This is a genomic window from Streptomyces sp. NRRL WC-3605 (assembly GCF_001509795.1).
Lineage (GTDB): Bacteria > Actinomycetota > Actinomycetes > Streptomycetales > Streptomycetaceae > Streptomyces > Streptomyces viridochromogenes.
Window position 1 is genome coordinate 1 of record NZ_LLZN01000081.1, and the last position, 55,092, is coordinate 55,092.

General features: G+C 72.7%; 55 protein-coding genes, 1 tRNA gene and 1 pseudogene (1 of these 57 only partly in view). 21 read left to right on the forward strand and 36 right to left on the reverse strand.

Annotated features, from left to right (window positions below; genetic code table 11):
- The 6 genes from ADL34_RS27215 to ADL34_RS27240 all read right to left on the reverse strand — a co-directional run.
- Positions 1 to 648: hypothetical protein (locus tag ADL34_RS27215; RefSeq protein WP_063892368.1), on the reverse strand; the 648-nt coding region annotated here is incomplete at its 3' end.
- Positions 649 to 784: 136 nt separating this feature from the next.
- The gene (locus ADL34_RS27220; protein ID WP_055624689.1) at positions 785 to 1,582 is read right to left on the reverse strand and encodes a type III pantothenate kinase; all 798 of its coding nucleotides are present in this window, start codon (positions 1,580 to 1,582) and stop codon (positions 785 to 787) included.
- 8 nt (positions 1,583 to 1,590) lie between these two features.
- Complete coding sequence (nadC, locus tag ADL34_RS27225) at positions 1,591 to 2,562, reverse strand: carboxylating nicotinate-nucleotide diphosphorylase (RefSeq protein WP_062673205.1); 972 nt, start codon at positions 2,560 to 2,562, stop codon at positions 1,591 to 1,593.
- Positions 2,563 to 2,567: 5 nt separating this feature from the next.
- Entirely contained in the window at positions 2,568 to 4,277 is a 1,710-nt protein-coding gene (locus ADL34_RS27230) for an L-aspartate oxidase (RefSeq protein ID WP_062673203.1), read from the reverse strand.
- Positions 4,274 to 5,266: a pantoate--beta-alanine ligase gene (gene panC, locus ADL34_RS27235; RefSeq protein ID WP_062673201.1), complete on the reverse strand. Its 993-nt coding sequence runs from the start codon at positions 5,264 to 5,266 to the stop codon at positions 4,274 to 4,276. Before panC ends, ADL34_RS27230 begins: the two co-directional genes overlap by 4 nt.
- The gene (locus ADL34_RS27240) at positions 5,263 to 6,192 is read right to left on the reverse strand and encodes a Rossmann-like and DUF2520 domain-containing protein (protein ID WP_062673199.1); all 930 of its coding nucleotides are present in this window, start codon (positions 6,190 to 6,192) and stop codon (positions 5,263 to 5,265) included. Before ADL34_RS27240 ends, panC begins: the two co-directional genes overlap by 4 nt.
- A 193-nt stretch (positions 6,193 to 6,385) precedes the next feature.
- Here ADL34_RS27240 and ADL34_RS27245 point away from each other — a divergent pair, with 193 nt between their 5' ends.
- Positions 6,386 to 7,567: a threonine aldolase family protein gene (locus tag ADL34_RS27245; RefSeq protein ID WP_062673197.1), complete on the forward strand. Its 1,182-nt coding sequence runs from the start codon at positions 6,386 to 6,388 to the stop codon at positions 7,565 to 7,567.
- 87 nt (positions 7,568 to 7,654) lie between these two features.
- On the opposite strand, the gene ADL34_RS35850 is transcribed toward ADL34_RS27245, so the two are convergent.
- Positions 7,655 to 7,852: a hypothetical protein gene (locus ADL34_RS35850; RefSeq protein WP_062673195.1), complete on the reverse strand. Its 198-nt coding sequence runs from the start codon at positions 7,850 to 7,852 to the stop codon at positions 7,655 to 7,657.
- 155 nt (positions 7,853 to 8,007) lie between these two features.
- On the opposite strand from ADL34_RS35850, the gene ADL34_RS27255 reads away from it, so the two are divergent.
- On the forward strand, positions 8,008 to 9,111 hold the full coding sequence (locus ADL34_RS27255) for a DUF5937 family protein (RefSeq protein WP_062673193.1): 1,104 nt from the start codon (positions 8,008 to 8,010) through the stop codon (positions 9,109 to 9,111).
- Positions 9,112 to 9,135: 24 nt separating this feature from the next.
- Here the strand turns inward: ADL34_RS27255 and ADL34_RS27260 are convergent, their stop codons facing one another.
- The 3 genes from ADL34_RS27260 to ADL34_RS27270 all read right to left on the reverse strand — a co-directional run bounded on the left by ADL34_RS27260 (position 9,136) and on the right by ADL34_RS27270 (position 11,747).
- Positions 9,136 to 9,768, reverse strand: a complete 633-nt coding sequence (locus tag ADL34_RS27260; protein WP_062673192.1) for an AAA family ATPase — start codon at positions 9,766 to 9,768, stop codon at positions 9,136 to 9,138.
- A 24-nt stretch (positions 9,769 to 9,792) separates the two neighbouring features.
- The gene (locus tag ADL34_RS27265; RefSeq protein ID WP_062673189.1) at positions 9,793 to 10,464 is read right to left on the reverse strand and encodes a response regulator transcription factor; all 672 of its coding nucleotides are present in this window, start codon (positions 10,462 to 10,464) and stop codon (positions 9,793 to 9,795) included.
- A gap of 65 nt (positions 10,465 to 10,529) precedes the next feature.
- The gene (locus ADL34_RS27270) at positions 10,530 to 11,747 is read right to left on the reverse strand and encodes a sensor histidine kinase (protein ID WP_062673187.1); all 1,218 of its coding nucleotides are present in this window, start codon (positions 11,745 to 11,747) and stop codon (positions 10,530 to 10,532) included.
- 144 nt (positions 11,748 to 11,891) lie between these two features.
- Between ADL34_RS27270 and ADL34_RS27275 the strand changes: the two genes are divergently transcribed.
- On the forward strand, positions 11,892 to 12,902 hold the full coding sequence (locus ADL34_RS27275; protein ID WP_062673185.1) for an SAM-dependent methyltransferase: 1,011 nt from the start codon (positions 11,892 to 11,894) through the stop codon (positions 12,900 to 12,902).
- A 15-nt stretch (positions 12,903 to 12,917) separates the two neighbouring features.
- Here the strand turns inward: ADL34_RS27275 and ADL34_RS27280 are convergent, their stop codons facing one another.
- Positions 12,918 to 14,069 (reverse strand): NADH-quinone oxidoreductase subunit D, encoded by a 1,152-nt coding sequence (locus ADL34_RS27280; RefSeq protein ID WP_062673183.1) that lies wholly within the window; start codon positions 14,067 to 14,069, stop codon positions 12,918 to 12,920.
- A gap of 31 nt (positions 14,070 to 14,100) precedes the next feature.
- Here ADL34_RS27280 and ADL34_RS27285 point away from each other — a divergent pair, with 31 nt between their 5' ends.
- Complete coding sequence (locus ADL34_RS27285) at positions 14,101 to 14,619, forward strand: PH domain-containing protein (RefSeq protein WP_062673181.1); 519 nt, start codon at positions 14,101 to 14,103, stop codon at positions 14,617 to 14,619.
- Positions 14,616 to 15,950, forward strand: a complete 1,335-nt coding sequence (locus ADL34_RS27290) for a PH domain-containing protein (protein ID WP_062673180.1) — start codon at positions 14,616 to 14,618, stop codon at positions 15,948 to 15,950. The genes ADL34_RS27285 and ADL34_RS27290 overlap by 4 nt, the downstream gene beginning before the upstream one ends.
- 52 nt (positions 15,951 to 16,002) lie before the next feature.
- Here the strand turns inward: ADL34_RS27290 and ADL34_RS27295 are convergent, their stop codons facing one another.
- Positions 16,003 to 17,514, reverse strand: a complete 1,512-nt coding sequence (locus ADL34_RS27295; RefSeq protein WP_079034420.1) for a hypothetical protein — start codon at positions 17,512 to 17,514, stop codon at positions 16,003 to 16,005.
- 116 nt (positions 17,515 to 17,630) lie between these two features.
- The gene (locus ADL34_RS27300) at positions 17,631 to 18,776 is read right to left on the reverse strand and encodes an alpha/beta hydrolase (protein ID WP_062673176.1); all 1,146 of its coding nucleotides are present in this window, start codon (positions 18,774 to 18,776) and stop codon (positions 17,631 to 17,633) included.
- Positions 18,777 to 18,956: 180 nt separating this feature from the next.
- Here ADL34_RS27300 and ADL34_RS27305 point away from each other — a divergent pair, with 180 nt between their 5' ends.
- The 6 genes from ADL34_RS27305 (at position 18,957) to ADL34_RS27330 (ending at position 24,014) form a co-directional block, all read left to right on the forward strand.
- Complete coding sequence (locus tag ADL34_RS27305; protein ID WP_062673175.1) at positions 18,957 to 20,783, forward strand: phosphatidylglycerol lysyltransferase domain-containing protein; 1,827 nt, start codon at positions 18,957 to 18,959, stop codon at positions 20,781 to 20,783.
- A 67-nt stretch (positions 20,784 to 20,850) separates the two neighbouring features.
- On the forward strand, positions 20,851 to 21,741 hold the full coding sequence (gene folP, locus ADL34_RS27310; protein ID WP_062673173.1) for a dihydropteroate synthase: 891 nt from the start codon (positions 20,851 to 20,853) through the stop codon (positions 21,739 to 21,741).
- Positions 21,738 to 22,244, forward strand: coding sequence for a nuclear transport factor 2 family protein (locus ADL34_RS27315; RefSeq protein WP_062673171.1), 507 nt, complete (start codon positions 21,738 to 21,740; stop codon positions 22,242 to 22,244). Before folP ends, ADL34_RS27315 begins: the two co-directional genes overlap by 4 nt.
- Before the next feature lie 249 nt (positions 22,245 to 22,493).
- Positions 22,494 to 22,853, forward strand: a complete 360-nt coding sequence (gene folB / locus ADL34_RS27320) for a dihydroneopterin aldolase (RefSeq protein ID WP_062673170.1) — start codon at positions 22,494 to 22,496, stop codon at positions 22,851 to 22,853.
- Positions 22,850 to 23,461: a 2-amino-4-hydroxy-6-hydroxymethyldihydropteridine diphosphokinase gene (gene folK, locus ADL34_RS27325; protein ID WP_062673168.1), complete on the forward strand. Its 612-nt coding sequence runs from the start codon at positions 22,850 to 22,852 to the stop codon at positions 23,459 to 23,461. The genes folB and folK overlap by 4 nt, the downstream gene beginning before the upstream one ends.
- 61 nt (positions 23,462 to 23,522) lie before the next feature.
- Positions 23,523 to 24,014, forward strand: coding sequence for a DUF3180 domain-containing protein (locus ADL34_RS27330; RefSeq protein ID WP_062673166.1), 492 nt, complete (start codon positions 23,523 to 23,525; stop codon positions 24,012 to 24,014).
- A gap of 37 nt (positions 24,015 to 24,051) precedes the next feature.
- On the opposite strand, the gene folE is transcribed toward ADL34_RS27330, so the two are convergent.
- From folE to dacB, 6 genes are all read right to left on the reverse strand, one after another.
- Complete coding sequence (gene folE / locus ADL34_RS27335; protein ID WP_062673163.1) at positions 24,052 to 24,657, reverse strand: GTP cyclohydrolase I FolE; 606 nt, start codon at positions 24,655 to 24,657, stop codon at positions 24,052 to 24,054.
- A gap of 149 nt (positions 24,658 to 24,806) precedes the next feature.
- Positions 24,807 to 26,846, reverse strand: coding sequence for an ATP-dependent zinc metalloprotease FtsH (ftsH, locus tag ADL34_RS27340; RefSeq protein WP_062673161.1), 2,040 nt, complete (start codon positions 26,844 to 26,846; stop codon positions 24,807 to 24,809).
- 174 nt (positions 26,847 to 27,020) lie between these two features.
- A complete protein-coding gene (gene hpt / locus ADL34_RS27345) occupies positions 27,021 to 27,581 on the reverse strand; it encodes a hypoxanthine phosphoribosyltransferase (RefSeq protein ID WP_062673159.1) in 561 nt (186 codons plus the stop codon).
- Between the two features lie 117 nt (positions 27,582 to 27,698).
- The gene (gene tilS / locus ADL34_RS27350) at positions 27,699 to 28,856 is read right to left on the reverse strand and encodes a tRNA lysidine(34) synthetase TilS (RefSeq protein ID WP_062673157.1); all 1,158 of its coding nucleotides are present in this window, start codon (positions 28,854 to 28,856) and stop codon (positions 27,699 to 27,701) included.
- 211 nt (positions 28,857 to 29,067) lie between these two features.
- Positions 29,068 to 30,201: a zinc-dependent metalloprotease gene (locus tag ADL34_RS27355; RefSeq protein WP_062673154.1), complete on the reverse strand. Its 1,134-nt coding sequence runs from the start codon at positions 30,199 to 30,201 to the stop codon at positions 29,068 to 29,070.
- Between the two features lie 79 nt (positions 30,202 to 30,280).
- Positions 30,281 to 31,843: a D-alanyl-D-alanine carboxypeptidase/D-alanyl-D-alanine-endopeptidase gene (gene dacB, locus ADL34_RS27360; protein ID WP_062673152.1), complete on the reverse strand. Its 1,563-nt coding sequence runs from the start codon at positions 31,841 to 31,843 to the stop codon at positions 30,281 to 30,283.
- 79 nt (positions 31,844 to 31,922) lie between these two features.
- Between dacB and ADL34_RS27365 the strand changes: the two genes are divergently transcribed.
- Positions 31,923 to 32,414, forward strand: coding sequence for an inorganic diphosphatase (locus ADL34_RS27365; RefSeq protein ID WP_031487466.1), 492 nt, complete (start codon positions 31,923 to 31,925; stop codon positions 32,412 to 32,414).
- Positions 32,415 to 32,551: 137 nt separating this feature from the next.
- Positions 32,552 to 34,183 (forward strand): threonine/serine ThrE exporter family protein, encoded by a 1,632-nt coding sequence (locus ADL34_RS27370; protein WP_062673150.1) that lies wholly within the window; start codon positions 32,552 to 32,554, stop codon positions 34,181 to 34,183.
- A gap of 58 nt (positions 34,184 to 34,241) precedes the next feature.
- On the opposite strand, the gene ADL34_RS27375 is transcribed toward ADL34_RS27370, so the two are convergent.
- Positions 34,242 to 35,213, reverse strand: coding sequence for a DedA family protein (locus ADL34_RS27375; protein WP_062673148.1), 972 nt, complete (start codon positions 35,211 to 35,213; stop codon positions 34,242 to 34,244).
- Between the two features lie 138 nt (positions 35,214 to 35,351).
- On the opposite strand from ADL34_RS27375, the gene ADL34_RS27380 reads away from it, so the two are divergent.
- Positions 35,352 to 35,717 carry a YbjQ family protein gene (locus tag ADL34_RS27380; RefSeq protein WP_062673146.1) on the forward strand — a complete coding sequence of 122 codons (366 nt, stop codon included), beginning with the start codon at positions 35,352 to 35,354 and terminating at the stop codon, positions 35,715 to 35,717.
- Between the two features lie 22 nt (positions 35,718 to 35,739).
- Here ADL34_RS27380 and ADL34_RS27385 read toward each other — a convergent pair whose 3' ends face one another.
- Positions 35,740 to 36,501, reverse strand: coding sequence for a MerR family transcriptional regulator (locus tag ADL34_RS27385; RefSeq protein ID WP_062673144.1), 762 nt, complete (start codon positions 36,499 to 36,501; stop codon positions 35,740 to 35,742).
- Positions 36,502 to 36,588: 87 nt separating this feature from the next.
- On the opposite strand from ADL34_RS27385, the gene ADL34_RS27390 reads away from it, so the two are divergent.
- Positions 36,589 to 38,016, forward strand: coding sequence for a glutamate decarboxylase (locus ADL34_RS27390; protein WP_062673141.1), 1,428 nt, complete (start codon positions 36,589 to 36,591; stop codon positions 38,014 to 38,016).
- 137 nt (positions 38,017 to 38,153) lie between these two features.
- Here the strand turns inward: ADL34_RS27390 and ADL34_RS27395 are convergent, their stop codons facing one another.
- The 3 genes from ADL34_RS27395 to ADL34_RS27405 form a co-directional block, all read right to left on the reverse strand.
- The gene (locus tag ADL34_RS27395; RefSeq protein WP_062673139.1) at positions 38,154 to 38,792 is read right to left on the reverse strand and encodes a PadR family transcriptional regulator; all 639 of its coding nucleotides are present in this window, start codon (positions 38,790 to 38,792) and stop codon (positions 38,154 to 38,156) included.
- 10 nt (positions 38,793 to 38,802) lie between these two features.
- Positions 38,803 to 40,263 (reverse strand): aldehyde dehydrogenase family protein, encoded by a 1,461-nt coding sequence (locus ADL34_RS27400; RefSeq protein WP_062673137.1) that lies wholly within the window; start codon positions 40,261 to 40,263, stop codon positions 38,803 to 38,805.
- Positions 40,264 to 40,354: 91 nt separating this feature from the next.
- Complete coding sequence (locus ADL34_RS27405; protein WP_062673215.1) at positions 40,355 to 41,179, reverse strand: helix-turn-helix domain-containing protein; 825 nt, start codon at positions 41,177 to 41,179, stop codon at positions 40,355 to 40,357.
- A 333-nt stretch (positions 41,180 to 41,512) separates the two neighbouring features.
- Between ADL34_RS27405 and ADL34_RS27410 the strand changes: the two genes are divergently transcribed.
- Positions 41,513 to 42,028 (forward strand): ATP-binding protein, encoded by a 516-nt coding sequence (locus ADL34_RS27410; protein WP_079034419.1) that lies wholly within the window; start codon positions 41,513 to 41,515, stop codon positions 42,026 to 42,028.
- Between the two features lie 91 nt (positions 42,029 to 42,119).
- Here ADL34_RS27410 and ADL34_RS27415 read toward each other — a convergent pair whose 3' ends face one another.
- The 4 genes from ADL34_RS27415 to ADL34_RS27430 form a co-directional block, all read right to left on the reverse strand.
- Entirely contained in the window at positions 42,120 to 42,398 is a 279-nt protein-coding gene (locus ADL34_RS27415; RefSeq protein ID WP_062673133.1) for a DUF397 domain-containing protein, read from the reverse strand.
- A gap of 120 nt (positions 42,399 to 42,518) precedes the next feature.
- Entirely contained in the window at positions 42,519 to 43,037 is a 519-nt protein-coding gene (locus ADL34_RS27420) for an SRPBCC family protein (RefSeq protein WP_062673129.1), read from the reverse strand.
- Positions 43,034 to 43,387 (reverse strand): ArsR/SmtB family transcription factor, encoded by a 354-nt coding sequence (locus ADL34_RS27425; RefSeq protein WP_062673127.1) that lies wholly within the window; start codon positions 43,385 to 43,387, stop codon positions 43,034 to 43,036. The genes ADL34_RS27420 and ADL34_RS27425 overlap by 4 nt, the downstream gene beginning before the upstream one ends.
- A gap of 16 nt (positions 43,388 to 43,403) precedes the next feature.
- Positions 43,404 to 43,775, reverse strand: a complete 372-nt coding sequence (locus tag ADL34_RS27430) for a VOC family protein (RefSeq protein ID WP_062673125.1) — start codon at positions 43,773 to 43,775, stop codon at positions 43,404 to 43,406.
- Between the two features lie 262 nt (positions 43,776 to 44,037).
- Here ADL34_RS27430 and ADL34_RS27435 point away from each other — a divergent pair, with 262 nt between their 5' ends.
- Together ADL34_RS27435 and ADL34_RS27440 are read left to right on the forward strand one after the other, a co-directional pair.
- Positions 44,038 to 44,517 carry a hypothetical protein gene (locus ADL34_RS27435; protein WP_234375118.1) on the forward strand — a complete coding sequence of 160 codons (480 nt, stop codon included), beginning with the start codon at positions 44,038 to 44,040 and terminating at the stop codon, positions 44,515 to 44,517.
- Positions 44,518 to 44,562: 45 nt separating this feature from the next.
- Positions 44,563 to 45,093 carry a DUF4232 domain-containing protein gene (locus tag ADL34_RS27440; RefSeq protein WP_062673121.1) on the forward strand — a complete coding sequence of 177 codons (531 nt, stop codon included), beginning with the start codon at positions 44,563 to 44,565 and terminating at the stop codon, positions 45,091 to 45,093.
- A 6-nt stretch (positions 45,094 to 45,099) separates the two neighbouring features.
- On the opposite strand, the gene ADL34_RS27445 is transcribed toward ADL34_RS27440, so the two are convergent.
- Positions 45,100 to 46,221, reverse strand: coding sequence for a DUF2786 domain-containing protein (locus tag ADL34_RS27445; protein WP_062673119.1), 1,122 nt, complete (start codon positions 46,219 to 46,221; stop codon positions 45,100 to 45,102).
- An 81-nt stretch (positions 46,222 to 46,302) separates the two neighbouring features.
- Here ADL34_RS27445 and ADL34_RS27450 point away from each other — a divergent pair, with 81 nt between their 5' ends.
- Positions 46,303 to 47,073 carry a Clp protease N-terminal domain-containing protein gene (locus ADL34_RS27450; RefSeq protein WP_062673117.1) on the forward strand — a complete coding sequence of 257 codons (771 nt, stop codon included), beginning with the start codon at positions 46,303 to 46,305 and terminating at the stop codon, positions 47,071 to 47,073.
- A gap of 34 nt (positions 47,074 to 47,107) precedes the next feature.
- A complete protein-coding gene (locus ADL34_RS27455; protein WP_062673115.1) occupies positions 47,108 to 48,820 on the forward strand; it encodes a bifunctional 3'-5' exonuclease/DNA polymerase in 1,713 nt (570 codons plus the stop codon).
- A gap of 27 nt (positions 48,821 to 48,847) precedes the next feature.
- On the opposite strand, the gene ADL34_RS27460 is transcribed toward ADL34_RS27455, so the two are convergent.
- From ADL34_RS27460 to ADL34_RS27475, 5 genes are all read right to left on the reverse strand, one after another.
- Positions 48,848 to 49,741, reverse strand: a complete 894-nt coding sequence (locus tag ADL34_RS27460) for a glycosyltransferase family 2 protein (protein ID WP_062673113.1) — start codon at positions 49,739 to 49,741, stop codon at positions 48,848 to 48,850.
- A gap of 115 nt (positions 49,742 to 49,856) precedes the next feature.
- Positions 49,857 to 51,257: a hypothetical protein gene (locus ADL34_RS27465; RefSeq protein WP_062673111.1), complete on the reverse strand. Its 1,401-nt coding sequence runs from the start codon at positions 51,255 to 51,257 to the stop codon at positions 49,857 to 49,859.
- A 169-nt stretch (positions 51,258 to 51,426) separates the two neighbouring features.
- Complete coding sequence (locus tag ADL34_RS36450) at positions 51,427 to 51,570, reverse strand: hypothetical protein (RefSeq protein WP_199835643.1); 144 nt, start codon at positions 51,568 to 51,570, stop codon at positions 51,427 to 51,429.
- A gap of 212 nt (positions 51,571 to 51,782) precedes the next feature.
- Positions 51,783 to 52,085 carry a hypothetical protein gene (locus ADL34_RS27470; protein WP_062673109.1) on the reverse strand — a complete coding sequence of 101 codons (303 nt, stop codon included), beginning with the start codon at positions 52,083 to 52,085 and terminating at the stop codon, positions 51,783 to 51,785.
- A gap of 14 nt (positions 52,086 to 52,099) precedes the next feature.
- The gene (locus ADL34_RS27475) at positions 52,100 to 52,951 is read right to left on the reverse strand and encodes a serine hydrolase domain-containing protein (RefSeq protein WP_062673107.1); all 852 of its coding nucleotides are present in this window, start codon (positions 52,949 to 52,951) and stop codon (positions 52,100 to 52,102) included.
- Between the two features lie 262 nt (positions 52,952 to 53,213).
- On the opposite strand from ADL34_RS27475, the pseudogene ADL34_RS36875 reads away from it, so the two are divergent.
- Positions 53,214 to 53,315 (forward strand): annotated as a pseudogene (locus ADL34_RS36875) (RNA polymerase subunit sigma-24); the annotation flags it as partial.
- Positions 53,316 to 53,451: 136 nt separating this feature from the next.
- Here the strand turns inward: ADL34_RS36875 and ADL34_RS27480 are convergent.
- Positions 53,452 to 53,528, reverse strand: a tRNA-Thr gene (locus tag ADL34_RS27480).
- Positions 53,529 to 53,692: 164 nt separating this feature from the next.
- On the reverse strand, positions 53,693 to 55,092 hold the 3' portion of the coding sequence (locus ADL34_RS27485; protein ID WP_079034417.1) for an alpha/beta hydrolase. 229 nt of this gene lie beyond the right edge of the window; 1,400 of the gene's 1,629 nt are visible here — the last part of the coding sequence; its start codon lies off the right edge, out of view; it ends in the stop codon at positions 53,693 to 53,695.

Consider the following 55,092-nt stretch of genomic DNA (forward strand, 5'->3'; position numbering starts at 1 on the left):
GGGGAAGACCTCGCCGGGGGTGGGGATGGGGCGGCCCGGCTTCGGGGCCGCGGGCTCCCGGCCGGGCGAGGGAGCCGGGGCGGCCGGCTTGTCCGCGGGCCGCTTGCGGGCCGGCTTCGCGGGCTCGTCCCCGGCGGCCTGGGCGGGCAGGGTGACGGTCGCGTCCTGGAGGCCCCCGGGAAGGGCCTGGAGGCGTGCACGGGACGCCGGGATGAGCGGCCTGACCGAGGCGACCGGAGCGGCGGCGGGAGGCGCCGGGAGGGCCACCACGTCCATCGCGGTCCGGGGGCGGCAGCGGTCCAGCAGGGCGGCCGCGACGCTGTTGCCGCGCAGGGCCCCGAGAGCGGCGAGGTCGTCGGCGGTGGGCCGGTGCCCGGCGTCCAGGGCCTCCGCCAGGAGGGCGAGGTAGCCCGTCGCGCTGCCGGGCAGGGCGGCGCGGTAGCGGGCGAGGTCGTCCAGCAGGAAGGCGCGCTGCCGTGCGCCCTCGCGGATCGCCTCGTCGAGCGACCCGGCGAGGTGGAGACAGTCCTGGACGTCTTCGGCCGAGGCGGGGCCGGCGTGGAGGGCGAGGGCGAGGGCGCGGCGGAGCACACGCAGCTCCTCCGCACCGAAGGCCATGCCGCCGAGGGATCCGTAGGGCGTGGGCATGCCCGCGACGATACGCGCTAATCGGACAATCCCGGCATAGGGGAATGGGTGTCGCCGGGGAGACACCCGGCTGGAGGTGCACCGGGACGACCGGGCTCACCAGGGCCGATACGGCGGACCGGCCCTGGTGGCGGCGTCAGCTCCGGGCGACGTTGCGCTCGTAGACCAGGCGGAGCCCGATCAGGGTCAGCCACGGCTCGTGCTCGTCGATGACGGTGCTCTCCCCGAGCACCGTCGGCGCCAGCCCGCCCGTGGCGATCACCGTCACGTCGTCGGGGTCGTCCGCGAGCTCGCGCGCCATCCGGGTGACGACCCCGTCGACCTGGCCCGCGAAGCCGTAGACGATGCCCGACTGCATCGCCGCGACCGTGTTCTTGCCGATCACGGTCCGGGGGCGGGCCACCTCGATCTTCCGCAGCTGCGCGGCCTTGACCCCGAGCGCCTCCACCGAGATCTCGATACCGGGCGCGATCACGCCGCCGACGTACTCCCCGCGCGCGGAGACCGCGTCGAACGTGGTCGCCGTGCCGAAGTCGACGACGATCGCCGGGCCGCCGTACAGCTCGTTCGCCGCGACCGCGTTGATGATGCGGTCGGCGCCGACCTCCTTGGGGTTGTCGAACTGGATCGGCACGCCGGTCTTCACACCCGGCTCGACGAGGACGGCGGGGACGTCGCCGTAGTAGCGGCGGGTCACCTCGCGCAGCTCGTGCAGGACCGACGGGACGGTCGCGCAGATGGCGATGCCGTCGATCCCGTCGCCCAGTTCGTCACCGAGGAGCGGGTGCATGCCCATCAGGCCCTGCAGGAGGACCGCGAGCTCGTCGGCGGTGCGGCGCGCGTCCGTGGAGATGCGCCAGTGCTCGACGATGTCCTCGCCGTCGAAGAGGCCGAGGACGGTGTGGGTGTTGCCTACGTCGATCGTGAGCAGCATGCCGGTACCTACTCCGCCGCGCGCAGGTCCAGGCCGATGTCCAGGATCGGCGAGGAGTGGGTGAGGGCGCCGACCGCGAGGTAGTCAACGCCGGTGTTCGCGTACGCCGCGGCGTTGTCCAGGGTCAGCCGGCCGGACGCCTCCAGGGCGGCGCGGCCGTCGACCAGCGCGACGGCCTCCTCGCACTCGCCCGGCGTGAAGTTGTCCAGCAGGATCAGGTCGGCTCCGGCGTCCACGACCTCGCGGAGCTGGTGCAGGGTGTCGACCTCGACCTCGATCGGCACCTCGGGGAAGGCCTCGCGGACCGCCTTGAAGGCCTGCGCCACCCCGCCCGCCGCGACGACGTGGTTGTCCTTGACCAGGGCCGCGTCCGACAGGGACATGCGGTGGTTGACGCCGCCGCCGCAGCGCACCGCGTACTTCTCCAGCGCGCGCAGGCCCGGCGTCGTCTTGCGGGTGTCGCGGACCTGGGCCCTGGTGCCGTCCAGGGCGTCCGCCCACGCGCGCGTGGCCGTCGCGATGCCCGACAGGCGGCACAGGATGTTCAGCGCGCTGCGCTCGGCGGTCAGCAGGTCGCGGGTGCGGGTGGTCACGGACAGGAGCTTCTGCCCTGCCGTGATCCGGTCGCCGTCCTCGACGTGCCGCTCGACCTCGAACTCGTCCTCGCAGACGATCGAGAGGACCGCCTCGGCGACCCTGAGGCCGGCCACGACGCCGTCCTCGCGGGCGGCGAAGTCGGCGGTGGCGACGGCGTCCTCGGGGATGGTCGCGACCGTCGTCACGTCCACGCCGCCGGCGAGGTCCTCCTGGAGGGCCACGTTGGCGATGTCCTCGACCTCGACGGGGTCGAGACCCGCGTCGGCGAGGAGCTGGGCGAGCGCGGGGTCGAGCCCGCACTCCAGGTACTCCTCGCCGGCGCCGCAGGCGCAGTCGTCGCCGCAGCCGCCGTTCGAGGCGAGGGGAAGGTCGGGGGTGGTCACTGCTGTCACTGCTCCTGGGGCCGGGTCGGGGGGAGGTCTGCGGTGTCGGTGGTGTGCACGGCCAGTGTGCGGTCGGGGTTCAGGCGTACGACGATGTGGCGCCGCCAGGCCGTGTCGTCGCGGTCGGGCCGGTCCTCGCGCCAGTGGCAGCCCCGGGTCTCCTGGCGCATCCGGGCGGCGGCCACCAGGGCGCGCGCCACGCACAGCAGATTCGTGGCCTCCCAGGTGTCGACGCCGGGCTCGGCGGTCTTGCCGTTCTCCAGGAGGGCGTCGCGGGCCTCGGCGCGCAGCCGCTCGATCCGCTCGGCGGCCTCGGTGAGGGACGCCTCGGAGCGCAGCACGCCGGCGCCGTCGGTCATGATCCGCTGGATCGCGAAGCGGGCCTCGGGCGCGAGCAGGGGATGCTCGGGCGTCCCCGGGTACGGCACGGGCTGCGGCACGCGCGCGGGGAGGCCGTCGGCGGCGCGGGCCCCGGCGATGTCGGCGGCGATCCGCTCGGCGTAGACGAGCCCTTCGAGGAGCGAGTTCGAGGCGAGGCGGTTGGCGCCGTGCACGCCGGTGCAGGCCACCTCGCCGCACGCGTACAGGCCGGGGACCGTCGTACGGCCCCGGGGGTCGGTGCGCACGCCGCCCGAGGCGTAGTGGGCGGCCGGGGCGACCGGGATGGGCGCGGTGACGGGGTCGATGCCGTGCGCGCGGCAGGCGGCCAGGATCGTCGGGAAGCGGTGCTCCCACATCTCGGCGCCGAAGTGCCGGGCGTCCAGGAACATGTGCTCCGCGCCCTGCTCCTGCATCCGCCGCGTGATGCCCTTGGCGACGATGTCCCGGGGCGCGAGCTCCGCCAGTTCGTGCTGCCCGACCATGAACCGCACGCCGTCGGCGTCGACCAGGTGGGCGCCCTCACCGCGGACCGCCTCGGAGACCAGCGGCTGCTGGCCCTCCGCCTCCGGTCCGAGGAAGAGGACGGTCGGGTGGAACTGCACGAACTCCAGGTCGCTGACCTCGGCGCCCGCGCGCAGCGCCAGGGCCACGCCGTCGCCGGTGGACACGGACGGGTTCGTCGTCGCCGAGAAGACCTGGCCCATGCCGCCGGTCGCCAGGACCACGGCGGGCGCGTGCACCGCGCCCACGCCGTCGTGCTGGCCCTCGCCCATGACGTGCAGGGTGACGCCGGCGGTACGGCCCTCGGCGTCGGTGAGGAGGTCGAGCACCAGCGCGTTCTCGACGGTGCGCAGGCCACGCGCGCGGACGGCCTCGACCAGGGCGCGGGAGATCTCCGCGCCGGTCGCGTCACCGCCCGCGTGGGCGATGCGGCGGCGGTGGTGGCCGCCCTCGCGGGTGAGCTCCAGCTCGCCCTCGGAGGACTCGTCGAAGTGGGCGCCGGTCTCGATCAGCCGGCGGACGGCGTCGGGTCCCTCGGTGACGAGGATGCGCACGGCCTCCTCGTCGCACAGCCCGGCGCCGGCCACCAGGGTGTCGTCCAGGTGCTGCTCGGGGGTGTCGCCCTCGCCGAGCGCGGCGGCGATGCCGCCCTGGGCCCAGCGCGTCGAGCCGTCGTCCAGGCGTGCCTTGGTGACGACGACGGTGGCGAGGCCGGCCGCCTCGCAGCGCAGGGCGGCCGTCAGGCCCGCCACGCCGGAGCCGACGACCACGACGTCCGCGGAGATGGCCCATCCTGGCGCGGGCGCGTGCAGTCGTATGCCTGTGCTGGTCACGAGGCGGCTCCGAAGGTGAGGGTGATGTTGTCGATCAACCGGGTCGCGCCGACCCGGGCGGCGACGGCGAGGACGGCCTCGCCGGTGAAGTCGTCCCCGATCTCGGTGAAGTCGGACGGGTCGACGAGGGCGAGATAGTCCAGTTCGAGCGGCGGCGTGAGCCGGGCGGCCTCGTCCAGGACCAAACGGGCGGCGGCGCGGACGGCCGCTGCGGAGCCGGGGGTGGCCTTGGCGACGGCGTGCGCGTCGGCCGCGGCGCGGGACTCGCCGATGGCGCTGAGCGCTTCGGCACGCGCCCGCGTGGCGGGCACCTCGCGGGCCCGCGCGCGCAGCGCCTCCTGGGCCGCGTGCCGGTCGGCGCCGGCGAACAGCGCCTGCGACAGGGCGAGCGCGGTGCGCCGCTCCTTGGGCGAGAGGTAGCGGTTGCGGCTGGACAGCGCGAGGCCGTCCTCCTCGCGCACGGTCGGGACGCCGACGATCTCCACGGCGAAGTTCAGGTCGCGGACCATCCGGCGGATCAGCGCGAGCTGCTGGGCGTCCTTCTGCCCGTACAGGGCGACGTCCGGCCGGGTCAGGTGCAGCAGCTTGGCGACGACGGTGAGCATGCCGTCGAAGTGGCCGGGGCGGGAGGCGCCCTCCAGCCGCTCCCCCATGGGTCCCGCGGTGACCCGGACCTGGGGCTCGCCGCCCGGGTAGACCTCGTCGACGGCCGGGGCGAACACGACGTCCGCGTCCGCCCGCCCGGCGACCTCGACGTCGGCGTCCAGGGTGCGCGGGTAGCGGTCGAGGTCCTCGCCCGCGCCGAACTGGAGGGGGTTCACGAAGACGGTGACGACGACCTCGCCGTCCGGGCCGGCGATCCGGCGGGCGGAGCGGATCAGGGTCGCGTGGCCCTCGTGCAGGGCGCCCATCGTCATCACGACGGCACGGCGGCCCGTACGCACGCGCGCGTGCAGCTCGGCGGCGGTGCGCAGCAGGGTGGTGGTCATCGGGCCTCTCCCTCGGCGCCGTCGGTCCCGGTCGCGAGCACGTCGAGCAGGTCCTCGGCGAGCTCCGGTTTGAGCAGCCCGTGGGCCAGGGCGCGGTCGGCGGTGGCGCGGGCCATCGCCAGATAGCCGGCGACGGTCTGCGGGGCGTGCCGGCGCAGCTCGGTGACGTGCGCGGCGACGGTGCCCGCGTCGCCCCGCGCGACGGGGCCGGTCAGGGCGGCGTCGCCGGACCGCAGGGCGTTGTCCAGGGCGGCGCCGAGCAGCGGGCCCAGCATCCGGTCGGGGGCGGCCACGCCCGCCTCGCGGAGCAGCTCCATGGACTGGGCGACCAGGGTGACCAGGTGGTTCGCGCCGAGGGCGAGGGCCGCGTGGTAGAGCGGGCGCCGCTCCTCGGCGATCCACTCGGGCTCGCCGCCCATCTCGATGACGAGGGCCTCGGCGGCCAGCCGCAGCTCCTCCGGGGCGGTGACGCCGAAGGAGCAGCCGGCCAGGCGCTGGACGTCGACGGGGGTGCCGGTGAAGGTCATCGCCGGGTGCAGGGCCAGCGGCAGCGCGCCCGCGCGCAGAGCGGGGTCGAGGACCTTCGCGCCGTACCGCCCGGAGGTGTGCACGAGCAGCTGGCCGGGGCGGACCGCGCCGGTCTCGGCGAGCCCCTCGACCAGGCCGGGCAGCGCGTCGTCGGGCACGGTCAGCAGCACGAGCTCGGAGCGGGCCAGGACCTCGGCGGGCGGCACCAGCGGCACCCCGGGCAGCAGGTGCTCGGCGCGGCGCCGGGAGGCGTCGGAGACCCCCGAGGCGGCGACCGGGCGGTGGCCGGCCAGTTGCAGGGACGCGGCGAGCGCCGGGCCCACGCGGCCGGCGCCGACGACACCGACGGTGAGCCGCGCGGGGCGGTCCCTGGGATCCGGCTGTTGGCTTGTACTCACTCGACGGTGGCCTTCCGTTCCAGTCCGCTCGGGGTACCGGACGATTTCTCGTCATGTTAACGCGATTGGTTCCGGAGGGGCCCCGTCGTCCACAGGCTGTGGGCCATCGCACGCCCCTGGATCCGGGTGGGGGAGGCGACCGGTGCCGCTAATCCGGGTGCTCGCGCGCACCGCCGTACGGGATCATCCCCGGATGAGCGAAACGGAGCCGCGGCGCGGCCGCCCACAGGACGACATGTCGGACGAGGAACGCCGGGAACGGTTGCGCGAGCGGCGCATCACGGCCCAGCGCACCGCATCGCGCGTGCTCGCGCGCCACGGTTTCCAGCAGACCCTCCGGGAACGCCTGGCCCTGCTGGACGCGGCCCAGGACGTGTACGACCTGGACGAGCCGTCCGACGTCTACGGCAACCGCGTCGTCGAGGCGCTGGAGGCCAAGGTCGCCGGACTGCTCGGCATGGAGGCCGCCGCGTTCTTCCCGACCGGCACCATGGCCCAGCAGATCGCCCTGCGCTGCTGGGCGGGCCGCACCGGGAACCCGGCGGTCGCCCTGCACGCGCTGAGCCACCCCGAGGTGCACGAACGCGACGCGCTCAGCCAGGTCAGCGGCCTGCGTCCGGTGCGGGTGACGTCCGAGCCCCGGATGCCGACGGCCGCCGAGGTGCGCGACCTTCCGGAGCCCTTCGGGACGCTCATGCTCGAACTGCCCCTGCGGGAGCCCGGGTTCCTGCTGCCCACCTGGGACGAGCTGACCGAGGTCGTGGAGGCGGCGCGCGAACGGGACGCAGTGGTGCATTTCGACGGCGCCCGGCTGTGGGAGTCCACGGTCCGGCTCGGCCGCCCGCTCCACGAGATCGCGGGCCTGGCGGACAGCGTGTACGTGTCGTTCTACAAGTCGCTCGAAGCCTTCGGCGGCGCCGCCCTGGCCGGCCCCGGCACCTTGATCGAGGAGGCGAAGACCTGGCGGCACCGCTATGGCGGCCAGGTCTTCCAGCAGTTCCCCACCGCGCTGTCGGCACTGGTCGGCCTGGAGACGCGGCTGCCCAGGCTGCCCGAGTACGTCGCCCACGCGCGCGTGGTCGCCGCGGCTCTGCGCGAGGGGCTCGCGGCGGCCGGCGTGCCCTGGGCGCGGGTCCACCCCGAGCCGCCGCACACCCACCAGTTCCAGGTGTGGCTGCCGTACGGCGCCGACGTGCTCACGGAGGCCGCGGTCCGGCAGGCGGAGGAGACCGGGACGCTCCTGTTCGCCCGCGCGTGGGAGGCTGCCGGCCCCGGACTGGCCTTCACCGAGGTCGCCGTCGAGGCCGCCGGGCTCGACTGGTCGGCCGACGACGTACGGGAGGCCGTCGCCGGGTTCGCGGCACGGTTGCGGTAGGTCAGCAGCTGAGGGCTGTCCCGTAATCCCCGGCGGACGCGGATCACGGACAGCGCTCAGGTGCCCGGTGCGATCGACAGGACCCCCTCAGGCGTGCCGCCACCGGTCCAGAGCCCGCCGGACCGGGCCGCGGGCCGGGCGGCCCGCCAGGACGGCCCGGAACTCCCGCAGCTCGCGCATCTCGCGCAGCACCCGCCGGTCGTGGCTGCCCGGCGCCGGGGGCTCCGCCTCGCCGAGCCACCGCGCCCGGTGCGTGTCGAGGAGGTGGTCCTGGATGCTGCTCATGGCCGATCGCCCTCTCCCGGTCAGCGGGGCGGCGGGCGGCTCCGCGGCCCCTCCGGACATCCCAGCCTGCTCCGGGTCCGGGCCGCTGTCGCGTCGATTGACGGCCGCCGTCAATCGGCGGCCGCGTTGTCGGTGGCGGGGTGCACCATGAGGGCATGAGCGTGAGCATCGACATCGCGGGGCTGCGGCCGGAGAGGGTCGCCGTCGTGCCCTCCCCCCTCGCCGAGCTCGGCATGGCGCTGCACGCGCTGTCCGAGCCGGGGCACCACCCGGGCCTCCAGGGCTGGGTGACGGGCGTGACGGCCCGGCTCGACCCGCATCTGGCCGACCGGATGTGCGAGGCCGACTTCCTGTGGCGGACGACGTTCTCGGACCTGTTCCTGCCCTACGCGGGCGTCCCGGGCGGCGCCCTGCCCGGCGCGACGCTCGCCGAGGAGCTGGACCTGCTGGACAAGCTCTCCGACGAGCAGTTCGTGGACGCGGCCCTGGAGTTCACCTGCGCCCTGCCCTACGGCACACCGAGCCCGAGCGTCCTGGCCGACGCCGAGCTGTGCCGCCGCTCCCTGGAGCTGGCCGCCGCGCGGGGGCCGCAGCAGCTGCGGTTCACCAGGCGGCTGCTCGACGAGCCGGTGCTGATCCGGGCCTGGCTGCGGCAGTTCCTGGAGGACTGCGACGAGGCGTTCTTCGCCGACACCTGGTCCCGCCTGCGCCACCAGCTGACCGCCGACGCCCGCCGCAGGACCGACCTCCTGCGGCACAAGGGGCTGACCGAGGCGCTGACCTCGATCTCCGCCGCGGTGACGCTCGACGAGCGCGCGGGACGCGTCACCATCGACAAGCTCCGCCAGGGCCACAGCCTGATCAAGGACGGCAGTCTGCTGCTCGTGCCGACGAGTCTGGGCTGGCCGCATCTCACGGTGCTGCACCGGTACGGCTGGCAGCCCGTCCTGCACTACCCGGTCGGCTCCCCGGAGATCGCCTCCCCGCCGTCGGTCGGGCAGCTGACCCTGCGTATGACCGCGCTGTCCCACCCGGTGCGCATGCAGCTGTGCCGCAACCTCGCCCGCAGCACGTACACCACGAGCGAGCTGGTCCAGATCCACGGCATGTCCGCCCCGGAGATATCCCGGCACCTGGGCGTCCTCAAGAAGGCGGGCCTGATCACCACGCGCCGCCGGGGGCGGTACGTCCTCCACCAGCTGGACGTGACCGCGGTGGCCCGGCTCGGCAGCGACTTCCTCGAGGCGCTGCTGCGCTGACGGCGTCCGGGACCCGCGCCGCCCTCAGTCGAAGCGGATGTGCCGGATCCCGACCGCGGCCTGCCGCAGCCGTGTGCGGACCGCGCCCTCGTCGTTGGGCCGGAGCCTCAGCCCGGCCAGGACGGCGATCCGGTCCGCCGTCCTCGGCACACTCGTGTGGTCGGTCCACAGGTGCTCGGCGAACTCCGGCTCGCGCAGCCGCTCCAGGCAGTGGTCGAGCCGGGACACCGCCCAGCTCTCCCGGCGCGGCGCGGCGCCCTTCCCGGCGACGTACTGCGCCAGATGCCGGAAGCCGCGCTCGCGCAGGCGCCTGAGGACGGTCTCGCGCTCGGCGAGGAGCGTGAAGTGCCGGACGTCGTGGCCCAGTTCCCCGAGCCGGCCCACGGTTTCGGCGAAGTAGCCCGGGTGCGTGACGGTCATCGGCGCGATGACCACGCCGTCGTGCCGGGTGAGAGCCAGGTCGAGGACCTCGACGACACCCTGCCGCCAGGCGGCCAGATCCTGGAAGTCCCCTCGCAGCTCCGGCGGGAGCATGCGCCGCAGGCCGAACCCGGCGTGCTCGGGGTCGCAGACGACGCTGCCGGGGAGCCGGCGCCGGATCTCGTGTGCGGTCTGTGTCTTGCCGCCCCCGAAGGGGCCGTTGATCCACAGGAGCATGCGCGGTCCCTGGTGGGGCCGGGCTCAGCCGTGCCCGCCCGCGCGTACGAGACCCGTCTCGTACGCCAGGACGACCACCTGCACGCGGTCGCGCAGGCCGAGCTTGGTCAGGATGCGGCCGACGTGGGTCTTCACGGTGGCCTCGGACAGCACCAGCCGGGCCGCGATCTCGCCGTTGGACAGGCCCTGCGCGACCAGCACCATGACCTCGCGCTCCCGGTCGGTGAGCCGCTCCAGCTCCTTGTGCTTCGGCTCCCCGCCGGTGGAGGGCAGCATGGGCGCGAACCGGTCCAGCAGCCGCCGGGTCGTCGACGGGGCCACCACGGCGTCGCCGCTGTGCACCGCGCGGATCGCGCCGAGGAGTTCCGCGGGCGGCACGTCCTTCAGCATGAACCCGGAGGCTCCGGCCTTCAGCCCCGAGAACGCGTACTCGTCGAGGTCGAAGGTGGTCAGGATCAGCACCTTGGGCGGCTCGGGCTCCGAGCAGATGCGGCGGGTGGTCTCCACGCCGTCCAGCTTCGGCATGCGGACGTCCATGAGGACGACGTCGACGGCGGTCGAGCGCAGCACCTGGAGGGCCTCGACGCCGTCCCCCGCCTCCGCGACGACCTCCATGTCCGGCTGGGCGGCGAGCACCATCCGGAACCCGGTGCGCAGCAGCACCTGGTCGTCGACGAGCATCACGCGGATCGCCATCGGGTCCTCTTCCGTGTCCTTCGGGCCCGGTTCCTCCGGGTCCCTACGAGTGTGCCGGGGCCGTGTCAGTGGGCCGGTTTCAGCGGCAGCAGCGCGCTGATGCGGAATCCTCCGCCCGGTCGCGGCCCGGCGTCCAGGGTTCCGCCGACCATGCCGACCCGCTCGCGCATGCCGATCAGGCCGTGCCCCTGGCCGTCGGCGCCGCCGTCCTCGTACAGCTCGTGCGGGGCGCCCTTGCCGTCGTCCTCGACGAGCAGCCCGAGGCCGTCGTCGAAGTAGACCAGGCGCACGCTGGCCCCGGCGTTGGGCCCGCCGTGCTTGCGGGTGTTGGTGAGCGCCTCCTGCACAATGCGGTACGCCGTGAGCTCGACGCCGCTGGGCAGCGGGCGCGGGGTGCCCTCGACCTTGAAGTCGACGGGGAGCCCGGAGCTGCGGCACTGCTCGACGAGCTCGTCGATCTGCTCCACGTCGGGCTGCGGGACGTACTCGCCGGTCTCCTGGTGCTCGCCGGTGCGCAGCACGCCGAGCAGGCGGCGCATCTCGGCGAGGGCCTGCCGGCCCGTGGAGGAGATGGTCTCCAGGGCCTTCTTGGCCTGGTCGGGGGCGGCGTCGAGGACGTAGGCGGCGCCGTCGGCCTGCACCACCATCACGGAGACGTTGTGCGCGACGACGTCGTGCAGCTCGCGCGCGATACGGGCGCGTTCGGCGGCGACCGCGACCTTCGCCTGGGCCTCGCGCTCCTTCTCCAGCCGGGTCGCGCGCTCCTCCAGCTGCTCGTAGTAGGCGCGGCGGGTGCGGATGGAGTCGCCGAGCACCCAGGCGAGCGCGAAGGGGACCGTGAGGAAGATGATCAACGCGATGTTGCTCAGGACGGTGGCCTCCTGCTCCGGCCACCGCAGCTGGGACAGCGGCGCCGCGCACAGGCCCGCGCCCAGCGCGAGCCGGGAGGCCCAGCGGACGCCGGTCGCGGCGACCGTGTAGGTGATCACCAGGAAGGCGAAGTTCGACGGCGTGGTCGCCACGTCCAGCACGAGTTGCAGCAGCCCGACGCCGATGGCCAGCAGCAGCATCTTCTCCGGCATCCGCCGGCGCAGCGCGATCACCAGCGACAGCAGCAGGAGGACGGGGACGATGACGGCCTCGGACCCGGTGCCCTGTCCGCCCGCCTGCCCGCCCTCCGGCCGGACGGCCACACTCACCGCGGAGATCCCGAACAGGAGGACGGCCCAGAAGGTGTCGACCCCGGTCGGGTGCCTGCGGAGGAAGTCATAGAGGCGCTGCACGTAACCCAGCGTAGGGACCCCAGATGCGTGCAAGGGTCAACCGGAGGGCCGATCCGCACCCCGCGCGCGTACTCCGCAAGGTGGAGGGCCCGCTCTCCTGTGCGCACGAGAACGCCCGGCTCGCACAGCCTTTAGCCTGGGCCGGTGGCAGAGGCGGCAGGCGGATGGCAGGGGTGGCGGGCGGCGGCGGAGTCCGCCCTGTACGGGCCGGAGGGCTTCTACCGCCGCCCGGAGGGGCCGGCCGGGCACTTCCGGACGTCCGTGCACGCGTCGCCGCTCTACGCGGCCGCCGTGGCCCGGCTGCTGTGCCGGGTGGACGAGGCCCTGGGGCGGCCCGAGGCCCTGGACCTGGTCGACATGGCGGCGGGCCGGGGTGAGCTGGTGACCGGGGTGCTGGCCGCGCTCCCCGCCGAGGTGGCGGCCCGCACGCGCGCGTACGCCGTGGAGATCGCCGCCCGCCCGCCGGGCCTGGACCCCCGGATCACGTGGCTGGCCGAGCCCCCGCGTCGGGTCACGGGACTGCTGTTCGCCAACGAGTGGCTGGACAACGTCCCGGTGGAGGTCGCCGAGGTGGACTCCGCCGGGGTGCCGCGCCGGGTGCTGGTCCGGCGGGACGGCACCGAACGCCTCGGGGACCCGGTGACCGGCGCCGAGGCGCGGTGGCTCGCCCGCTGGTGGCCGCTGCCCGAGGAGGGCGGCGAGGGGCTGCGCGCCGAGATCGGGCTGCCCCGGGACGAGGCGTGGGCCGCCGTGGCCGGGACGCTCCAGCGGGGCCTGGCGGTCGCCGTGGACTACGCCCACACGCGCCGGTCGCGACCCCCGTTCGGCACGCTCACGGGCTTCCGGGACGGGCGGGAGACGGCCCCCGTGCCGGACGGCTCGTGCGATCTCACCGCCCATGTGGCGCTGGACGCGTGCGCGCTGCCCGGCGCCCGACTGCTCTCCCAGCGCGAGGCACTGCGCGCCCTCGGCATCACCGGCGCACGCCCCTCACTGGAACTTGCCCCCACCCGCCCCGCCGCATACGTGCGCGCCCTCGCGAGCGCCGGTGAGGCCGCCGAGCTGACGGCGACGGGCGGGCTCGGCGACTTCGGCTGGCTGCTCCAGCCGGCCGGCGTCCCGGACGTGCTGGACACGGGGACGGGCGAAGCGTGACGGACCCGCGCCGGACTACTTGTCGATGTCCCCGACCACGAAGAACATCGACCCCAGGATCGCGACCATGTCGGCGACCAGCGTCCCCGGCAGCAGCTCCACGAGCGCCTGGATGTTGTTGTAGGAGGCCGAGCGCAGCTTCAGCCGGTACGGCGTCTTCTCGCCCTTGCTGACCAGGTAGTAGCCGTTGATGCCGAGGGGGTTCTCGGTCCACGCGTACGTGTGCCCCTCGGGCGCCTTCAGCACCTTGGGCAGCCGCTGGTTGATCGGCCCGGGCGCCAGCTCCGCGATCCGGTCGAGGCAGGCGTCCGCGAGGTCGAGGGAGTTGTGCGTCTGTTCCAGCAGGCACTCGAACCGGGCGAGGCAGTCGCCCTCCTCGCGGGTCACCACCTTCAGGACGTCCCCGAGTTCGCCGTAGGCCAGGTACGGCTCGTCCCGGCGCAGGTCGAGGTCGACGCCCGAGGCGCGCGCGATCGGCCCGCTCACGCCGTACGCGTGCACGGCCTCGGGCGAGAGGGCGCCCACGCCCCGGGTGCGCCCGCGGAAGATCTCGTTGCCGAGGACCAGGTCGTCGAACCGGTCCATGCGCGAGCGCACGTCGGCGACGGCGGCACGCGCGCGCGTGGTCCACCCGGCCGGAAGGTCCTCCTTGAGGCCGCCCACGCGGTTGAACATGTAGTGCATGCGCCCGCCGGAGACCTCCTCCATGACGTGCTGGAGTTCCTCGCGCTCGCTGAAGGCGTAGAAGATCGGCGTGATCCCGCCCAGCTCCAGCGGGTACGACCCGAGGAACATCAGGTGGTTGAGGACGCGGTTCAGCTCCGCCAGCAGCGTCCGCGTCCACACGGCGCGCTCCGGCACCTCCATGCCGAGCATGCGCTCCACGGCGAGGACGACGCCCAGCTCGTTGGAGAAGGCCGACAGCCAGTCGTGGCGGTTGGCGAGCATGATGATCTGGCGGTAGTCACGGGCCTCGAAGAGCTTCTCCGCGCCGCGGTGCATGTAGCCGATCACGGGCTCGGCGCTCGTGATGCGCTCGCCGTCCAGGACGAGCTTGAGGCGCAGCACACCGTGCGTCGAGGGGTGCTGGGGGCCGATGTTGAGCACCATGTCGGTGCTCTCCGCGGCGCCGCCGATACCGACCATGGTCTCCGTCGTAGGAGTCATGGCCCCAGTCTCCCCTACGTACGCTGGCCCCATGGAGACGGGGAGCCCGAAGGACACGGGAATCACGCGGGACGCGCGCACGGGGGACGAGCCGGTGTGGACCGCGCTGCCGCCGGGGCTGCTGCGGATGCGCCGGCTGCTGCTGGTGGTGTGGCTGGGGCTGCTGACGGCCGGCCTGGGCGTGCTGCTCGGCTGGCTCGCCGGGCCCGGCTGGGCGGCGTTCGCCGCGCTGCCGCTCGCGCTCATGGCGTGGGGCTGGGTGATGCTCGGCCGCAACTGGCGTTCCTGGCGCTACGCCGAGCGCGCCGACGACCTGCTGATCAGCCGGGGCGTGCTGTGGCGCGAGGAGACCGTCGTGCCGTACGGCCGCATGCAGCTGGTGGAGGTCACCTCCGGGCCGGTGGAACGTCACTTCGGGCTGGCCAGCGTGCAGCTGCACACGGCCGCCGCCGCGACCGACGCCGCCATCCCCGGCCTCGACCCGGCCGAGGCGGAACGGCTGCGCGACCGGCTCACCGAGCTGGGCGAGGCCCGATCGGCGGGCCTGTGACGTCCCCGGGCGTCGACGACGCCATACGCGAGGCCCGGCCCGTGTCGGAGCGCCGGCTGCACCCCGTGACGCCGCTCAGGCGCGCGTGGGCGCCCGTCGCCGTGCTCATCGGGTGGGCGGTGCACGACCCCGACCAGGCGCAGCGCCAGCTGACCCGGCTGACGACCACGACCCTGCTGATCGCGCTCGCCGTGCTGGTCCCGGCCGCCGCCCTGTACGGCTTCCTCACCTGGTGGTACACACACTTCGCCGTCACCGACAGCGAACTGCGCATCCGTACGGGCCTGGTGTTCCGGCGCACCGCGCACATCCGGCTGGAGCGCATCCAGGCCGTCGACGTCACCCAGCCGCTCCTCGCGCGCGTGGCGGGCGTCGCCAAGCTGAAACTGGACGTCGTCGGCGCGGACAAGAAGGACGAGCTCGCCTTCCTCGGGGCGGAGGAGGCGCGCGCCCTGCGCGCGGAACTCCTCGCGCGCGCCGCCGGGTTCGCGCCGGAGACCGCGCACGAGGTGGGCGAGGCCCCCTCCCGGGAGCTGCTGCGGGTGCCGCCGCGCGTCCTCGCCGTCTCCCTCGTCCTGACCGGCGCGACCTGGGGCTCGCTGGCCGCCGCACTCATCGTGCCGACCGTGCTGTGGCTGGTCACGGAGAGCGCGTGGACGGTCCTCGCCACCGCCGTCCCGCTGGTCGGCGCGGCGGGCGCGGCCAGCGTCGGACGGTTCGTCACCGAGTACGACTGGACGGTGGGCGAGTCGCCGGACGGACTGCGCCTCGACCACGGTCTGCTCGACCGCGCCCACGAGACGGTGCCGCCGGGCCGGGTGCAGACCGTACGGCTGGTGGAGCCGCTGCTGTGGCGGCGGCGCGGCTGGGTGCGGGTGGAGCTGGACGTGGCGGGCTCGTCCAACTCGGTGCTGCTGCCGGTCGCCCCGCGCGAGATCGCCGAGTCGGTCGTCGCACGGGTGCTGCCCGGGGTGACCGTGCCGCCGCGGGAGGACCTGGCGCGTCCGCCCCGGCGCGCGGGCCGGTGTGTGCCGCTGTGGTGGCGCGGGCACGGACTGGCGGTGACGGACACGGTGTTCGCGGCCCGCTCGGGTCTGCTGAGCCGCAGCCTGGCCCTCGTCCCGCACGCCAAGGTGCAGAGCGTACGGCTCACCCAGGGACCCTGGGAGCGGTGCTGGAACGTCGCCGACGTGCACGTGGACACCGGTGCCGGCAAGACCGTCTCCGCGCGGCTCAGGGACGCCGGGGAGGCCGCGGAGCTGCTGCGGACGCAGGCCGAGCGGTCCCGCACGGGACGCCGGGACGCGCGGCCGGACCGCTGGATGGCGTGAGAAGCACGAAGGGGCGCCGGGGGCCCTCGTCCCCGGCGCCCCTTCGCACGGTTCAGGAGACGGCGCTGCGCAGTCCCTGCACGTCGATGTGCTCGGTCTCGTCGTGGGCCGTCAGGTCGATGACCTGGCCGACGCCGCGGGACCGGTCGTCGGCGGGCTTGAACTCCGCCTCCGCCTCGGCCTTGTGCAGGGCGAGCGCCTCCTCGCCGACCACGTCGGCCAGGTCCTCGTTCTGCACGGACTCCAACGCGGCGGGCCCGGCCTGCTTCTGGGTGCCGAAGAAGTCGAAGCCGCCCTCGACCGAGGGACGCCGTACGGGAGTCCCCGGGACGACGGCCACCGCGGTCGGCGCGATGAAGTGGCCCGAGGGGCGCCGGGCAGGCGGCAGCGCGGGCTGGGCCGGGGCGGACGCGCCGGCCGGGGTGGTGGCGGCCGCGCGCTCGTGCCCGGCCGCCCCGGACTTCCCCTGCGGGTCGTCCTCCGGCGCGCGCTCCGTCTCGGACGCCGCGGTGCGCGCCGTCTCGGGCGCGCCCGCGCCGGTCTTCACGCTTCTCCGGCCGGAGGGGCCCTGCGGCGGGACGTGGTGCGGGGGCTCGTCCTTCGGGGAACCGCCGTCCGGCGTCCCGTCGGTGTCCTTGGCGGCGGCGGTGGCGGTGTCCTGGGGGGCGGAGTCGTCCGCCGGGTCGTCCGCCGAATCCTCCGCCTGGTCCTCGCCGGCCTCCGGGGCGTCGGCTTCCGGGGCGTCGGCTTCCGCGTCCGCGGTCTCGTCCGCGTTCTCGTCCGCCTCGCCGTGCAGCGCGTCCCCGCCGTCCTGAGCGTCCCCGGCATCCTGCGCGTCCTCGTCGAACCGCGACAGCGCCGCCTGGGCCCGCAGGAACAGGCGGGAGCCCTCCGGAGAGAAGACCGCCGGGGCATCCTCGCCGGACTCGCCGCCCTCGGCCGCCGCGGCCCCGTCCGGCTCCACGGCTCCATCCGGCTCCACGGCTCCGGCCTCGTCCAGCGCCTCCGCGTCCGCCGCGGCCTCGGCCGCGGCGGTGTCCTCACCCGCCGGGGCAGCCACAGCCCCGTCGGCGGCGGGGGCGCCCGGCGGCAGAGCGCGCGCGGGCGTGATCGCCTCTATCTCCAGGACCCGGCGCTCCTCCAGGACGCTCGCCCGCTCCGTCTCCGCGGTGGCGTAGCGGCGCAGCAGGGCCGCGTGCTCGTTGCGCAGCTTCGCGAGCTCGGCCCGCTTGGCGCGCAGCCGCTGCTCCAGCTTCTGGCGCAGCTCGCGGGACTCGTCGAGGTCGGTCTCCAGTTCGGCGACCCGTTCCTCGTGCCGCCACTCGTCGCCCGCCCGCGCGCGTGTGAGGTCGGCGACCTGTTTGCCCGCCTGGGCGTCCCAGCGGCGCATGACGACCGCGCCGACGACCGCGGTGGCCGCGGCGGCCGCGGCCAGGCCGCGCAGCACGACGGGTTCGGTGAACACCCAGGGCGCCAGTGCCCAGACGACGGACACGCCTGCGATCGCCGACGGGGGCAGCACCCTGTGCAAGGGCGGGGAATGACGGTGACGTCCACGTGGCATGGCCAGAAACTTACCGCGCGTAGGCGATTCTTGGAGCCCCGCCCCGTAAAAACACGGCCATCCCGCGCCGTTCACACGGCATCAGGAATCACATTCGCCGCGGAATTGACCAGGAATCAAGATCGGAGGGGCTCTTCGGCCCTCTCCGGGGTTCTCAGCCGCTCCCCCATCCACTCCAGCGTCGCCGGAATCTCGCGCCGCCATGTGTTGAAGTTGTGCCCGCCGCTTTCGAGGATGATCGAGGAGATCCGCGTCCGCTTCGTGGCCTTCACCCGCTCGATGAACTTCAGGGTGTCCTGGTAGTTGGTCTCGCCGGCCTTGCTGCTGCTGACGAGGAGCGAGGTGTCCGGCGCGGGCAGGTGCTCCAGGCACCACCGCAGGTCGGCGCGGTCGCGCAGGGCCCGGTCGCCGTGGAAGAGGTCGCCGGTCGTGGCGTCGACGGGCGCCTCGTAGTAGGCGGAGAGCCCGGCCCCCGCGCCGAACACCGCGGGGTGGTGCATGGCGAGCTTCAACGCGCAGTACCCGCCGGTGGAATCACCGATCACGCCCCAGCCGCCGGGCTGTGAGCCCACCCGGTAGTGGCCGCCCACGGCGTCGGGCAGATCCCGGGCGAAGAAGCTCTCGGTCTGCGGTCCACCGGGGATGTCGACGCATTCCGTGTCCCGGGGCGGCGCCACGGTCGGACGCATCATCACCAGCACCATCGGAGGCATACGGCCCTGACCGGCGAGCCGCGCCGCCGTCTGCGGATAGTCGAGCTTGTCCACCAGCGCCTGCGCCGTCCCCGGATAGCCGGTCAGGACGACGGCCGCGGGAAACGCCCGGGTGCGAAATCCCGGCTGGAAATACTCCGGTGGCAGATAGACGTACGCGGGCGTGGCGATACGGGTCGTGCGGCCCACGATCTCGACCTTCTGGATCCGCCCGCTCACCGACGGGTCCCCGCTGACCGCCCCCGGCACCCGCCGCGCCTCCACGACACGCAGCGGACCGCCCGGCGGGGTGTGGTCGACCACGACCCCCATGCCCTTCTCCCGCCCGAACAGGTCGGCCCAGCCCGCGTAGAAGCCGAAGGCCTGGTTCGCGGCGAGCCCGACCGACGCGAACAACGCCAACTGCGTGCCCAGCAGCAGCCCGACCCGCCCGGCCACGACCCGTACGCTCCGCCGGGCCAGCCGTGGCCACACCCACACCGTCCCGGCGAACAGCCCCACGGCCGTCAGGACCGCCAGCGCCAGCACCTTGTCGCTCGTCAGACCCATCGATGGTTACCCGTCCGCGCTTTCCTTGGCCTTTGAACACGCATTTGGGGAGCCGAGTGAACCTCTCCCCGTATGACACCGTCCTAGAGGGCGCAATGTCGCCGGATGCCCGAATCGGGACCGGATCCAAAACTCTCGCAGAACTCATGGGATGCGATGTCTGTCAGGACAGATGTGGAAATGTCGGGCGGGGTTCCGCAACGGGTGAGCCGGATACGGCATCTGTCGGGCCGTCTGCGGCCGCTTCTGCTGGGCCCGCGCCCCGAGTCCGTCCCCCTGCTGGTCGGACGGACCTGCGCCCTGGTCGGCCTGCTGGACATCGCCGCGGGCGTCTTCCCGCGCTTCCGGCACAGCTGGATGCACGCCCTCGCCGAGGTGCTGCCGGGCTCCTTCGGCCCGTTCGCCGCCGCGCTGTCGCTCAGCGCCGGAGTGCTGTTGCTGCTGCTCGCCCACGGGCTCAGGCGCGGCAAGCGGCGTGCGTGGCGCGCGGCCGTCGTCCTGCTGCCCGCCGGAGCGGTGGCCCAGTTCTCCTACCGCCACTCCGTCATCGGCCTCTTCATCTCCGTCTGGCTCCTCGCCACCCTGGTGCGCCACCGCGACCAGTTCGTGGCCCTGCCCGACCCGCGCAGCCGCTGGCGGGCCCTGGCCAACCTCATCCTCATGGGCGCCGGTTCGCTCGCCCTCGGCCTCGTCATCGTCAGCGCCCACCCCGGCACGCTCCTCGGCGACCCGAGCCTGGCCGACCGCATCAGCCACGTCCTGTACGGCATGGCCGGCTTCGAGGGCCCGGTCGACTACCGGGGCAGCACCTCCTGGACCGTCGCCTTCTCCCTCGGCGCCCTCGGCTGGATCACCGCCGTCACCACCATCTACCTCGCGTTCCGGCCCGAACACCCGGCCGCGCACCTCACCGAGGACGACGAGGCACGCCTGCGCGCCCTGCTCGCCCGGCACGGCGGCCGCGACTCCCTCGGCCACTTCGCGCTGCGCCGCGACAAGGCCGTCGTCTTCTCCCCCAGCGGCAAGGCCGCGGTGACCTACCGCGTCGTCTCCGGCGTCATGCTGGCCAGCGGCGACCCCATCGGCGACGTCGAGGCGTGGCCCGGCGCCATCGAGCGCTTCATGGACGAGGCCAAGGCCCACTCCTGGACCCCGGCCGTCATGGGCTGCTCCGAGACCGGCGCGGAGGTCTGGACCCGCGAGACCGGGCTCGACGCCCTCGAACTGGGCGACGAGGCGGTGGTGGACGTCCCGGATTTCTCGCTCGCCGGCCGCGCGATGCGCAACGTGCGCCAGATGGTCAAGCGCATCGAGCGCGCCGGTTACGAGACCCGGGTACGCCGCGTCCGTGACCTCGGTCCCACCGAACTGGAGCGGGTCCGCCGCGCCGCCGAGGACTGGCGCGGCACCGACACCGAACGCGGCTTCTCCATGGCCCTCGGCCGTGTCGGCGACCCCGCCGACGGCGACTGCCTGATCGCCACCGCCCACAAGAGCGACGCCGAACCCGGCCCCTACGGCGACCTCAAGGCCGTCCTGCACTTCGTGCCCTGGGGCACCGACGGCGTCTCCCTGGACCTGATGCGCCGCGACCGCTCCGCCGACCCCGGCATGAACGAACTGCTGATCGTGGCCGCGCTCCAGGCCGCCCCCCGGTTCGGCATCGCGCGCGTGTCGCTGAACTTCGCCATGTTCCGCTCGGCCCTCGCCCGCGGCGAGAAGATCGGCGCGGGCCCCGTCCTGCGGGCCTGGCGCGGCCTGCTGGTCTTCCTGTCGCGCTGGTTCCAGATCGAGTCGCTCTACAGGTTCAACGCCAAGTTCCAGCCCCGCTGGGAGCCCCGCTTCGTCGTCTACCGCGCCTCCGCCGACCTCCCCCGCCTCGGGATCGCCGCCATGCAGGCCGAGGGCTTCGTGAACCTGGCCCTGCCGCGCTTCCTGCGCCGCCGCGGCGCCGCCCCGCGCCCCTGCCCGCACCGCGTCCCGGAAGGGGGCGTACGGGCCGCCTGACGCCCCCACCAGGGCGGGGACGGGGCCACGGCACGTCACCGCCCCCGCTTGGGCCTACGCTGAACGTATGAGCAAGCAGAGCGGACGCGGGCGGGTCGCGGGCCTTCCGCAGTGGGACCGGTGCGCGGTCATGGGGGTCGTCAACGTGACCCCCGACTCCTTCTCCGACGGCGGCCGCTGGTTCGACACCACGTCCGCCGTCAAGCACGGTCTCGCGCTGGTCGAGGAGGGCGCCGACCTCGTCGACGTCGGCGGCGAGTCCACCCGCCCCGGCGCCACCCGGGTCGACGAGGACGAGGAGCTGCGCCGCGTCATACCCGTCGTCCGCGGCCTGGCCGCGGAGGGCGTCACGATCTCCGTCGACACCATGCGCGCCTCCGTCGCCGAGCGGGCCCTCGCCGCCGGCGCCGCCCTCGTCAACGACGTCAGCGCCGGGCAGGCCGACCCCGCGATGATCCCGGTCGTCGCCGCCGCGGGCGCTCCCTTCGTCGTCATGCACTGGCGCGGCTTCCTCCAGGGCGGCAACGTCCGGGGCGTGTACGCCGACGTCGTCTCCGAGGTCGTCGACGAGATCCGCGCGCGGGTCGACGCCGTCCTGGCCGGCGGGATCGCCCCCGACCGCATCGTCGTCGACCCCGGCCTGGGCTTCTCCAAGGACGCCGAGCACGACCTCGTGCTGCTCGCCCACCTCGACCGGCTGCACGCCCTCGGGCACCCGGTCCTGGTCGCCGCCTCCCGCAAGCGGTTCCTCGGCCGGGTCCTCGCCGGTCCCGAGGGCGAGCCGCCCCCCGCGCGGGAACGCGACGCCGCCACCGCCGCCGTCTCGGCCCTCGCCGCGCACGCCGGCGCCTGGGCCGTCCGCGTCCACGAGGTGCGCGCCACCGCCGACGCCGTACGCGTCGTGCAGGCCATCGAGGAGGCGCGCGGCGGCGCGGCGGGCCGCGAAGGAGCCCGGTGAGCGCCCCCCACACCGACGTCGAACAGGTGGAGGCCGCCAACACCGCCTTCTACGAGGCGCTGGAGCGCGGCGACTTCGAGACGCTGTCCTCGCTCTGGCTCACCCCGTCCGACCTCGGCGTCGACGAGAGCTACCACGACCCGGCCGACGCCGGCGTGATCTCCTGCGTGCACCCCGGCTGGCCCGTGCTCACCGGCCGCGGCGAGGTCCTGCGGTCGTACGCCCTGATCATGGCGAACACCGACTACATCCAGTTCTTCCTCACCGACGTGCACACCTCCGTGACCGGTGACACGGCGATCGTCACCTGCACCGAGAACATCCTCAGCGGCGGCCCGGCCCCCGAGGGACACGACGACGAGCTCGGGCCCCTCGTGGGACAGCTCGTCGTCGCCACGAACGTGTTCCGGCGCACACCGGACGGCTGGAAGATGTGGACCCACCACGCCTCCCCCGTCCTCGCCGAGAACGACCGGGAAGAGGGCGACGAGACCCCCGGTTGAGTGGGTACGCGGGCCACAGGGACCAAGAGGTGGTTGGAATCACGCACCCGCGGGTAGGGGCGGCTACCAACCCGTGAGCCGCCGCGATCCCCCAGGGAAACGCGCGTCGCGCCCCCTGAGGGCGACGGACCGGGCCGCGCCCCCGCGGCCCGGCCCTGTCGGTGGCCGCGGGTAGATTCGGTCGAGGCCGGTGTGCCGCCCGCACACGGCACCGACCGGCCGTCACCGACGACTGCAGGAGTGATTCGCGTGGATCGTGTCGCGCTGCGCGGCCTGAAGGCCCGCGGGTACCACGGTGTGTTCCCCGAGGAACGCAGAGAGGGCCAGACCTTCGTCGTGGACCTCGTCCTCGGCCTGGACACCCGGCCCGCCGCCGCCGACGACGACCTGGCGAAGACCGTGCACTACGGCATCGTGGCGGAGGAGGTCGTGGCCGTCGTCCAGGGCGAGCCGGTCAACCTCATCGAGACGCTCGCCGAGCGCGTCGCCCAGGCCTGTCTGAAGCACGAAGGAGTCCAGGAGGTCGAGGTCACCGTCCACAAACCGGACGCGCCGATCACCGTGCCCTTCGACGACGTGACCGTCACCATCACCCGGAGCCGAGTATGACCGCACCGTTCATCAAGGGCCCCAGCGACCCGACCGTCCAGCCGGTACCCGCCTCCGTCGTCGACAAGGTCGACGCCGCCGACACCACCCTCCACAACCCGAAACGGGCCGTGATCTCCCTCGGCTCCAATCTGGGCAACCGCCTGGAGACCCTGCAGGGCGCCGTGGACGCCTTGGCGGACACCCCGGGCCTGCGCGTCAAGGGCGTCTCCCCCGTCTACGAGACGGAGCCCTGGGGCGTCGAGCCCGGCAGCCAGCCGTCGTACTTCAACGCGGTCGTGGTCCTCAAGACCACCCTGCCGCCGTCCTCGCTGCTGGAGCGGGCCCACGCCGTCGAGGAGGCCTTCCACCGCGTCCGGGACGAGCGCTGGGGCGCCCGCACCCTCGACGTCGACATCGTCGCCTACGCCGATGTCGTCTCCGACGACCCGGTGCTGACCCTCCCCCACCCGCGCGCACACGAGCGGGCCTTCGTCCTCGCACCCTGGCTCGACCTGGACCCGGAGGCCCTGCTGCCCGGCCGCGGCCCTGTCGCCGACCTGCTCGGCACCGTCACCCGCCAGGGCGTCGTCCCCCGCCAGGACCTGGAACTCCGGCTGCCCGAGTAGTCGTTAAGGTCAAGAGCCGGCCCACACCCCGTGGGGCCCCGGGGGGAGCTGAAGGGACACCGTGAGAGAGCTGCACATCAGGATGCTGGTCGGCGTGTTCGTGATCGCCGGAGTCCTCTCCTGGGCGGGCGCCCGCCTTTGGAACTCGGTGGGGACCCTGCCCAGCGTCCCCCTGGCCGCCCCCATCGTGCTGGCGATCATCGCCGTGATCCTGCTGTCCACGGCGCTGTCCATCCGCTCCCGCCTCAGAGCGCAGCGCGAGCGCGACCCCGAGGCCAAGGGCGTCGACCCCCTGATGGCGGCCCGCGCCGTCGTCTTCGGCCAGGCCAGCGCGCTGGTGGCCGCCCTGGTCGCCGGCATGTACGGCGGCACCGGCGTCTTCCTGCTGGAGCTCCTGGACGTCCCCGCCCGCCGCGACCAGGCCATCTACGCCGGCTTCTCGGTCGTGGCCGCCGTCGGCGTCATAGCGGCCGCCCTGTTCCTGGAGCGCGTCTGCAAGCTCCCGGACGACGAGGACGACCACAACGGCACCGGGGCGGCCCCCACCACCTAGGTGTATTGACCCACAGGACTGTTCACGCGGCGCCGGATCAGCGGGCCAGGATCAGGCTCATCGCCTCGGCGCGGGTCGTGGCGTCGCGGAGCTGGCCGCGCACCGCCGACGTCGTGGTCTTGGCGCCGGGCTTGCGGATGCCGCGCACCGACATGCACATGTGCTCGGCCTCGATGACCACGATGACGCCCCGGGCCTCCAGGATCCGCATCAGGGAGTCGGCGACCTGCGTGGTGAGACGTTCCTGCACCTGGAGCCGGCGGGCGAACACCTCGACCAGCCGGGCGAGCTTCGACAGACCCGTGATCTTGCCGCTCTCGGCCGGGATGTACCCCACGTGCGCCACGCCGTGGAACGGCAGCATGTGGTGCTCACAGAGGCTGACGATCTCGATGTCCTTCACGAGCACCATCTCGTCGTGCCCGAGATCGAAGGTCGTCGTCAGCACGTCCTCGGCGTCCTGACGCAGTCCCGCCAGCAGCTCCCGGTACGCCCGCGCCACCCGGGCCGGTGTCTCCTTCAGGCCCTCGCGGTCCGGGTCCTCGCCGACCGCGATCAGCAGCTCCCGTACGGCGGCCTCGGCGCGCTTCTCGTCGAACTCGCCGATGCGGCCTTCGCCGTCCAGCGTCACCGGGTCGGTCATGGGGTGCCTCGTTCCTTCGCGGGTGCGCGTATGGGTCACGCGTCTGGTCACGCGTCTGATCTGCGGTCATACGAAATGCCGCGCCCCCCAGGCTAGAACCAGGGGGGCACGGCATCCATTCCGGGCCCGGTCACCGACCGGGTGGGGCGTCAGCTCTCGGGACGCTCCTCGGGGGCCTGCTCGGTCGCCGGGGCGGGATCCGTCACCGTCGACTTGGCGGTGCTGATCGCCGGAGTCGTGCCGTTGGCGCCGTTCGTCAGTGCGAGCTCCTTCGGGGAGAGCACCGGCGGACGGGTCGACGGCGTACGGCGGGAGGAGCCGGTCCAGGCGGGCCGGGGCGGGCGCTTGACGATGGGGGCGAAGATCTCGGCGATCTCCTCCTTGCCCAGCGTCTCCCGCTCCAGCAGGGCCAGGACGAGGTTGTCGAGGACGTCGCGGTTCTCGACCAGGATCTCCCAGGCCTCGTTGTGCGCCGTCTCGATGAGCTTCTTGACCTCCTCGTCCACCAGCGCGGCGACCTCTTCCGAGTAGTCGCGCTGGTGAGCCATCTCACGTCCCAGGAACGGCTCGGTGTTGTCGCCGCCGAACTTGATGGCGCCGAGACGCTCGGTCATGCCGTACTGCGTGACCATCGCGCGAGCCGTGGCCGTGGCCTTCTCGATGTCGTTCGCGGCGCCCGTGGTCGGGTCGTGGAAGACCAGCTCCTCGGCCGCGCGGCCGCCCAGCATGTAGGCCAGCTGGTCCAGCATCTCGTTGCGTGTGGTCGAGTACTTGTCCTCGTCCGGGAGCACCATCGTGTAGCCGAGGGCCCGGCCTCTGGACAGGATCGTGATCTTGTGGACCGGGTCGGAGTTCGGGGAGGCCGCCGCGACCAGGGCGTGTCCGCCCTCGTGGTACGCGGTGATCTTCTTCTCCTTGTCCGACATGATCCGGGTCCGCTTCTGCGGGCCCGCCACGACGCGGTCGATGGCCTCGTCCAGCATGTGGTTGTCGATGAGCTTCTTGTCGGAGCGGGCCGTGAGCAGGGCGGCCTCGTTGAGGACGTTGCTCAGGTCGGCACCGGTGAAGCCCGGCGTACGGCGGGCGACCGCCGAAAGGTCGACGTCCGGGGCGACCGGCTTGCCCTTCTGGTGGACCTTGAGGATCTCCAGACGGCCCTGCATGTCCGGGCGGTCGACGGCGATCTGCCGGTCGAAGCGGCCGGGGCGCAGGAGGGCCGGGTCGAGGATGTCGGGCCGGTTCGTGGCGGCGATGAGGATCACACCGCCCTTGACGTCGAAGCCGTCCATCTCGACGAGCAGCTGGTTCAGCGTCTGCTCGCGCTCGTCGTGCCCGCCGCCGAGGCCGGCGCCGCGGTGGCGGCCGACCGCGTCGATCTCGTCGACGAAGACGATCGCCGGGGCGTTCGCCTTGGCCTGCTCGAACAGGTCGCGGACCCGGGAGGCACCGACACCGACGAACATCTCGACGAAGTCGGAACCGGAGATCGAGTAGAAGGGCACGCCCGCCTCGCCGGCGACGGCGCGCGCGAGGAGCGTCTTGCCGGTGCCGGGAGGGCCGTAGAGCAGGACGCCCTTGGGGATCTTCGCGCCGACGGCCTGGAACTTGGCGGGCTCCTGGAGGAACTCCTTGATCTCCTGGAGCTCCTCGACGGCCTCGTCCGAGCCGGCGACGTCGGAGAACGTCGTCTTCGGGGTGTCCTTGGTGATGAGCTTCGCCTTCGACTTCCCGAAGTTCATGACCCGGGAGCCGCCGCCCTGCATCTGATTCATCAGGAACAGGAACACGACGACGATGAGGACGAAGGGCAGCAGGGAGAGCAGGATGCCGACGAACGGGTTCTGCTTGGACGGCGAGACCGTGTAGCCGTCGGGGATCTGCTTCTGCTGGAACTTGTTCTGCAGGGTGTTGGCGATGTCCACGCCCTGGTCGCCGATGTAGCTGGCCTGGATCTTGGTGGATCCCTCGACCTTCACACCGTCTTTGAGCTGGACCTTGATGTTCTGCTCGTCGCCGGTGGTGATCTTGGCCGACTCGACCTTGTTCTCATTGATCGCCTGGACGACCTGGCCGGTGTCCACCGTCTTGTAGCCGCCGGACGAGCCGACGACCTGCATCAACACGACCACGGCAAGGACGGCCAGCACGATCCACATGACCGGCCCACGGAAGTATCGCTTCACGTCCATCCATACGGAGCGGTGCCGCCCCGTCCCTCCTGCCATAGTGAGTTTGATAAGACAGTTCTTCTGACGGTACCCCAGCTTCGACGCCCGTAGCCGCACGGGACGGCCGTCAAGCCCGTCTGCTTGCTCCAACGGCGCGATGCCCGCCGGGGTTCCCGATCTTCCTACGGAACGGGGTCAGCCGCCGTAGACGTGGGGCGCGAGGGTACCGACGAACGGGAGGTTGCGGTACTTCTCGGCGTAGTCGAGGCCGTAGCCCACGACGAACTCGTTGGGGATGTCGAAGCCGACCCACTCGACGTCGATGGCCACCTTGGCCGCGTCGGGCTTGCGCAGCAGCGTGCACACCTTGAGGCTCTCCGGCTCGCGGGAGCCGAGGTTGGACAGCAGCCACGACAGGGTCAGGCCGGAGTCGATGATGTCCTCGACGATCAGGACGTGCCGGCCCTTGATGTCGGTGTCGAGGTCCTTGAGGATCCGCACGACCCCGGAGGACTGGGTGCCGGCGCCGTACGAGGAGACGGCCATCCAGTCCATGGTGACCGGGGTGGACAGCGCCCGCGCGAGGTCGGCCATGACCATCACCGCGCCCTTGAGCACGCCGACGATCAGCAGGTCCTTGCCCGCGTACTCAGCGTCGATCTTCGCGGCCAGCTCGGCCAGCTTCGCGTCGATCTCTTCCTTGGTGATGAGCACCTTCTTGAGGTCGGCACCCATGTCTTTCGCGTCCACCCGCATCACTTTCGGTCGGTCGTCCCGCTTCTGCACGGCTCACGGCCCTACGGCTGACGTCCCCCGCGGGAGTCCGGGGCCTTCCGGGTCCGGAGGCCCGGTCTCTCCCTGTGGGGGTCTTTTTCAGCCTTGCCGAATCACCAGTCTGCCACCCTGGCGACGTGCGACGACTTTGCCGGGGAGGTTGATGGCCCCCTGGCCGCGCCAGCCGGTGATCAGGCGGTCCACTTCCTCGACGTGCCGGGCGAAGAGCGAACCGGCGGGTGCGCCCGCCTCGATGGCGGCCCGGCGCAGGATCCGGCGGCGCACCGCGGGCGGCAGCGTGTAGAGCTTGGCGCAGTCGAGGAGTCCGGCGGCGTCACGGACGGCGGTCTCGGCCTGGCCGGCCCACGCGTCGAGGGCGTCGGCGTCGTCGCGGGAGAGCTGGGCGGTGCGGGCGAGGGCTTCGACGACGCCTTTGCCGAGCGCCTTCTCGAGGGCGGGCAGGCCCTCCTGGCGCAGCCGGGAGCGGGTGTAGGCGGGGTCGGAGTTGTGGGGGTCGTCCCAGACGGGCAGGGACTGGACCATGCAGGCCTTGCGGGCGGTCTGCCGGTCGAGGCCGAGGAAGGGGCGACGGTAACGGCCGTCGGCCCCCGAGACCGCGGCCATCCCGGACAGGGAGCGGATGCCGGAGCCGCGGGCGAGGCCGAGCAGGACGGTCTCCGCCTGGTCGTCGCGGGTGTGGCCGAGCAGGACGGCGGCGGCGCCGTGGCGTTCGGCCGCGTCGTCGAGGGCGGCGTAGCGGGCGTCGCGGGCGGCGGCCTCGGGCCCGCCGCCGCGGCCGACGGTGACGGCGATCGACTCGACCGGGTCCAGGCCGAGTTCGCGCAGGCGCAGGACGACTTCCTCGGCGCGCAGGTCGGAGCCGGGCTGCAGACCGTGGTCGACGGTGATGCCACCGGCGCGGATGCCGAGTTTGGGGGCCTCGAAGGCGAGGGCGGAGGCGAGGGCCATGGAGTCGGCGCCGCCGGAGCAGGCCACGAGGACGAGCGGGGAGGGGGTTCGCTCGTGCGGGGTGGCGCGCCGGGGCGTGCGCTGGGCCGGGCCGGGGAGGTCGTACGCCGTCTCGCGCGCGGTGTCGCGGGCGACGCGCGCGGCGGCGACCGGCGTCGCGGCCGGTGCCTGCGGCCGGGAGGCGCGGCTGCCGGGGACGTCGGTGGTTCGGTTGTGTTCGGTGAGGAGGTCGTGGAGTACGCGGCGAACCGCCAGGCGTATCGCCGCGACCGCAGGATGGGGACCCATGTCCGGTTCCCTTCATGAAGTTGTCCGGGGATGTGGCCGACTTCGGTCACTCAGAGTGTGTAGATGGTGACAGAAGCGGGCCGTTCCCCGAGCATTGCACGCCTACCCATGGCTCACGGTCCCTCGGACGGGTGATTGGAGGGGCGTTCGTCTGCCGTCGGCCGATTTCGGTTCACGGCCGTCGTATGAGATGCGCGGCGGGCCGGGGGCGTCATCCGTCGGCCTTGCGGTGCACGCGGGCGATCCAGTCCGCCGGTGCGCCGATCTCCGCCTTGGTGGGCAGCGTGTTCGGGGACGTCCAGACGCGGTTGAAGCCGTCCATGCCGACCTCGTCGACGACGGCCCGCACGAAGCGCTCGCCGTCGCGGTACTGGCGGAGCTTGGCGTCCAGGCCGAGCAGCTTGCGCAGCGTGGTGTCGAGCCGGGAGGCGCCCTTGGCGCGGCGCTGCTGGAACTTCTCGCGGATCTCGGCGACGGAGGGGACGACGGCGGGGCCGACGCCGTCCATGACGAAGTCGGCGTGTCCCTCCAGGAGGGACATCACGGCGGTGAGCCGGCCGAGGATCTCCCGCTGGCCGGGGGTCTGGACGAGTTCGACGAAGGAGCGTCCGCCGTCGTCCTCCTCGCCCTCGGGACGGCCGCCGGCGAGGGACTGGGCGGCCTCGCGGACCCGTTCCAGGACGGTCATGGGGTCGACGTCGGTCTCGCCGAGGAAAGACTGGATTTCGCCCTCGAGGTGGTCCCGCAGCCAGGGGACGGCGCTGAACTGGGTGCGGTGGGTCTCTTCGTGGAGGCACACCCACAGCCGGAAGTCGTGGGGGTGGACGTCGAGTTCGCGTTCGACGTGGACGATGTTGGGGGCGACGAGCAGCAGCCGGCCGCCGCCGTTCTCCCCGGCGGGCATGTCGCGGGTGGCGGGGGCGAAGGTCTCGTACTGGCCGAGGACGCGGGAGGCGAGGAACGACAGCAGCATCCCGAGCTCGACACCGGTGACCTTGCCGCCGACCGCGCCGAGGACGGCCTGGCCGGTGCCGTTGCCGCGGCGCTCCTGCATCTTCTCCAGCAGGGGCTTGAGGATCTCGCGGAACCCGGCGACGTTGGCCCGGATCCAGCCGGGCCGGTCGACGACGAGGACCGGGGTGTCGTGCATCTCCTCGGTGCCCATGCGGGTGAACCCGCGGACGTGTTCCTCGGAGGACTTCGCGTGCCGGCGCAGTTCCGCGACGACGGCCCGGGCCTCGTCGCGGCTCACCTCGGGGCCCGGCCGTACGAACCGGGTCGCGGTCGCCACCGCGAGGTTCCAGTCGACCATCTGAGAAGAAGCAGCACCACCGATGCTCGTCATGCGTCAACCGTACGTGAGCGTTCCCGGTCGGGGCAGGGCGTGCGGGCGGACGCCCCGCGGACCGGTGCCCACGGGGCCGTCACCGGCAGCCGCAGGCGGCGAGGGCCGTGGCGGCCCGGTCGAGGGCGGCCGGGGCGGCGTCCCGGTCGGTGGTGTCGGAGGCGAGGAACGCGAAGGCGAGGAGGCGTCCGTCCTGGTCGACGACGGTGCCGGCCAGGGTGTTGACGCCGGTGAGGGTGCCGGTCTTGGCGCGGACGACGCCCGCGGCGCCGTCGCCGTAGCGGCTGGTGAGGGTGCCGGTGAAACCCGCCACGGGCAGGCCGGTGAGGACGGGGCGCAGTTCGGGGTGGGCGGGGTCGGCGGCGTGGGCGAGCAGGGCGGTGAGGAGGTCGGCGGTGAGGGCGTCGCGGCGGTCGAGGCCGCTGCCGTCCCGGAAGGCGACGCCGGAGACGGGCAGTCCGAGCTTGCCGAGCCGGGCCTCGATGGCCTTGCCGCCGCCTGCGAAGTCGGGGCGCTCGCCGCTCGCGAGGGCGGTGTGGCGGGCCAGGGCCTCGGCGATGTCGTTGTCGCTGTTGGTCAGCATGCGTTCGACCAGGGCGGTGAGCGGGGGCGAGCTGACCTGGGCGAGGGACTCGGCGCGGTTGGTGGCCTTGGAGGGGCCGGGCGCGCTGGTGCGCACGCCGTGGTCGGCGAGGAGGTCGGCGAAGCGTTCCGCCGCGTCCTTCGCGGGGTCGTCGCTGCGGTCGGCGGTGCCGCTGCTCGAGTCGTCGAGGCGGCCCTCGTCGGCCATCAGGGCGCTGACGGGGGCGAGGTTGGTGTTCTTGCCGATGGGGTGGCGTGCGGGTCCGGCGTAGAGCGTCGTGTCGTAGGAGAGCGTGACCTTGCGCAGGCCGCGCTGCTTCAGGGCGTCGGCGGTCCGCGCGGCGAGGTCGCGCAGTCCGGCCCAGCCGCCGGTCTTCTCGCGGGCGGTGAGGGTGGGGTCGCCGCCGCCGACGAGGACGAGTTCCTTCGTGTCGGGTTCCAGCGCGGTGCGGGTGGTGAGGCGGTGGTCGGCGCCCATCGCGGTGAGGGCGGCGACGGCGGTGGCGATCTTGGTGGTGGAGGCGGGCGTCAGGGCGTCGGAGGCGCCCTCGCCGTAGAGGCGCCGGCCGGTGGCCACGTCCACGACGGCGGCGCCGGTGCGGCGGCCGAGCTCGGGGGCGCCGAGGAGGGGCCGCAGGACGGTCGCGAGGGCCTTGCCGTCGGGGACGGACCCGGCGTGCCCGGCACCGGCGCCCAGGGCGGTGAGGACGGCGCCCGCGCTGGGCGCGGGGCGCGGACCCCTGGCCCGCGCGCCGGAGGGGTCGGTGTCCCCGCCGTGATCTGTGCCACCCGTGCGCTCCTGGGCGGCCGCCCGGTCCCGCTCGGCCGTACGCTGACCGGTGGAGTCCCAGGGGCCCGCGGCGGTCACCACCGTGGCGGCCAGCGCCAGTCCGGCGGTGGCGGCGCAGGCGGTGTACTGCCAGGTCTTCGGCCTCGTGGCGCGTGCGAGACGCGGTCGCAGGGCGTCCGCGGCCCGCGTCAGTCGCGGTCCCACGGCGTTCGCGAGCCGCGTCACCCGCGGTCCCGCGGCTCGCCAAGGCCTCAGCTCTGGCACGACCACCAGCCCCTTTCGCGATCACACACCTGCGTGAGGGACACTTAACCACCAGAACTATGTGTTGATCATGGAGGAGCCACCGGTGGAGTTCGACGTCACGATCGAGATTCCGAAGGGTTCGCGGAACAAGTACGAGGTGGACCACGAGACCGGTCGGATCCGCCTGGACCGTCGACTCTTCACTTCGACCGCCTACCCGACCGACTACGGCTTCGTCGAGAACACCCTCGGCGAGGACGGCGACCCGCTGGACGCGCTGGTCATCCTGGACGAGCCGACGTTCCCGGGCTGCCTCATCAAGTGCCGCGCGATCGGCATGTTCCGCATGACGGACGAGGCCGGCGGCGACGACAAGCTGCTGTGCGTCCCGGCGACCGACCCGCGCGTGGAGCACCTGCGCGACATCCACCACGTGTCGGAGTTCGACCGCCTGGAGATCCAGCACTTCTTCGAGGTCTACAAGGACCTGGAGCCGGGCAAGTCCGTCGAGGGCGCCGACTGGGTGGGCCGTACCGAGGCCGAGGCCGAGATCGAGCGGTCCTACAAGCGCTTCAAGGACCAGGGCGGCCACTGAGCTTCCCCCTGGGCCGTGTCCCACAGCCGTTCCACGGACGGGCCGTACGCCGGGCGTACGGCCCGTCCGTGTATCCCTGGTGTCTGTGCGCATACTGAAGAACGGCGGAAGGTGTCGTTCCAAGGAGAGCTGCGTACGTGACGGACGCGGAGGACCGCAAGCCGCAGTCGGACGAGGCGAGGATGGCGTTCACGCCGCCCGCCGGGGTGGAGGTGGGGGACAGCGAGTCGGAGACCACGTCGGAGTTCGCGCTCCCCAAGGGTCTCGACGTCCCTCAGCAGCCGCCCGCCGACCGGGAGGGCTCGGCGTTCAGCACGCCGAGAGGCTACGCCGCCGAGGACACCCTGCCCGGCTTCACACCGCCGGGCGGCATCCCGCAGATCAGTCTGACCAAGGACGTGCCCTGGCAGGACCGGATGCGCACGATGCTGCGCATGCCGGTGGCCGAGCGGCCCGCGCCGGAGCGGCCGCACAAGGCCGAGGAGGAGGGTCCGGCCGTCCCGCGCGTGCTCGACCTGACCCTGCGTATCGGCGAGCTGCTGCTGGCGGGCGGTGAGGGTGCCGAGGACGTGGAGGCCGCGATGTTCGCGGTCTGCCGGTCCTACGGCCTCGACCGCTGCGAGCCGAGCGTCACCTTCACCCTGCTGTCGATCTCGTACCAGCCGTCGCTGGTGGACGACCCGGTGTCGGCGGCGCGCACGGTACGCCGGCGCGGCACCGACTACACCCGGCTGGCCGCCGTGTACCAGCTGGTCGACGACCTCAGCGACGCCGAGACCCACATCTCCCTGGAGGAGGCCTATCGGCGGCTCGCGGAGATCCGGCGCAACCGGCACCCGTACCCGACCTGGGTCCTGACGGCGGCCAGCGGGCTGCTCGCGGGCGCGGCGTCCGTGCTGGTGGGCGGCGGGCTGCTGGTGTTCGTCGCGGCGGCCGTCGGCGCGATGCTCGGCGACCGGCTGGCGTGGCTGGCCGCGGGGCGGGGGCTGCCGGAGTTCTACCAGTTCACGGTCGCGGCGATGCCGCCGGCAGCGGTCGGGGTCGCGCTGACGCTGTCGCACGCCGACGTCAAGGCGTCCGCGGTGATCACCGGTGGGCTGTTCGCGCTGCTGCCCGGGCGGGCGCTGGTGGCGGGCGTGCAGGACGGGCTGACCGGCTTCTACATCACCGCGTCGGCCCGGCTGCTGGAGGTCATGTACTTCTTCGTCGGCATCGTGACCGGCGTGCTGGTGGTTCTGTACTTCGGGGTGAATCTGGGCGCCAAGCTCAACCCGGACGCGGCGCTGCACATCTCCGAGCGGCCGTACTGGCAGATCGCCGCGTCGATGCTGCTGTCGCTGACCTTCGCGGTGCTGCTCCAGCAGGAACGGTCCACCGTGCTCGCCGTGACCCTCAACGGGGGTGTGGCCTGGGTGGTGTACGGGGCGATGCGCTACGCGGGCGAGCTGTCGCCGGTCGCCTCGACGGCGGTGGCGGCCGGTCTGGTCGGTCTGTTCGGGCAGCTGATGGCCCGCTACCGGTTCGCGTCCGCGCTGCCGTACACGACGGCGGCGATCGGGCCCCTGCTGCCCGGTTCGGCCACGTACTTCGGGCTGCTGTCGATCGCGCAGAACGAGGTGGACGCGGGGCTGGTGTCGCTGGCGACGGCGGCCTCGCTGGCCTTGGCCATCGCGATCGGCGTGAACCTCGGGTCCGAGATCTCCCGGCTCTTCCTGCGGATCAGCTCGCCGGAGAAGCGCCGCTCCGCCAAGCGGACGCGCGGCTTCTGAGACGGCGACGGACGCCCCCCGGGGAGGGCGTCCGTGGCGAGAGGGCCGGCCGGTGGGCTCAGTAGCCCTGGTCCGGCGGGTACTGCTGGTTCTGCCTGCCGTAGCCCTGCGGGTACTGCTGGGCGTACGGCTGTCCGGGCTGCTGCTGCGGGTGCCGCTGCCCGTAGTACTGCTGGTCGTAGCCCTGGTCGTCGTAGCCCCGGTCGTCGTAGCCCTGCTGCCGCCCGGGTTCCTGCTGCTGCCCGTATCCGTACTGCCGCTGGTCCTGCCCGGGGCCGCCCTGGCCGCCGTACGGCTGCTGGGGCTGGTCGTGGGACGGGATGCGGCGCAGCTGCGTCGTCGCGTCGTCCATCGGCTGGTACCCCTGGTGCGGCTGCCCGTCCTGGGCGGCCGGGGCCTCGGCGGCGGCGCGCTTCTTCTTGCCGCGCTCGCGCAGGTACTCGATGAGGATCGGCACCACGGAGACGACGACGATCAGGACCAGGATCGCCTCGACGTTGCTCTTGATGAAGGAGATCTGGCCGAGCCAGTAGCCCGCGAGGGTGACGCCGGTGCCCCAGGCGATGCCGCCGATGACGTTGTACGTGAGGAAGGTGCGGTACTTCATACGGCCGGCGCCCGCCACGATGGGGGCGAAGGTCCGCACGATCGGCACGAAGCGCGCCAGCACGATGGCCTTGGGGCCGTACTTCTCCATGAACTCGTGCGCCTTGTCCAGGTTCTCCTGTTTGAAGAGCTTGGAGTTGGGGCGGCTGAAGAGCCTCGGGCCGAAGAACTTGCCGATCATGTAGCCGACCTGGTCGCCGATGACGGCGGCCAGCACGATGAGCGTGCAGACCAGCCACAGGGGCTGGCTGATGTAGGTCCCCTCGGCGACGAACAGACCCGCCGTGAACAGCAGGGAGTCCCCGGGCAGGAACGCGAAGAGGCCCGACTCCGCGAAGACGATCAGCAGGATGCCGGGAAGGCTGAACGTCTCGATGAGGTAGTCCGGGCTGAGCCACTCGGGGCCGAGCGCAAGGGTGGTCACGGGATTGTGGCTCCTGCGGGGGAAGGGGCGGACGTTCGGTCACGAGCGAGTCAAAAATATCAACGCGCGACCGGTGTCCCGGGTTCCATGGACCCGTTCAGGATGCACCGCCCGGCCCCGGCGACAAAGCTGTGGGTCATGGGCATCGATGAGTACGGCGGCGGGCAGGGTCCCAGCCCCGACGTTCTTGTAGTGACCACGAACGACGTCCCCGGGCATCGCGTGACCCGGGTCGTGGGGGAGGTCTTCGGACTGACCGTGCGCTCCCGGCACGTCGGCAGCCAGATCGGCGCCGGGCTGAAGTCGCTGGTCGGCGGCGAGCTGAAGGGCCTCACCAAGACGCTGGTGGAGACCCGCAACCAGGCGATGGAACGCCTCGTGGAGCAGGCACGCGCGCGAGGCGCCAACGGGGTCCTGGCCTTCCGCTTCGACGTGACGGAGGCGGCCGACGTGGGCACCGAGGTGTGCGCCTACGGGACCGCGGTGGTCCTGGCCCGCGAATAGAGCCTCGCGCGGGCCAGGACCCTCAGGCGGAGTGCCGGTGCGCGTTGGCGAGGATCGCCTCCTTGAGGTGCTCGGCGAGACCGGGCCGCATGGAGTCGTAGTACGCCTTGAAGCGCTCGTCGGAGACGTACATCTCCGCGAAGCACTTGTGCATCTCGTAGGGCACCTCGAAGTACCACTTGCCGATGTGCCGGCGGTGCTCCTCGGCCAGGTCCATGGCGGCTTCGCCGGACGGCTGCCCTCCGGCGGCCATCAGGGTGGTGTACCGCTCCTGCCAGTCGTCGACCTCGGCCTGGACGCGCTTCCAGTCCTCCTTGGTGTAGCTCGCCGCGCGGCGCTGCGACTCGGCGTACGCCTCGGTGCCGCCCCAGCGTTCCTCCGCCTCCGCGGCGTACTGCTCGGGGTCCTTGTCGCCGAACACCTCGAACCTCTCCTCGGGCGTCAGGTTGATTCCCATCGTGCGTGCCTCCATGGCGTGCTCCACGGCCGCCGCCATCTTCCGCAGCTTCTCGATCCGGGCGGTCAGCAGCTCGTGCTGCCGGCGCAGGTGTGCGCGCGGGTCCGCGTCCGGGTCGTCGAGCAGGGCGGCGACCTCGTCGAGGGGGAAGCCGAGCTCGCGGTAGAACAGGATCTGCTGCAGCCGGTCGAGGTCGGCGTCGCTGTAGCGCCGGTGTCCCGCGTGGCTGCGCTCGCTGGGCACGAGCAGACCGATGTCGTCGTAGTGGTGCAGGGTGCGCACCGTCACTCCGGCGAATCCGGCGACCTGTCCCACGGAGTAGCCCACTTCCGCTCCCTTCTCGGTACGCGCACCACGGTGCGCCCTCACGCCGCGTGAGGTGCAAGCCCTCATGTCCCGTCCTACCGTCGAGTCATGGCACTGCACCGCGGGAACAGCGAATCACCGGCCCCCCGAGGCGGCGGGCGCAGGCTGGCCGTCAACCCCTTCTACGGCGCCACGAACCCGGCCGCCGGCATGACCGAGGCCCCGCCCACGCATCGCCTCCCGGACTCCCCCATGGCGCCGTCGACGGCGTACCAGCTGGTGCACGACGAGCTGATGCTGGACGGCAACTCGCGGCTGAACCTCGCCACCTTCGTCACCACCTGGATGGAGCCGGAGGCGGCGGTGCTGATGGCGGAGTGCCGGGACAAGAACATGATCGACAAGGACGAGTACCCGCGCACCGCCGAGCTGGAGCGGCGCTGTGTGTCGATGCTCGCCGATCTGTGGAACGCGCCCGATCCGTCGGCGGCCGTGGGCTGTTCCACCACGGGTTCCAGCGAGGCGTGCATGCTCGCGGGCCTGGCGCTGAAGCGGCGCTGGGCGAGCCGCAACGCCGACCGGTACCCGTCCCCGCAGGCACGCCCCAACCTGGTCATGGGCGTCAACGTCCAGGTGTGCTGGGAGAAGTTCTGCACCTTCTGGGAGGTGGAGGCCCGGCTGGTCCCGATGGAGGGCGAGCGCTTCCACCTCGATCCGCAGGTGGCGGCCGAGCTGTGCGACGAGAACACCATCGGGGTCGTCGGCATCCTCGGCTCCACCTTCGACGGGTCCTACGAGCCGATCGCGGACCTGTGCGCCGCGCTGGACGCGCTCCAGGAGCGCACAGGCCTGGACGTCCCGGTGCATGTGGACGGCGCGTCCGGCGCGATGGTGGCGCCCTTCCTCGACGAGGACCTGGTGTGGGACTTCCGGCTGCCGAGGGTCGCCTCGATCAACACCTCGGGGCACAAGTACGGGCTGGTGTACCCGGGCGTCGGCTGGGCGCTGTGGCGGGACAAGGAGGCGCTGCCGGAGGAGCTGGTGTTCCGGGTGAACTACCTGGGCGGCGACATGCCGACGTTCGCGCTGAACTTCTCGCGGCCGGGCGCGCAGGTGGTGGCGCAGTACTACACGTTGCTGCGGCTGGGCCGGGACGGTTTCCGGGCCGTGCAGCAGGCGGCGCGGGACGTCGCAGGCCGGGTCGCGAAGGCCATGGAGGAGCTGGACGACTTCCGGCTGCTGACCCGGGGCGACCAGCTGCCGGTGTTCGCGTTCACCACGGCTGCGGACGTGACCCGGTTCGACGTCTTCGACGTGTCCCGGAGGCTGCGGGAGGCGGGCTGGCTGGTGCCGGCGTACACGTTCCCGCCGAACCGCGAGGACCTGTCCGTACTGCGGGTGGTGTGCCGCAACGGCTTCTCGGAGGACCTGGCGGACCTGTTCATCGACGATGTGCGCCGCTCCCTGGAGGACCTGCGCCGGCAGCCGCACCCCCTGACGCACGACAGGGGCGCGGCCACCGGGTTCCATCACTAGGGGGTGTCTTGCCGATCAGGCCGGGTCAGCTCCCGGTGTCTGGTGCCGTGCATCGCAAGGCGGAGGAGGGAGTCGATGCGGCGCATCGGCGACCGACGACAACGCGGCGAGGCGCGGCCTGATCGGCAAGACACCCCCTAGAGGTCGTCCTCGGGGTGCCGCTCACCAGTGGCGTACGGGTTCTCCTCACCGGCCAGGAGGCCGACGAACGGCTCGCCCTCGTCCGCGAAGGTGTAGGCGCCGCCCTCGACACGCTCGATGAGCCCGCGCGTCCACTCGCCCTCGGAGTCGGCGGTGTGGACCCACATGTTCATGATCTCGCCGATGTGGCCGAGCTGTTCGGCGCCTTCCTCGGGCACGTAGTGCTTGAGGACCGCCGTCCGCCACTCCTCGATCCGCCGCACGCGCTCGCGCAGCAGCTCCACGGCCTCCGCGCGCGGCAGGTCCACCAGGAAGCCCACGGCGGCCGTCTTCATGTCGCCGCGCTGGTCGTAGGTGACCAGCGCCTCGCGCAGCAGCCGGAAGTACTCCTCGGTGCCCTCGCCGGTCACCTCGTACTCGGTGCGCGGCGGACCGCCCGCCGTGGACGGGGCGATCTCGTGCGCGTACAGCAGTCCCTGCTTCGCCATCTGCTTGAGCGCGTGGTAGATCGAGCCCGGCTTGGCGTTGGACCACTCGTGCGCGCCCCAGTACTCCAGGTCGTTGCGCACCTGGTAGCCGTGGGCGCGGCCGTGCATACGGACCGCGCCCAGGACGAGGAGGCGGATGGCTGACATGCCGCCCAGGTTAGAACGGGAACCCGCTGCGGCCGTGCTGCACGGAGATCCACTTCATGGTGGTGAAGGCATCCAGCATGGTCTCGCCGTTCAGTCGGCCGACACCGGAGTGCTTCTCGCCGCCGAAGGGGACGATCGGCTCGTCGTGGACGGTGCCGTCGTTCACGTGGAACATGCCGGAGTCGATCCGCTTGGCGAAGGCGACACCGCGCTCGACGTCGGCCGTGTGCACGGCGCCGCTCAGGCCGTACGGGGTGTCGTTGACCAGCCGTACGGCCTCCTCCTCGCCGTCGAACGGCACGAGGAAGACGACCGGGCCGAAGACCTCCTGCCGCAGCAGCGCGGAGTCGGCCGGGAGGTCGGTCAGGACGGACGGCTCGACCAGGTTGTCCGTGGCCGTGCCGTGCACCAGGGCCGTCGCGCCCTCGGCGAGGGCCTGGGCGACGGTGCCGGTGAGCGCCTCGGCCTGCGAGGAGTTGATGACCGGGCCGATGACGGTCTCGGGGTCGCGCGGGTCGCCCACCTTGAGGGACTTCACCTTGGCGACGAACTTCTCGGTGAACGCGTCGGCGACCGTACGGTCCACGAGGACGCGGTTCGCCGCCATGCAGACCTGGCCCTGGTGGACGAAGCGGCTGAAGACGGCCGCGTCGACGGCGTAGTCGAGGTCGGCGTCGTCCAGGACCACCAGCGCGCTGTTGCCGCCGAGTTCGAGCACCGAGCGCTTGAAGTGCGAGGCGCAGACGGTGGCGACGTGCCGGCCGACCTTGTCCGAGCCGGTGAAGGAGATGACCTTGGGGACGGGGTGCTCGATGAACGCGTCGCCGATCTCGGCGATGTCGGTGATGACGACGTTGAGCAGACCGGCCGGAAGACCCGCCTCCTCGAAGATCTTCCCGACCAGCGAACCGCCGACGATCGGGGTGTTCTGGTGTGGCTTGAGCACCACGCCGTTGCCGAGCGCGAGGGCCGGGGCGACCGACTTCAGGGAGAGCAGGAAGGGGAAGTTGAACGGGCTGATGACACCGACGACACCGACCGGCACCCGGTAGACGCGGTTCTCCTTGCCGTCCACCGGCGACGGGATGATCCGGCCCTCGGGACGCAGCGCCAGATGCACCGCCTCACGCAGGAACTCCTTGGCCAGGTGCAGCTCGAACGCGGCCTTGAGCCGGGTGCCGCCCAGCTCGGCGACGATCACGTCGCCGATCTCCTGCTCGCGCTCCTCGACCACGCGCAGCGCCTTCTCGAAGACCGCGCGCCGGGCGTAGGGGTTGGTCGCCGCCCACTGCTCCTGGGCGCGGGCCGCCGCCCGGTACGCCTCGTCCACCTCGTCGACCGTGGCTATCGTGATCGACGCCAGCTTCTCACCGTCGTACGGGTTGAAGTCGATGATGTCCCAGGAGCCTGTGCCCGGGCGCCACTCACCGTCGATGTACTGCTGAGCCAGGTCGGTGAAATAGGACGACATGTGATCCCTCAATCCCTTGCAGACATCCGATCGGCCCGGTCGCCATCGTGATCGTCCTCACGGTCTGATCACACGTCATCGTACGTGTGTTTCAAGAGAGTTGAAGGAGTCCCCGGAGAAGATCCCGGCTCTCGTCCGGTCCCGGACTGTCCTGCTGGAGCTCCTTGAGGGCGAGCTCGTACTGGGCGACGTCCTCGCGCTTGTCGAGGTAGAGCGCGCTCGTGAGCTGCTCCAGGTAGACGACGTCCGAGAGGTCGGACTCGGGGAAGCTGAGGATGGTGAAGGCGCCGGACTCGCCGGAGTGCCCGCCGAAGCCGAACGGCATGATCTGCAGCCGGACGTTGGGACGCTCGGAGATCTCGATGAGGTGCTGGAGCTGGCCGCGCATCACCTCGCGGTCCCCGTACGGCCGGCGCAGCGCCGCCTCGTCGAGGACGATGTGGAACTCGGGGGCGTTCTCCGCGACGAGGTACTTCTGCCGCTCCAGGCGCAGCGCGACGCGCTTGTCGACGTCGGACGCGCTCGCGCCCTTCATGCCGCGCTTCACGACCGCGTGCGCGTACGCCTCGGTCTGCAGCAGACCGTGCACGAACTGCACCTCGTAGGCGCGGATCGAGCTGGCGGCGCCCTCCAGGCCGACGTAGGTGGGGAACCAGCTGGGCAGGACGTCCGAGTAGCTGTGCCACCAGCCGGCGACATTGGCCTCGCGGGCCAGCGAGAGCAGGGAGGCGCGCTCCTGCTCGTCCGTGATGCCGTACAGCGTCAACAGGTCTTCCACGTCACGTGTCTTGAAGCTCACCCGGCCCAGCTCCATCCGGCTGATCTTCGACTCGGACGCACGGATCGAGTACCCCGCCGCTTCACGGGTGATCCCGCGCGCTTCCCGCAGTCGCCTCAGTTGCGAGCCGAGCAGCATGCGCCGCACCACCGATCCGGGCTCTCCCGCGCTCACGTTCGCCAGCCTCCCCAACCGTCTTCCCGGCCCGCAGTCTGCCACTAAAACACTTCGAGCAGTACTCGCCCGATTACAGAGACGGAAAGAAGCCAAGGATTCCACTCGTGAAGCAGTCAGCGGAAGACAAGAAGAGGAGGTGAAGTTGGCGGAAAAAATGGCCAACAAGCGGTACGGGAAGGTCCAATTCGGTCACGTGCACGTGCATCTGCCCTTGCATCTGCCGTTGGCTTCCGAAACCATGGTCCCGCGCAACCGCTGCATCGCCACGACCGCGAACTCCCGGGAGTGCCTCGCATGGGGACGAATGGATCGACCATGCTCGAGCCGTTACGGCAGGGCCTTCCTCCACTGGACCCCGCAGCCGTCTCCAACGCCGCCTCCTGCGCCCTGCCGGCCCGCTACGAAGCCGTCCGGGAAGCCCGCGGCTTCACACGCCGCACCCTGGACCAGTGGGAACTGGGCGACCGCTTCGACGACGTCTGCCTCGTGGTCTCCGAGCTGGTGACCAACGCCCTGCGGCACGCCCTGCCGTCGAACGCCCCCCGCGCCTGCGAGCAGCCCCCGCCGGTGCGGCTGCACCTGATGCGGTGGACCGAGCGGCTGGTGTGCGCGGTACGCGACCCCAGTCACGACAGCCCGGTCGCGCGCGACTCGGAGGACTTCTCGGCGGAGTCCGGCCGAGGGCTGTTCCTCGTGGAGTCCTTCAGCGACGGCTGGGGCTGGCACCCGATGGCGGGCACCCTGAGCGGCAAGGTGGTCTGGGCGCTCTTCCGCCTCCAGCCCGGCGCCTGCACGGGCACCGCGGACTGACGAGGCGCCGCGTGCCGTGATGTGCGGGTTCTACGCGCGTCATCACGGCCGGGGCGGCGCCCCTCCGCGCCCTGGGCGCGCCCGCGAGGCGTCAGCCCACGACCAGGTGGTCGAACTCGCCGTCCTTGACCCCGAGGAGCATCGCCTCGATCTCGGCCCGGGTGTACACGAGGGCCGGGCCGTCGGGAAAGCGTGAGTTGCGCACGGCGACATCTCCGCCGGGCAGCCGCGCGAACTCCACGCAGGAGCCCTGGGAGTTGCTGTGCCTGCTCTTCTGCCAGGCCACCCCGTCCAGCTCCGTGGCCGCCATGCCGTTGTACACGTCGTGGTCCACAGGTCGCTCCCCGATGGTGCGGTGGCTCTCCGCCATGAGGCGTTGAGGCATGAGGTGATGCAGTGGTGTGTGTGCCGGACAACTGCTTTCGGATCATAGCTCTGTTCACGTGCAACTGCATGAGCAGATGCACGTGCACGCCGAGTGTTCCCGTGGTTACTCCTGGGACGTACGCGGGTGGTCCATGCGTTCCAGCGCGTGCCCCAGGGATCGCATCACATGAGTGCGCCAGCCCCCGCCCATGATCTTCCGCGCCATGAGCTGAGCGGGGTCGTCCGGATCGAACCCCTCGTGCACTAGAAAAAGACGTGTTCCTCGCCCTTCTTGTTCCAAACTCCAAGTAACCGTCCAGTCAGCGGAGTTGGCCGGAGAGACGTCACGCCAGCGGACGCTCAGCATCCGTTCGGGAGCGTAGGCGAGGACCTCCGCCTCGACCGTGCCGGAGAAGTCGGTGTTCGGCCGTGGCACGGACGTCATCGTGTACCGGTGCCCGACCTCCAGCCGGAACGCCTCCACCCCCTGCATCTGCCACTGCACGAGCAGATCGGGCTCGGTCAGGGCGCGCCAGACCTTGGCGGGCGGGTGGGGGAAGTACTGGTCCACCCGGATGACGGTGAGGTCGTCCTCGGGGGGCTCGAAGGCCGGATCGGGGCCGTGGCCCGGGTCTGTGCTCATGTCGGGTCATCGTCGGGCATGCGGTCGAGCAGATCGCCGAGGTCCTTCAGACGCTCGCGCCAGAACCGCTCGTACGGATGGAGCCAGTCCTGCACATCGGCGAGCGGGGCCGCCTCCAGCCGGTAGATGCGCTGCCGGCCGGACCGCTGCTCGGAGACCAGCCCGGCCTCGCGGAGCACCCGCAGATGCTCCGACAGGCTGGGCCGGCGCATGTCGAAGTGCGCGGCCAGGTCCTGGACGGCCTGGGGCCCGCCCTCGCGGAGCAGCCGCAGCACCTCGCGGCGGGTGCCGTTGGCCAGCGCGGCGAAGACGCGGTCCTGCGGCGCCTCCTGGACCCCGGTCGTGGTCATGCCCGTCCCTCTCCGGTCAGTGAGCGGCCTCCGTCAGCAGCATCAGGCCGTTGCCGTCGGGGTCCTGGAAGCCTGCCATGCGCCCCCAGGGCACGTCGTCCGGGCCCTGTACGGCGACCCCGGCCTCCGCGAGCCGTGCGCAGTCCGCGTCGACGTCGGTGGTGACCAGCATGATCCCCCGTGTCGTGCCCGGCTCGAAGCCGCCCATCCCGGGGCCGGACAGCGTGAAGACCGTCTGGGCGCCCTCGGGCGCGACCTGGAGCCATCTGCCCTGGGGCGTGGCGAGGTCGGCGGCGACGCGGAAGCCGAGGACGTCGGTGTAGAAGCGCAGGGCACGGTCCTGGTCGGCGACGGGGAGCGTGATGAAAGAGGCGTGGGTGATGGTCATGATCCGAGAATAGGTAGGCGATTCCCTACGCGTCAACCGTAGGAAATCCCCTACCTGTCAGCCGGGCTCCGCGTGCCCGGCACTCCGCACAGAAGTCCCGTCCTTCCCCGGGACCATGAACCGACTCCCTGGTAACTTGCTGCGGACGTTTCGGCCAGGCTCGGCCGATCCGGCCATGCCGACCGCTACAGCTTGGGGGCTCTCAGTGACCTCGGCGCTTTTCTCGCGTACGCGCACCACGTCGGGCCGGTGGGTGAGGAGCGTGGCCGTGGCCGCGTCCCTCGCGGGCGTGCTCGCGCTCACCGCGTGCGGCGGGGGCGGCGACTCGGACGGCGACTCCACTCCCAGCGGCGCCCCGACCAGCGCCGACGCCGGCACCGGTGGCGGCACGGGCGAGGGCTCGGGAGGCGGTTCGGCCTCGTCCGCCGGCGATCTGGAGGGCAGCTGGCTCGCGACCACCGACGGCAAGGCCGTCGCCCTGGTGGTCACCGGTGACAAGGCCGGGCTCTTCGCGACCGGCGGCTCCGTGTGCAGCGGAACGGCCGGCGAGCAGGGCGGCAAGCGGACCATCCGCCTGAAGTGCACGGACGGCAGCAAGGACCGGGCGGCCGGGACCGTCGACTCCGTCGGCGGGGGCGAGCTGAAGGTGACCTGGGAAGGCGGCCTCGGCGTCGAGACGTACACCAAGGCGGAGGGTGGCAAACTGCCCACGGGCCTGCCCACGGCCGGTCTGGGATCGTGATGTCCCATCGGTGACCGGCTCACCGACGCGACTCCCGAGGACTCCATGCGCACCATCTCCGTCACCGCCACCGTCGCCGCCCTCGCCGCGGCGCTCCTCCTGACCTCCTGCGACAGCGCCGGGAACGACAAGAACACCGAGGACAAGGCGGCCGGTGCCGGCTGCGTCGCCGATCTCGCCGTGCGCTTCGGGCCCGCCAACGCCGCGCCCGCCGCCGGGGACACCGGCAACGTCCCCGTCACCGTCACCAACCGCGGGGACGCCCCGTGCACCGTGGAGGGCCTGCCCGGCGTCGAGCTGGTCGCCGGGGACACGACCGCCGCGGTCCCGGCCGCCGACGCCGCCTCGGCCGGGAAGGCGACCTTCGCCAAGGGCGCCTCGCTGGCCTTCACGCTCACCTACGTCCGCGGCGAGGAGGGCGGCGACACCTCTCTCGCGGCACGGTCGGCCGCGGTCCGGCTGCCCGGGGCCGCGAAGACCGAGAGCTTCGAGTGGGCGTACGGCGCCGTGGCCCTGAAGAGCGACGGGCGCACGCCGGACGCCTCGGTGACCGGCTTCCAGCAGTCGACCGACTGACGACGCTCAGGTCAGCGGCCGGCGCGGGTCCACCCGGGCCCGGTCGGCCGCCTCCGAACCCTCCGTCCAGCCCGCGTCGTCGCTCACCCCGCGCAGCCGGGTCGTCGTCGTCTCCGGGAACATCCGGTCCAGGCGGTCGGTGACCGCCACGTCGCGGGACGCCAGGACCGGCAGCAGGTCGTCGGTCAGCTGCGTCCGCGCGGCGGCGGTGAGACGGGTGCTCACCCGATGGGCATAGGCCGCCAGGAACGACTGCCGGAAGGTCTTGGTCCGCTTGCGGCCGCCCGCCCGCTGGGCCGCCTCCGCCTTGGTCATCGCGGTCTGGGCCTGCACCAGCAGCGAGGTGTACAGCAGCTCCACCACCTCCAGGTCCGCCTCGAACCCGACGACGGTGGAGAAGCCGAACGGCTCGTTCCACACGGCCCGGCAGTGGTTGGCCCGCGCCACCGCGTCCAGCAGCACGGCCTTGGCCTGCTCGTACGGCGGCTCCACGCCGATCCGGCAGGCGCCCGGCGCGGCGGCGGCGGCCCCGGCCGGCGCACGGGAGGCGACCAGCGCCTCGTCGATGCTGTGCCGGGCCATCAGCTCCTGCGCCTTGGCGGTCAGCGCCTCGGCCTCCTGAGGGAACCCGGTCGCCTCGGCCTTCGCGAGCAGCGCGCGGACCCGGGTGAGCATGCGGGACTCCGGGCGGGCGGCGGCGCCGGACGGGGCGGCCGTCTCCTCCAGGGGCTCCAGCGCGGGCAGGCGCAGCAGCAGGCGGTACAGCTCCAGGACGGCGGTCGCGTGCGAGAAGCGGTCGGTGCGGGCCGGTGCCTCGCCGGGCAGGTCGTCGAGCTGGGCCCGCCAGCGGGGGCCGCGCGCCCGGTCCCGGGGCGCCTGGGCACGGACCAGCGCCGCCAGCAGGCGGATGTGCAGGTCGTCCAGGTCGCGCCGCACCAGCCGTACGACGTCTGCGGGCTGCCAGCCGCGCCGCCAGGCCGCCGCCACGAACTCCTCGCCACGACGGGCGAGTTCGGTGTCGGACGCGGGGTCGGCGGCGAGCAGCGAGGCGCCCGTGTCGAGCGTCGCGTGCCCGGTGTCGTAGAGGGCGGCCTCGAAGGCGCGGTCGACGGTGCTGGGCGTGCTCACCAGGCGATCGTAAGTCTGTTCACGCGATCCCCCTGTCAACCATGGGTTGACACCTGAGGACTGTCAACCTACGGTTGACACATGTCGACGAACCCCAGCATCACGTCATCCGTCCGGCTCGACGAACTCATCGCGGCCATCAAGAAGGTTCACGAGGAGCCCCTGGACCAGCTCCAGGACGCCGTGATCGCCGCCGACCACCTCGGTGAGGTGGCCGATCACCTGATCGGCCACTTCGTGGACCAGGCCCGGCGCTCCGGCGCCTCCTGGACCGACATCGGCCGGAGCATGGGCGTCACCCGGCAGGCCGCGCAGAAGCGGTTCGTGCCCAAGGAGGGCAACGACCTCGACCCCCAGCAGGGCTTCGGCCGCTACACCCCGCGCGCCCGCAACGTGGTGATGGCCGCCCACAACGAGGCCATCGCGGCCCGCAACCCCGAGGGACGCCCCGAGCACCTGGTCCTCGGCCTGCTGGCCGAGCCCGACGGGATCGCCGCGAAGGCCATCCTGGACCGGGGCGTCCTCCTGGACTCCGTGCGGCAGGCCGCCACCGCCGCCCTGCCGCCCGCCGCCGACGAGGTCCCCGAGCTCATCCCCTACGGCTCCGACGCCAAGAAGGTCCTGGAGCTCACCTTCCGCGAAGCCCTGCGCCTCGGCCACAACTACATCGGCACCGAGCACGTCCTGCTGGCCCTGCTGGAGTTCGAGAACGGCTCCGGCGTCCTGTCCGGCCTCGGCATCACCAAGGCGGGGGCCGAGGCGTTCATCGCCGAAGCCCTCTCGCAGTACCTCCGCAGCGGTGAGCAGACCACCCGGGAGGCGGCCGGCGAGGACGGCACGGCACAGGACTGAGGCCGATGTCAGACCCGGGTGCCACACTCGCGGCATGACCGACCGGTGGGCGCTCGCCCCGGCCGAGGACGACGGCGCGCAGATCGCCCCCCTCGGCCCGGACGGGCTGCTCGCCGCACCGCCGCTGCGCGCACCCGACCTCGCGGAGGCGGTGCGCGCCCGGCCCGGAGTCACCCGCTGGGTGTGGCGGTCCACCGCCGAGGTCTATCCGCGCCTCCTCGCCGCGGGCGTCCGCGTCGAGCGGTGCTACGACATCGAGGACGCCGAGACCCTCCTCCTCGGCCACGAGGGGCGGCACGGCGCGCCCCGGTCGGCCGCCGCCGCCCTCGCCCGGCTGCGCGGCGGCCCCGTGCCGCCCGACCCGCCGCAGCGCGCCGCCGAGCCCGGCGCCCAGTCCTCCCTGTTCGACCCGCAGACGGTCCCCGTGCCGCTCGCCGACCTGGCCGAGGTGTACGCCGACCAGCAGCGGCGGCACGACCGGACCGCCCACCCCGACCGCATGCGCCTGCTGACCGCCGCCGAGTCCGCGGGCATGCTCGTCGCCGCGGAGATGAACCGCGCCGGGCTGCCCTGGAGCGCCGACGTCCACCGCCAGGTGCTCACCGACCTGCTCGGCGAGCGGTACGCGGGCGGCGGGGAGCCACGCCGGCTGGCCGAGCTGGCGGACGAGGTGTCGGCCGCGTTCGGGCGCCGGGTGCGGCCCGATCTGCCCGCCGACGTGATCAAGGCGTTCGCCCAGGCCGGCGTCAAGGTCCGGTCGACCCGGCGCTGGGAGATCCAGTCCGTCGACCATCCCGCGGTGAAGCCCCTCATCGAGTACAAGAAGCTGTACCGGATCTGGGTCGCGCACGGCTGGTCCTGGCTCCAGGACTGGGTGCGCGACGGGCGGTTCCGCCCCGAGTTCCTCGCGGGCGGCACCGTCACCGGGCGCTGGGTCACCAACGGCGGGGGCGCCCTGCAGATCCCCAAGGTGATCCGGCGCGCGGTCGTCGCCGACCCGGGCTGGCGGCTCGTCGTCGCCGACGCCGACCAGATGGAGCCCCGCGTGCTCGCCGCGATCTCCCGGGACCCCGGGCTGATGGAGGTCGCCTCACGGGAGAGCGACCTCTACCAGGCAGTCTCCGACCGCGCGTTCTCCGGCGACCGCGCCCAGGCCAAGCTCGCCGTCCTGGGCGCCGTCTACGGCCAGACCTCCGGTGACGGACTGAAGAACCTCGCCGCGCTCCGCCGCCGCTTCCCCCGCGCGGTCGCGTACGTCGACGACGCGGCGCGGGCCGGGGAGGAAGGGCGGCTCGTGCGGACCTGGCTGGGACGCACCTCGCCCCCGGCCGCCGGCGCGTCGGAGGAGGCCGCCGAGGAGGCGGGCATCCCCGCCCCGGACACCCCCTCGGCTCCGGACGGCCCGGCCGACGGGTCCACACCCCAGGACTGGGTGCCCGGCTACGCCTCCACGAACGCCCGCGCCCGCGGCCGCTTCGCCCGCAACTTCGTCGTTCAGGGCAGCGCCGCCGACTGGGCCCTGCTGCTGCTCGCCGCGCTGCGCCAGTCCTGTGCGGACATGGCGGCCGAGCTGGTCTTCTTCCAGCACGACGAGGTGATCGTGCACTGCCCCGAGGAGGAGGCCGAGGCCGTCGTGGCCGCGATCCGCGAGGCGTCCGCGCTCGCCGGACGGCTCACGTTCGGGGACACGCCGGTGCGGTTCCCGTTCACCACGGCGGTCGTGGAGTGCTACGCGGACGCGAAGTGAGGACGTGCCGGTCGCTCCGCCGTGTCCTCAGAGGACCGGAGGCCGGCCCAGCCGGGTGAGGCGTACCACCGTGCGCCAGCGCATGGGCCGCCGCTCGCCCGCCGGCTCCCTGACGCCCTCCAGGAAGCCGCCGAACCAGGCCCGCAGACCGGCCGCCGACCGGGTGCGGGCGAGCGTGAGCAGCACCCAGATCCCCAGATGGACCGGGATGAGCGGGAGCGGCAGCCGACGGCGCGTCAGCCAGACCCGGTTGCGGGCGTTCACGCGGTAGTAGATGGCGTGCCGGGCCGGCGAGGTCTTCGGGTGCTGGAGGAGGAGTTCGGGCGCGTAGAGGATGCGCCAGCCGGCGTCGACGGCCCGCCACGCCAGGTCGGTCTCCTCGTGCGCGAAGAAGAAGCGCGCGGGCCAGTCACCGGTCTGCGCCAGCATCGCCATGCTCAGCGCGTGCCCGCCGCCGAGGAAACCGGTGACGTAACCGCCGCGCAGCGGATCGGACTTGCCGACCCTCGGCACGTGCCGCTGCTGGGTCTCGCCGTTCTCGTCGGCGATACGGAACCCGACGATGCCGAGACGGTCGTCGGCGGCGTACAGGTCCCGTACCCGGCGCAGCACATCGGCGTCGACGAGCAGCCCGTCGTCGTCCAGTTCCACCACGACGTCGACGTCCCCGAACGCGCGCAGCCGCTCCAGGGCGGCGTTGCGTCCGCCGGGGCAGCCGAGGTTCTCGTCGAGTTCGATGCCGGTGAACTCGCCGGGCAGCGACAGGCGTTCCGCGAACTCGGGCAGCGGGCAGCCGTTGCCGACGACCACGATGCGGTGGGGGGCGAGGTCCTGCTTGGCCACGGACTCCAGCAGCGCGTCGACCTCCGCGGGCCGGTTGCCCATGGTCACCACGGCCACGGCGATCCTCGGTTCCGTCATGCCCGTCCCTCGCGCCTCTCGTCCGGCTACCACCGTCACCGGCGTGCTGCCGGCCGTCACCGCCGTGATGCTAGTGGTTCACCGGGACGCCGTGCCGCGTTCGCCCCCGCCGCGGTCAGGCCCGCAGCGGATTGAAGCGCTCGGCCGCCATCACGTACCAGGCCGTCGCCCCCAGATGCCGGTACGGGTAGTACCCGAACCCGAACCCGGTGTCGATCGGGCTGCTTGCCGAGAGCACCCCGGCCCGCGCGGGCAGGGCGCGCCCGCCGACGGTCTGGCCGCCGCCGAGCCGGTCCTGGGCCCGCTCGATCGAGGCGAGCAGCCGCCGTGCCCGGGCCTCGTCACCCCGGCCGTGCCGGTCGCGCAGGGAGAGCGCGAGGTGGGCGGTGCCCTCGAACCACACGCCGTTGCGGTCCGGCTCGGGCTGCCCGTCGGCGATCGGGGCGCTCTCGTCGGCGAGGAGACTGGCCGAGCTGAAGGTGACACCCTCGTACGACTGCCCTGCCGGGACCGTGCTGTTGGGCCGGCCCGCGTGGTCGAGGACGGCGAGGTGACGCGCGGCCCAGTCCAGGGAGCCGGCCCGGGACCGCGCGTCGAGGGCGAGGTACGTCCAGGTCTGCGTGTCCTCGGGGACCGGCGAGCGGTTGACGCTCACCCCGTCGTTGGTGCCGGTGTAGAAGAAGCCGCCGTCCGCCTCCCACATCCGCTCCACGAAGGCCCGCGCGTGAGCCCGCCGCTCGCGCCAGACCCGGTCCCCCGTGAGCCGGGCGAGCCGGCCGAAGAGACCGACCAGGTCGGTGTTGTGCTCGGTGGAGGAGAACGGGAGCTTCGCCCCGGCCCCGTCGACGCCGAACTTGTAGCCGCCGAGGGGTTCGTCGTCCGTACGCCCGTTGCGCTCGATCCACTCCCCGATCCGCACGGCGCCGTCACGGAAGCGGCGCCTGCCGGTCCGTCCGGCCAGCGCGGCCAGCGCGATCCCGGCCCAGGCCATGTCGCCGACGGCCGTCCCCGTGAACCCGAACTGCGTCCCCACGTTGGCCGTGCCGTCCGCCCGCACGAACCCGTCGGGCTGGAGCGAGCCGTCGTAGAAGGTGTACGGCCCCACGTTGTACGCCTGCCGCAGCCGCCCGTCGTCGTGCTCGGGGTCGTGCGCCTGCGCGTACAGCAGCGCGTCCCCGAGCGCGACCGCGCGGGCGTGCGCGTCCGGCGTCCGCGCGGCGAGCAGGGCGAGGACCGCGAGCCCGTTGTCGTAGGTGAAGGCGGTGCTGAAGAGGCCGGCCTGGTCGGTGTAGCTCTGGGCGAGCCGGATGCCGCCCTGCTCGGGGTAGGCGTCCATGCAGGCGGCGAGGAAGGCCGCGGCCCGCCGCCCGGCCGACCCGGTGCCGCTCCCGCCGGAGGGGACACCCGCGTGCGCGGTGCCCGCGCCGGCCGCGGTGAGCACGGCGGCACCGATGCCGGCCCCGAGGAGCCCTCGGCGGCTGAGCGCCGGGCCCTGTCTGTCGCTGAAGTCGGTCATGGATCTCCCTCGGCCGGAGCTGGAAGCGACGCACTTCTGAGAGCGCTCTCAAGAGCGCGCGCTCATTCTGCTGGCGGCCGGAGGCCGGGTCAACGCCCGTGCCGTGCCATGGTCAGAACTTGGCGGCAGATGAATCCGCCGGGCCACCGAAGGAGGGCCGGCCTACGCGCTACCGCACCACCTTGGCGAGCAGCGCGGCCACGTCGGCGAGGAACTGCAGCCAGGGCCGCGCACGCTCCGCCCGCCGCCCCAGCCGCCTGCGCCAGCCCCCCGACCGGCGGCTCTCCCGCCGGCTGAGCACCTTGTCCCGCACGCGCTGTAAGTCCCTGATACGCCGCGCCCCGACACGTGTACGTCGCTTCATACGGGGACGCTAGCGACGGCCGGCACGGCACCGCAGGGCTGAGGGCCGCCAAAGGGCGCGGCGGGTTATTGGAGGTAACCGTCAGACCGTCACACGACGGAGCGACAGCCCGCGAGCACCGCCCAACTCCGAGGGATGTAGCCCCACTTACCCTCGACGTCTCACCAGGCGGTCGCCAGCTGATGCACCACGGCGAACCCGCCGACCAGCAACAGCACGCCCGCCCAGACGGCCTTGCCGACGTCGGCCCCCCGTCGCAGAGCGCCCACGCACACGCCGAGGCCGACCACCGCCGCGACCAACCCGAACGCGCCGATCACGGCCCCCACGGCGTACGCCCAGGTGTGGTCACCGAGGGTGCGCAGCAGCAGGGCGGCCAGGCCGAGCGGCAGCACCGGCCAGGCATCGCCGCTGACGGAGACCGGAGGCTGGTCCGGCGTGGTGGAGGGGTTCTCGTGACCCATGGATTCCTTCCCGGTCAGGCAGATGTGGCGGCACGCAGCTCGTCCAGGCCGAGGCCGTCCGTCTCGTCGTACGCGGTGCACAGCCGGTGGACCACCGTCCAGCGGCCGTCGGGCAGGGCGCCGGCGAACATGGAGGCCGTACCGGTCCCCCCGTTGTGCCATATCAGGGGCAGCGGTCCAGTCCGCTGCCAGCCGAGAACGGGCTCCCCCAGACAGCGGTCGACCACAAGTCCGGTCAGCACCCGGGCCATCGTCCGAGGGCTCGCCCACAGACCTCCCGCGGGCAGGATCGCTCCCGACATGGTCCACGGCTCCGCGCTGCGCCCGAACCGCCTGGTCGGCAGCGATCGACTGTGCCTCGGTGGTGCGACGACCATCGCGTCGTGCGGCAGACCGAGGGGCGACAGCAGGTGCTCGGCGACGAGATCCATGTACGGCCGCCCGGCCGCCGCGGTCAGTGCGGCTCCGAGCACGGCGTAGCCGAGGTTGGAGTACTCCTCCCGCTCTCCGGCGGGGCTGGTGACGAGGCGGTCGAGCCCGGAGAGCAGCGTGCGCAGCCGGTCGCCGGTGAACTTCCGGTAGGGGTCGAACCGCGCGGTGCCGGGCGGCACGCGAGGCAGCCCCGACGTGTGTCCCGCGAGGTGGCGCAGGGTGATGCCCGTCCCCGCCGGAACGCCGAGCCACCGGTCGACGGGATCGTCGAGCGCGACCACGCCCTGTTCGGACAGCCGCTGAAGGACGGTCGCGGTGACGACCTTGGTGAACGACCCCATCTCCGCGTACCGGTCCGGGTCATGCCCGGCGGTGACGACCGGCTCCGCGTGGGAGCTGCCGAGGACGCAGGCGGGAACAGGGCGTGGGCGCACGTGCGGAAGATCCTTGGGGCTGGTCCGTATGAGACACACCAACCCTCTCGTGCGGACGAGTTGAGGGCATCACCCTGTGGGACAGGATGTGTCGCCCGAGAGACGGACGGCGGCCGAACCTGATGGTCCCGAGGGCGCACAACCGGATCGGCTCTCACGCCGTCTGACTCCAGTGCGCTCTCTCCCGGGCCGATCGGCGCCGGTCGGCCCGCAGCGAGACCGAAGTGCCACACCTTGCAGAAAAACCCCAGGTCATCGGACAGACACGATCGTGGCCCACCGTCTGGACGCCGGCCTCGTCACCGGCCTCGACGCCGTCCGCAATCCCGAGAAGCCGTCTCGCATGAACCGCGAGACGGCGATGGGCGCTGACGCCGGGAGCGCCGCCCGGCCGCGAAGACCGGCGACGCACTCACCGCGTACTGGAACGGGCCCTGCGCCGTCGCCCTATCCGCTGACGCGAAAAGCCCAGCTCAGGGACTTCTGAGCTGGGCTTCGGATGGAGCCGCCTTCGGGATTCGAACCCGAGACCTACGCATTACGAGTGCGTTGCTCTGGCCATCTGAGCTAAGGCGGCGCGCTGTCCGCACTATGGTGCGATCAGCAACGTCGGTAAGTCTACACAGTTTCTGTGGTGCTCCGAACCAGCCCCCGGCCCACCCCCCGCACCGCCTCTGAGTCCCGCTTCCGGCGCGGCAGGGCGGCGGCACGGGGGCGGAGCCGGGACGCGGGCGCGGGGTGTCAGCAGCGCTTGTCCTGGGCCGGAGCCTTCCCCCGGACGAGGTACGTGTTGATCGTGCGGTCGACGCACGTGCTGCCCCGCCCGTACGCCGTGTGCCCGTCGCCGTCGTAGGTCAGGAGGCGGGCCGAGGAGAGCTGGCGGGAGAGGGCACGGGACCAGCGGTACGGGGTCGCCGGGTCGCGGGTCGTGCCGACCACGAGGATCGGGGCCGCGCCCCTCGCCTCGATGCGCTGCGGCTGCCCCGTGGGGGCGACCGGCCAGTACGCGCAGTTCAGGGTGGCCCAGGCCAGGCCCTCGCCGAACACCGGGGACGCCTTCTCGAAGGCCGGCAGGGCCTTGCGGACCTCGTCCGGGGTGGAGAAGGCCGACGGCAGGTCCAGGCAGTTCACGGCGGCGTTGGCGAACATCAGGTTCGTGTAGCGGCCGTCGGCGTCCCGCTCGTAGTAGCTGTCGGACAGGGCGAGCAGTCCGGAGCCGTCGTTCTCGCGCATCGCCGAGTTCAGCGCGTCCCGCAGGGTCGGCCAGGCGCCCTCGTCGTACATCGCCGCGATCACGCCCGTGGTGGCCAGGGACTCGCCGAGCTTGCGGCCGTCGGTGTCGCCGGTCGCGACGGGCCGTGCGTCGAGCTTCCTGAAGAACGCCTTGAGGTTGGTGCCCACGTTCTTCGCCTCGTCGCCCAGGGGGCAGTCCTCCTGCCGGACGCAGTCCCGGGCGAACGCCCGGAACGCCGTCTCGAAGCCCGCCGTCTGGTCGAGGTTCATCCGCCGGGCGGGCAGGGACGGGTCGATCGCGCCGTCCAGGACCATCCGCCCCACCCGGTCGGGGAACAGGCCGGCGTACGTAGCCCCGAGGAAGGTGCCGTACGACGCGCCCACATACGCCAGCTTCTCGTCGCCGAGCACCGCGCGCAGGAGGTCCATGTCGCGCGCCGCCTCGGTGGTCGAGACATGGCGCAGCAGACCGGGGGCGTCCGCCCCGCACCCCTCTGCGAACCTCTTGTACGCGTCGACGAGCTCGCCGACCTCCTGCTCGTCGTCCGGCGTGAAGTCGGTCTGCGTGTAGCGGTCCATCTGCCGGCCGTCGAGGCATTCGACGGGCTCGCTGCGGGCGACCCCGCGCGGGTCGACGGCCACCATGTCGTAATGGGCCCGGACGTCGAGCGGGTAGCCGATCCCGGCGTACTGCTGGAGGTAGGCGATGGCCGAACCGCCCGGACCGCCCGGGTTCACCAGGAGTGATCCGAGCCGTTCGCCGGGGCCGGTGGCCTTTTTGCGGGCCACGGCGAGCCGGGTCTGCCCGGCATCCGGCTTGGCGTAGTCGAGCGGCGCCCTCAGCGTGGCGCACTGGAACCCGGGCACGCCGCACGCCCGCCAGGTCAGCTTCTGGTCGTAGTACGGCG

Excerpts from the sequence above, each read along its gene's own strand:
- ADL34_RS27220 (WP_055624689.1), bottom strand. The coding sequence starts at position 1,582 with ATGCTGCTCACGATCGACGTAGGCAACACCCACACCGTCCTCGGCCTC.
- panC (WP_062673201.1), bottom strand. The coding sequence starts at position 5,266 with ATGACCACCACCCTGCTGCGCACCGCCGCCGAGCTGCACGCGCGCGTG.
- ADL34_RS27245 (WP_062673197.1), top strand. The coding sequence starts at position 6,386 with ATGAGCGAAACGGAGCCGCGGCGCGGCCGCCCACAGGACGACATGTCG.
- ADL34_RS35850 (WP_062673195.1), bottom strand. The coding sequence starts at position 7,852 with ATGAGCAGCATCCAGGACCACCTCCTCGACACGCACCGGGCGCGGTGG.
- ADL34_RS27255 (WP_062673193.1), top strand. The coding sequence starts at position 8,008 with ATGAGCGTGAGCATCGACATCGCGGGGCTGCGGCCGGAGAGGGTCGCC.
- ADL34_RS27260 (WP_062673192.1), bottom strand. The coding sequence starts at position 9,768 with ATGCTCCTGTGGATCAACGGCCCCTTCGGGGGCGGCAAGACACAGACC.
- ADL34_RS27265 (WP_062673189.1), bottom strand. The coding sequence starts at position 10,464 with ATGGCGATCCGCGTGATGCTCGTCGACGACCAGGTGCTGCTGCGCACC.
- ADL34_RS27280 (WP_062673183.1), bottom strand. The coding sequence starts at position 14,069 with ATGACTCCTACGACGGAGACCATGGTCGGTATCGGCGGCGCCGCGGAG.
- ADL34_RS27285 (WP_062673181.1), top strand. The coding sequence starts at position 14,101 with ATGGAGACGGGGAGCCCGAAGGACACGGGAATCACGCGGGACGCGCGC.
- ADL34_RS27295 (WP_079034420.1), bottom strand. The coding sequence starts at position 17,514 with ATGCCACGTGGACGTCACCGTCATTCCCCGCCCTTGCACAGGGTGCTG.
- ADL34_RS27300 (WP_062673176.1), bottom strand. The coding sequence starts at position 18,776 with ATGGGTCTGACGAGCGACAAGGTGCTGGCGCTGGCGGTCCTGACGGCC.
- ADL34_RS27305 (WP_062673175.1), top strand. The coding sequence starts at position 18,957 with ATGTCGGGCGGGGTTCCGCAACGGGTGAGCCGGATACGGCATCTGTCG.
- folP (WP_062673173.1), top strand. The coding sequence starts at position 20,851 with ATGAGCAAGCAGAGCGGACGCGGGCGGGTCGCGGGCCTTCCGCAGTGG.
- folK (WP_062673168.1), top strand. The coding sequence starts at position 22,850 with ATGACCGCACCGTTCATCAAGGGCCCCAGCGACCCGACCGTCCAGCCG.
- folE (WP_062673163.1), bottom strand. The coding sequence starts at position 24,657 with ATGACCGACCCGGTGACGCTGGACGGCGAAGGCCGCATCGGCGAGTTC.
- ftsH (WP_062673161.1), bottom strand. The coding sequence starts at position 26,846 with ATGGACGTGAAGCGATACTTCCGTGGGCCGGTCATGTGGATCGTGCTG.
- hpt (WP_062673159.1), bottom strand. The coding sequence starts at position 27,581 with ATGCGGGTGGACGCGAAAGACATGGGTGCCGACCTCAAGAAGGTGCTC.
- tilS (WP_062673157.1), bottom strand. The coding sequence starts at position 28,856 with ATGGGTCCCCATCCTGCGGTCGCGGCGATACGCCTGGCGGTTCGCCGC.
- ADL34_RS27355 (WP_062673154.1), bottom strand. The coding sequence starts at position 30,201 with ATGACGAGCATCGGTGGTGCTGCTTCTTCTCAGATGGTCGACTGGAAC.
- ADL34_RS27380 (WP_062673146.1), top strand. The coding sequence starts at position 35,352 with ATGGGCATCGATGAGTACGGCGGCGGGCAGGGTCCCAGCCCCGACGTT.
- ADL34_RS27390 (WP_062673141.1), top strand. The coding sequence starts at position 36,589 with ATGGCACTGCACCGCGGGAACAGCGAATCACCGGCCCCCCGAGGCGGC.
- ADL34_RS27395 (WP_062673139.1), bottom strand. The coding sequence starts at position 38,792 with ATGTCAGCCATCCGCCTCCTCGTCCTGGGCGCGGTCCGTATGCACGGC.
- ADL34_RS27400 (WP_062673137.1), bottom strand. The coding sequence starts at position 40,263 with ATGTCGTCCTATTTCACCGACCTGGCTCAGCAGTACATCGACGGTGAG.
- ADL34_RS27405 (WP_062673215.1), bottom strand. The coding sequence starts at position 41,179 with ATGCTGCTCGGCTCGCAACTGAGGCGACTGCGGGAAGCGCGCGGGATC.
- ADL34_RS27410 (WP_079034419.1), top strand. The coding sequence starts at position 41,513 with ATGGGGACGAATGGATCGACCATGCTCGAGCCGTTACGGCAGGGCCTT.
- ADL34_RS27415 (WP_062673133.1), bottom strand. The coding sequence starts at position 42,398 with ATGGCGGAGAGCCACCGCACCATCGGGGAGCGACCTGTGGACCACGAC.
- ADL34_RS27420 (WP_062673129.1), bottom strand. The coding sequence starts at position 43,037 with ATGAGCACAGACCCGGGCCACGGCCCCGATCCGGCCTTCGAGCCCCCC.
- ADL34_RS27425 (WP_062673127.1), bottom strand. The coding sequence starts at position 43,387 with ATGACCACGACCGGGGTCCAGGAGGCGCCGCAGGACCGCGTCTTCGCC.
- ADL34_RS27430 (WP_062673125.1), bottom strand. The coding sequence starts at position 43,775 with ATGACCATCACCCACGCCTCTTTCATCACGCTCCCCGTCGCCGACCAG.
- ADL34_RS27440 (WP_062673121.1), top strand. The coding sequence starts at position 44,563 with ATGCGCACCATCTCCGTCACCGCCACCGTCGCCGCCCTCGCCGCGGCG.
- ADL34_RS27450 (WP_062673117.1), top strand. The coding sequence starts at position 46,303 with ATGTCGACGAACCCCAGCATCACGTCATCCGTCCGGCTCGACGAACTC.
- ADL34_RS27455 (WP_062673115.1), top strand. The coding sequence starts at position 47,108 with ATGACCGACCGGTGGGCGCTCGCCCCGGCCGAGGACGACGGCGCGCAG.
- ADL34_RS27460 (WP_062673113.1), bottom strand. The coding sequence starts at position 49,741 with ATGACGGAACCGAGGATCGCCGTGGCCGTGGTGACCATGGGCAACCGG.
- ADL34_RS27465 (WP_062673111.1), bottom strand. The coding sequence starts at position 51,257 with ATGACCGACTTCAGCGACAGACAGGGCCCGGCGCTCAGCCGCCGAGGG.
- ADL34_RS27470 (WP_062673109.1), bottom strand. The coding sequence starts at position 52,085 with ATGGGTCACGAGAACCCCTCCACCACGCCGGACCAGCCTCCGGTCTCC.